58 protein-coding genes, 1 tRNA gene, 2 pseudogenes and 1 riboswitch (1 of these 62 cut by a window edge) are annotated in these 56,704 nt (G+C 38.6%); of the genes and pseudogenes, 48 read left to right on the top strand and 13 right to left on the bottom strand.

All coding sequences use genetic code 11. From position 1 onward, the window contains the following. The 4 genes from ACESSZ_RS06915 to ACESSZ_RS06900 form a co-directional block, all read left to right on the top strand. Positions 1 to 294 carry the 3' portion of a hypothetical protein gene (locus tag ACESSZ_RS06915; RefSeq protein ID WP_008689103.1) on the top strand. 30 nt of this gene lie to the left of the window's left edge, so only the last 294 of its 324 coding nucleotides appear in the window; its start codon lies beyond the left edge, outside the window; its stop codon occupies positions 292 to 294. A 133-nt stretch (positions 295 to 427) separates the two neighbouring features. Then, positions 428 to 1,147 (top strand): polyphosphate polymerase domain-containing protein, encoded by a 720-nt coding sequence (locus ACESSZ_RS06910; RefSeq protein WP_008689101.1) that lies wholly within the window; start codon positions 428 to 430, stop codon positions 1,145 to 1,147. Continuing rightward, positions 1,129 to 1,803, top strand: coding sequence for a DUF4956 domain-containing protein (locus tag ACESSZ_RS06905; protein WP_008689099.1), 675 nt, complete (start codon positions 1,129 to 1,131; stop codon positions 1,801 to 1,803). The genes ACESSZ_RS06910 and ACESSZ_RS06905 overlap by 19 nt, the downstream gene beginning before the upstream one ends. Beyond that, positions 1,793 to 3,538, top strand: coding sequence for a carbohydrate-binding domain-containing protein (locus ACESSZ_RS06900; RefSeq protein ID WP_008689098.1), 1,746 nt, complete (start codon positions 1,793 to 1,795; stop codon positions 3,536 to 3,538). The genes ACESSZ_RS06905 and ACESSZ_RS06900 overlap by 11 nt, the downstream gene beginning before the upstream one ends. A gap of 49 nt (positions 3,539 to 3,587) precedes the next feature. Here the strand turns inward: ACESSZ_RS06900 and ACESSZ_RS06895 are convergent, their stop codons facing one another. Together ACESSZ_RS06895 and ACESSZ_RS06890 are read right to left on the bottom strand one after the other, a co-directional pair. Further along, positions 3,588 to 4,046, bottom strand: coding sequence for a GNAT family N-acetyltransferase (locus tag ACESSZ_RS06895; RefSeq protein WP_008689096.1), 459 nt, complete (start codon positions 4,044 to 4,046; stop codon positions 3,588 to 3,590). Then, on the bottom strand, positions 4,036 to 5,421 hold the full coding sequence (locus tag ACESSZ_RS06890; RefSeq protein ID WP_008689094.1) for a CCA tRNA nucleotidyltransferase: 1,386 nt from the start codon (positions 5,419 to 5,421) through the stop codon (positions 4,036 to 4,038). The genes ACESSZ_RS06895 and ACESSZ_RS06890 overlap by 11 nt, the downstream gene beginning before the upstream one ends. 56 nt (positions 5,422 to 5,477) lie before the next feature. On the opposite strand from ACESSZ_RS06890, the gene mnmM reads away from it, so the two are divergent. The 5 genes from mnmM to ACESSZ_RS06865 all read left to right on the top strand — a co-directional run bounded on the left by mnmM (position 5,478) and on the right by ACESSZ_RS06865 (position 8,909). After that, positions 5,478 to 6,041 carry a tRNA 5-(aminomethyl)-2-thiouridylate-methyltransferase MnmM gene (gene mnmM, locus ACESSZ_RS06885; protein WP_008689092.1) on the top strand — a complete coding sequence of 188 codons (564 nt, stop codon included), beginning with the start codon at positions 5,478 to 5,480 and terminating at the stop codon, positions 6,039 to 6,041. Next, positions 6,038 to 6,676, top strand: a complete 639-nt coding sequence (locus ACESSZ_RS06880; RefSeq protein ID WP_008689090.1) for an HAD family hydrolase — start codon at positions 6,038 to 6,040, stop codon at positions 6,674 to 6,676. Before mnmM ends, ACESSZ_RS06880 begins: the two co-directional genes overlap by 4 nt. A gap of 176 nt (positions 6,677 to 6,852) precedes the next feature. After that, complete coding sequence (locus tag ACESSZ_RS06875; protein WP_008689088.1) at positions 6,853 to 7,392, top strand: flavodoxin family protein; 540 nt, start codon at positions 6,853 to 6,855, stop codon at positions 7,390 to 7,392. Between the two features lie 126 nt (positions 7,393 to 7,518). Continuing rightward, positions 7,519 to 8,064, top strand: coding sequence for a type IV toxin-antitoxin system AbiEi family antitoxin domain-containing protein (locus ACESSZ_RS06870; RefSeq protein ID WP_213540241.1), 546 nt, complete (start codon positions 7,519 to 7,521; stop codon positions 8,062 to 8,064). After that, positions 8,061 to 8,909, top strand: coding sequence for a nucleotidyl transferase AbiEii/AbiGii toxin family protein (locus ACESSZ_RS06865; RefSeq protein WP_008689084.1), 849 nt, complete (start codon positions 8,061 to 8,063; stop codon positions 8,907 to 8,909). Before ACESSZ_RS06870 ends, ACESSZ_RS06865 begins: the two co-directional genes overlap by 4 nt. A gap of 70 nt (positions 8,910 to 8,979) precedes the next feature. On the opposite strand, the gene ACESSZ_RS06860 is transcribed toward ACESSZ_RS06865, so the two are convergent. The 4 genes and pseudogenes from ACESSZ_RS06860 to ACESSZ_RS06845 all read right to left on the bottom strand — a co-directional run bounded on the left by ACESSZ_RS06860 (position 8,980) and on the right by ACESSZ_RS06845 (position 11,128). After that, entirely contained in the window at positions 8,980 to 9,396 is a 417-nt protein-coding gene (locus ACESSZ_RS06860) for an arsenate reductase/protein-tyrosine-phosphatase family protein (RefSeq protein ID WP_008689082.1), read from the bottom strand. Then, positions 9,389 to 9,733, bottom strand: coding sequence for a thioredoxin family protein (locus ACESSZ_RS06855; RefSeq protein WP_008689081.1), 345 nt, complete (start codon positions 9,731 to 9,733; stop codon positions 9,389 to 9,391). The genes ACESSZ_RS06860 and ACESSZ_RS06855 overlap by 8 nt, the downstream gene beginning before the upstream one ends. Before the next feature lie 18 nt (positions 9,734 to 9,751). Next, positions 9,752 to 10,692 (bottom strand): annotated as a pseudogene (locus ACESSZ_RS06850) (permease). A gap of 151 nt (positions 10,693 to 10,843) precedes the next feature. Beyond that, positions 10,844 to 11,128 (bottom strand): ArsR/SmtB family transcription factor, encoded by a 285-nt coding sequence (locus ACESSZ_RS06845; RefSeq protein WP_008689078.1) that lies wholly within the window; start codon positions 11,126 to 11,128, stop codon positions 10,844 to 10,846. Positions 11,129 to 11,443: 315 nt separating this feature from the next. Next, positions 11,444 to 11,542, top strand: a riboswitch (purine riboswitch). 55 nt (positions 11,543 to 11,597) lie between these two features. Here ACESSZ_RS06845 and ACESSZ_RS06840 point away from each other — a divergent pair. The 14 genes from ACESSZ_RS06840 (at position 11,598) to ACESSZ_RS06775 (ending at position 25,559) form a co-directional block, all read left to right on the top strand. After that, a complete protein-coding gene (locus ACESSZ_RS06840) occupies positions 11,598 to 12,923 on the top strand; it encodes a uracil-xanthine permease family protein (RefSeq protein WP_120136618.1) in 1,326 nt (441 codons plus the stop codon). A 1-nt stretch (position 12,924) separates the two neighbouring features. Further along, the gene (locus ACESSZ_RS06835) at positions 12,925 to 13,449 is read left to right on the top strand and encodes a nucleoside-triphosphatase (protein WP_331866810.1); all 525 of its coding nucleotides are present in this window, start codon (positions 12,925 to 12,927) and stop codon (positions 13,447 to 13,449) included. Between the two features lie 164 nt (positions 13,450 to 13,613). After that, positions 13,614 to 14,627: an ABC transporter substrate-binding protein gene (locus ACESSZ_RS06830; protein WP_008689075.1), complete on the top strand. Its 1,014-nt coding sequence runs from the start codon at positions 13,614 to 13,616 to the stop codon at positions 14,625 to 14,627. A gap of 57 nt (positions 14,628 to 14,684) precedes the next feature. Beyond that, positions 14,685 to 15,662 carry a FecCD family ABC transporter permease gene (locus tag ACESSZ_RS06825; RefSeq protein WP_462937827.1) on the top strand — a complete coding sequence of 326 codons (978 nt, stop codon included), beginning with the start codon at positions 14,685 to 14,687 and terminating at the stop codon, positions 15,660 to 15,662. Then, on the top strand, positions 15,659 to 16,432 hold the full coding sequence (locus ACESSZ_RS06820) for an ABC transporter ATP-binding protein (RefSeq protein ID WP_196028359.1): 774 nt from the start codon (positions 15,659 to 15,661) through the stop codon (positions 16,430 to 16,432). Before ACESSZ_RS06825 ends, ACESSZ_RS06820 begins: the two co-directional genes overlap by 4 nt. 6 nt (positions 16,433 to 16,438) lie before the next feature. Beyond that, a complete protein-coding gene (locus tag ACESSZ_RS06815; RefSeq protein ID WP_331866811.1) occupies positions 16,439 to 17,215 on the top strand; it encodes an FAD binding domain-containing protein in 777 nt (258 codons plus the stop codon). Beyond that, entirely contained in the window at positions 17,206 to 17,670 is a 465-nt protein-coding gene (locus ACESSZ_RS06810) for a (2Fe-2S)-binding protein (RefSeq protein ID WP_331866812.1), read from the top strand. Before ACESSZ_RS06815 ends, ACESSZ_RS06810 begins: the two co-directional genes overlap by 10 nt. Next, positions 17,667 to 19,943, top strand: coding sequence for a xanthine dehydrogenase family protein molybdopterin-binding subunit (locus ACESSZ_RS06805; RefSeq protein WP_331866813.1), 2,277 nt, complete (start codon positions 17,667 to 17,669; stop codon positions 19,941 to 19,943). The genes ACESSZ_RS06810 and ACESSZ_RS06805 overlap by 4 nt, the downstream gene beginning before the upstream one ends. Then, positions 19,933 to 20,508, top strand: coding sequence for a nucleotidyltransferase family protein (locus tag ACESSZ_RS06800; protein WP_119983526.1), 576 nt, complete (start codon positions 19,933 to 19,935; stop codon positions 20,506 to 20,508). Before ACESSZ_RS06805 ends, ACESSZ_RS06800 begins: the two co-directional genes overlap by 11 nt. A gap of 357 nt (positions 20,509 to 20,865) precedes the next feature. Continuing rightward, positions 20,866 to 21,672: a Cof-type HAD-IIB family hydrolase gene (locus ACESSZ_RS06795; protein ID WP_008689067.1), complete on the top strand. Its 807-nt coding sequence runs from the start codon at positions 20,866 to 20,868 to the stop codon at positions 21,670 to 21,672. A 134-nt stretch (positions 21,673 to 21,806) separates the two neighbouring features. Continuing rightward, complete coding sequence (gene rimO / locus ACESSZ_RS06790) at positions 21,807 to 23,108, top strand: 30S ribosomal protein S12 methylthiotransferase RimO (RefSeq protein ID WP_331866814.1); 1,302 nt, start codon at positions 21,807 to 21,809, stop codon at positions 23,106 to 23,108. Beyond that, a complete protein-coding gene (locus ACESSZ_RS06785; RefSeq protein WP_008689065.1) occupies positions 23,102 to 23,584 on the top strand; it encodes a DNA-deoxyinosine glycosylase in 483 nt (160 codons plus the stop codon). The genes rimO and ACESSZ_RS06785 overlap by 7 nt, the downstream gene beginning before the upstream one ends. A 191-nt stretch (positions 23,585 to 23,775) precedes the next feature. Then, entirely contained in the window at positions 23,776 to 24,270 is a 495-nt protein-coding gene (locus ACESSZ_RS06780; RefSeq protein ID WP_008689064.1) for a GNAT family N-acetyltransferase, read from the top strand. A 221-nt stretch (positions 24,271 to 24,491) separates the two neighbouring features. Beyond that, positions 24,492 to 25,559, top strand: a complete 1,068-nt coding sequence (locus ACESSZ_RS06775) for a glycoside hydrolase family 25 protein (RefSeq protein ID WP_132223811.1) — start codon at positions 24,492 to 24,494, stop codon at positions 25,557 to 25,559. Between the two features lie 43 nt (positions 25,560 to 25,602). Here ACESSZ_RS06775 and ACESSZ_RS06770 read toward each other — a convergent pair whose 3' ends face one another. Continuing rightward, positions 25,603 to 25,803: a cold-shock protein gene (locus ACESSZ_RS06770; RefSeq protein ID WP_008689062.1), complete on the bottom strand. Its 201-nt coding sequence runs from the start codon at positions 25,801 to 25,803 to the stop codon at positions 25,603 to 25,605. 238 nt (positions 25,804 to 26,041) lie between these two features. Here ACESSZ_RS06770 and ACESSZ_RS06765 point away from each other — a divergent pair, with 238 nt between their 5' ends. Further along, positions 26,042 to 26,509, top strand: coding sequence for a hypothetical protein (locus ACESSZ_RS06765; protein ID WP_008689060.1), 468 nt, complete (start codon positions 26,042 to 26,044; stop codon positions 26,507 to 26,509). A gap of 157 nt (positions 26,510 to 26,666) precedes the next feature. Here ACESSZ_RS06765 and ACESSZ_RS06760 read toward each other — a convergent pair. Next, positions 26,667 to 26,742 (bottom strand) — tRNA-Lys (locus tag ACESSZ_RS06760). Between the two features lie 295 nt (positions 26,743 to 27,037). Here ACESSZ_RS06760 and ACESSZ_RS06755 point away from each other — a divergent pair. The 14 genes from ACESSZ_RS06755 to ACESSZ_RS06690 all read left to right on the top strand — a co-directional run bounded on the left by ACESSZ_RS06755 (position 27,038) and on the right by ACESSZ_RS06690 (position 40,036). Further along, a complete protein-coding gene (locus ACESSZ_RS06755; protein ID WP_008689058.1) occupies positions 27,038 to 28,204 on the top strand; it encodes a DUF6348 family protein in 1,167 nt (388 codons plus the stop codon). Between the two features lie 312 nt (positions 28,205 to 28,516). Continuing rightward, entirely contained in the window at positions 28,517 to 29,068 is a 552-nt protein-coding gene (gene infC / locus ACESSZ_RS06750) for a translation initiation factor IF-3 (RefSeq protein ID WP_020991162.1), read from the top strand. A gap of 22 nt (positions 29,069 to 29,090) precedes the next feature. Next, positions 29,091 to 29,285 (top strand): 50S ribosomal protein L35, encoded by a 195-nt coding sequence (rpmI, locus tag ACESSZ_RS06745; protein ID WP_008689053.1) that lies wholly within the window; start codon positions 29,091 to 29,093, stop codon positions 29,283 to 29,285. An 18-nt stretch (positions 29,286 to 29,303) separates the two neighbouring features. Beyond that, complete coding sequence (gene rplT / locus ACESSZ_RS06740) at positions 29,304 to 29,672, top strand: 50S ribosomal protein L20 (protein ID WP_008689051.1); 369 nt, start codon at positions 29,304 to 29,306, stop codon at positions 29,670 to 29,672. Positions 29,673 to 29,687: 15 nt separating this feature from the next. Continuing rightward, on the top strand, positions 29,688 to 30,125 hold the full coding sequence (locus ACESSZ_RS06735) for a MarR family winged helix-turn-helix transcriptional regulator (protein ID WP_008689050.1): 438 nt from the start codon (positions 29,688 to 29,690) through the stop codon (positions 30,123 to 30,125). 388 nt (positions 30,126 to 30,513) lie between these two features. Further along, on the top strand, positions 30,514 to 31,944 hold the full coding sequence (locus ACESSZ_RS06730) for an NAD(P)/FAD-dependent oxidoreductase (RefSeq protein ID WP_008689049.1): 1,431 nt from the start codon (positions 30,514 to 30,516) through the stop codon (positions 31,942 to 31,944). After that, complete coding sequence (locus ACESSZ_RS06725; RefSeq protein WP_008978919.1) at positions 31,941 to 33,191, top strand: NAD(P)/FAD-dependent oxidoreductase; 1,251 nt, start codon at positions 31,941 to 31,943, stop codon at positions 33,189 to 33,191. Before ACESSZ_RS06730 ends, ACESSZ_RS06725 begins: the two co-directional genes overlap by 4 nt. After that, entirely contained in the window at positions 33,188 to 33,550 is a 363-nt protein-coding gene (locus ACESSZ_RS06720; RefSeq protein WP_331866815.1) for a DUF1667 domain-containing protein, read from the top strand. Before ACESSZ_RS06725 ends, ACESSZ_RS06720 begins: the two co-directional genes overlap by 4 nt. After that, entirely contained in the window at positions 33,550 to 34,101 is a 552-nt protein-coding gene (locus ACESSZ_RS06715; protein ID WP_331866816.1) for a glycerol-3-phosphate responsive antiterminator, read from the top strand. The genes ACESSZ_RS06720 and ACESSZ_RS06715 overlap by 1 nt, the downstream gene beginning before the upstream one ends. Continuing rightward, positions 34,080 to 35,402 (top strand): patatin-like phospholipase family protein, encoded by a 1,323-nt coding sequence (locus ACESSZ_RS06710; protein WP_331866817.1) that lies wholly within the window; start codon positions 34,080 to 34,082, stop codon positions 35,400 to 35,402. The genes ACESSZ_RS06715 and ACESSZ_RS06710 overlap by 22 nt, the downstream gene beginning before the upstream one ends. 301 nt (positions 35,403 to 35,703) lie before the next feature. Continuing rightward, positions 35,704 to 36,921 (top strand): AI-2E family transporter, encoded by a 1,218-nt coding sequence (locus ACESSZ_RS06705; RefSeq protein ID WP_331866818.1) that lies wholly within the window; start codon positions 35,704 to 35,706, stop codon positions 36,919 to 36,921. Continuing rightward, positions 36,899 to 37,711 carry a GDSL-type esterase/lipase family protein gene (locus tag ACESSZ_RS06700; protein ID WP_499842722.1) on the top strand — a complete coding sequence of 271 codons (813 nt, stop codon included), beginning with the start codon at positions 36,899 to 36,901 and terminating at the stop codon, positions 37,709 to 37,711. The genes ACESSZ_RS06705 and ACESSZ_RS06700 overlap by 23 nt, the downstream gene beginning before the upstream one ends. A 21-nt stretch (positions 37,712 to 37,732) precedes the next feature. Further along, the gene (locus ACESSZ_RS06695) at positions 37,733 to 38,521 is read left to right on the top strand and encodes a nucleoside phosphorylase (RefSeq protein ID WP_132223823.1); all 789 of its coding nucleotides are present in this window, start codon (positions 37,733 to 37,735) and stop codon (positions 38,519 to 38,521) included. Between the two features lie 100 nt (positions 38,522 to 38,621). Continuing rightward, positions 38,622 to 40,036, top strand: a protein-coding gene (locus ACESSZ_RS06690; RefSeq protein WP_499842721.1) for an IS3 family transposase whose coding sequence is annotated in 2 segments (ribosomal slippage) — positions 38,622 to 39,134 and positions 39,137 to 40,036 — 1,413 coding nt in all. Because the reading frame shifts where the segments join, the coding sequence is not laid out codon by codon here. 69 nt (positions 40,037 to 40,105) lie between these two features. Here ACESSZ_RS06690 and ACESSZ_RS06685 read toward each other — a convergent pair. Then, the gene (locus ACESSZ_RS06685; RefSeq protein WP_008689039.1) at positions 40,106 to 41,431 is read right to left on the bottom strand and encodes a class II D-tagatose-bisphosphate aldolase, non-catalytic subunit; all 1,326 of its coding nucleotides are present in this window, start codon (positions 41,429 to 41,431) and stop codon (positions 40,106 to 40,108) included. Between the two features lie 279 nt (positions 41,432 to 41,710). Between ACESSZ_RS06685 and ACESSZ_RS06680 the strand changes: the two genes are divergently transcribed. After that, complete coding sequence (locus ACESSZ_RS06680) at positions 41,711 to 43,015, top strand: sensor domain-containing diguanylate cyclase (protein ID WP_499842720.1); 1,305 nt, start codon at positions 41,711 to 41,713, stop codon at positions 43,013 to 43,015. Positions 43,016 to 43,046: 31 nt separating this feature from the next. Here the strand turns inward: ACESSZ_RS06680 and ACESSZ_RS06675 are convergent, their stop codons facing one another. Further along, positions 43,047 to 43,928: an RluA family pseudouridine synthase gene (locus ACESSZ_RS06675; RefSeq protein ID WP_120136559.1), complete on the bottom strand. Its 882-nt coding sequence runs from the start codon at positions 43,926 to 43,928 to the stop codon at positions 43,047 to 43,049. A 234-nt stretch (positions 43,929 to 44,162) separates the two neighbouring features. Between ACESSZ_RS06675 and ACESSZ_RS06670 the strand changes: the two genes are divergently transcribed. The 3 genes from ACESSZ_RS06670 to ACESSZ_RS06660 all read left to right on the top strand — a co-directional run bounded on the left by ACESSZ_RS06670 (position 44,163) and on the right by ACESSZ_RS06660 (position 46,659). Further along, on the top strand, positions 44,163 to 44,543 hold the full coding sequence (locus ACESSZ_RS06670; protein ID WP_008689034.1) for a desulfoferrodoxin family protein: 381 nt from the start codon (positions 44,163 to 44,165) through the stop codon (positions 44,541 to 44,543). A 121-nt stretch (positions 44,544 to 44,664) separates the two neighbouring features. Beyond that, entirely contained in the window at positions 44,665 to 45,408 is a 744-nt protein-coding gene (locus ACESSZ_RS06665; protein ID WP_020991168.1) for a copper homeostasis protein CutC, read from the top strand. Positions 45,409 to 45,498: 90 nt separating this feature from the next. Then, complete coding sequence (locus tag ACESSZ_RS06660; protein ID WP_120136560.1) at positions 45,499 to 46,659, top strand: iron-containing alcohol dehydrogenase; 1,161 nt, start codon at positions 45,499 to 45,501, stop codon at positions 46,657 to 46,659. A gap of 69 nt (positions 46,660 to 46,728) precedes the next feature. Here the strand turns inward: ACESSZ_RS06660 and ACESSZ_RS06655 are convergent, their stop codons facing one another. Beyond that, on the bottom strand, positions 46,729 to 47,580 hold the full coding sequence (locus tag ACESSZ_RS06655) for an NAD(P)-dependent oxidoreductase (protein WP_331866878.1): 852 nt from the start codon (positions 47,578 to 47,580) through the stop codon (positions 46,729 to 46,731). A 69-nt stretch (positions 47,581 to 47,649) separates the two neighbouring features. Beyond that, positions 47,650 to 48,543 (bottom strand): membrane protein, encoded by an 894-nt coding sequence (locus ACESSZ_RS06650; protein ID WP_008689030.1) that lies wholly within the window; start codon positions 48,541 to 48,543, stop codon positions 47,650 to 47,652. A 177-nt stretch (positions 48,544 to 48,720) separates the two neighbouring features. On the opposite strand from ACESSZ_RS06650, the gene ACESSZ_RS06645 reads away from it, so the two are divergent. Further along, entirely contained in the window at positions 48,721 to 49,920 is a 1,200-nt protein-coding gene (locus ACESSZ_RS06645) for a cation diffusion facilitator family transporter (protein WP_008689029.1), read from the top strand. Between the two features lie 107 nt (positions 49,921 to 50,027). On the opposite strand, the gene pgeF is transcribed toward ACESSZ_RS06645, so the two are convergent. Continuing rightward, complete coding sequence (gene pgeF, locus ACESSZ_RS06640) at positions 50,028 to 50,792, bottom strand: peptidoglycan editing factor PgeF (protein WP_331866877.1); 765 nt, start codon at positions 50,790 to 50,792, stop codon at positions 50,028 to 50,030. Positions 50,793 to 51,266: 474 nt separating this feature from the next. Here pgeF and ACESSZ_RS06635 point away from each other — a divergent pair, with 474 nt between their 5' ends. The 5 genes and pseudogenes from ACESSZ_RS06635 to ACESSZ_RS06615 form a co-directional block, all read left to right on the top strand. Next, a complete protein-coding gene (locus ACESSZ_RS06635) occupies positions 51,267 to 54,311 on the top strand; it encodes an SrtB-anchored collagen-binding adhesin (RefSeq protein ID WP_499842719.1) in 3,045 nt (1,014 codons plus the stop codon). 238 nt (positions 54,312 to 54,549) lie between these two features. Then, a complete protein-coding gene (locus tag ACESSZ_RS06630; RefSeq protein ID WP_499842718.1) occupies positions 54,550 to 54,876 on the top strand; it encodes a YdcP family protein in 327 nt (108 codons plus the stop codon). A 15-nt stretch (positions 54,877 to 54,891) separates the two neighbouring features. Continuing rightward, a complete protein-coding gene (locus ACESSZ_RS06625; RefSeq protein ID WP_009319862.1) occupies positions 54,892 to 55,281 on the top strand; it encodes a YdcP family protein in 390 nt (129 codons plus the stop codon). 69 nt (positions 55,282 to 55,350) lie between these two features. Continuing rightward, entirely contained in the window at positions 55,351 to 55,767 is a 417-nt protein-coding gene (locus ACESSZ_RS06620; RefSeq protein WP_499842717.1) for a 2-thiouracil desulfurase family protein, read from the top strand. 73 nt (positions 55,768 to 55,840) lie between these two features. Next, positions 55,841 to 56,626 (top strand): annotated as a pseudogene (locus tag ACESSZ_RS06615) (ATP-binding protein); the annotation flags it as partial. Positions 56,627 to 56,704 lie beyond the last annotated feature (78 nt).

Here is a 56,704-nt window from a genome sequence, read left to right as displayed (position 1 = left end):
GTACGAATGGAAGAGCATTTACAACAGGCGATGCGCATACGCACAGATATACAAATAAAGGAGCTAACAGATATTACGATGATCTATGATCGTCCGATTCAATTATGCGGTGATGTTTTAACGGTTTTAGAAAATCGGATAGACGATCCAAATGAGTTGGCAACGATACAAGATATCAAAAGGAAGTATTGTCGTTACCATAGCTATATTTTATCACAGCTGGATGAAGAAACCTTAGATGCTCTTTGTGAGGATCTAGCAAAACTTAGTAAGACGAATACGACGAAAGCATGACATCATGCTTTTTTTCATAGTTGTGTTGAAAGAAGCAAAAAGAACAAATGCAAACAGTATTTTCACATAATCTTCAGACAACAGCCATCTTTACATCGCTAAACTTCGATATGCTTAAGTGGAGGTGATGAGAATGAAACAACAGACGATTCAACGGGTAGAAAAGAAATATGTATTATCAACAGCTGTTTATGAAACGATCTTTACGCAGATAGCACCCTATCTTATGAAGGATATATATCCAACCAGTCATATTTATAATTTATATCTAGATGGAGATGATTATCATATGATTACAACTTCTATGCAGAAGCCGTTATATAAAGAAAAATTACGGTTGCGTAGTTATGCACCAATGAGCTTAAAAGATAATAGTATGGTTTTTCTGGAAATAAAGAAAAAATATAGACAAACCGTATGTAAGCGACGGTTAGAACTGCCTTTGCAGGAAGCCATGTATATGCTAGAACGACATGATCGAAAGGATTCACAGATTGCACGTGAATTGTGTTATGCACTAGCCTTTCATGCAGCTTTACCTAAAGTATATATCGCCTACGATCGATGCTCTTATGTAGGTAAGCAAGAACCAGGATTACGCATTACATTTGACAAACACATCAGAGGACGCATGCATAAGTTAAATTTACAGGATGAAGAAGGGACATTTCCTTTATTTGAAAAAGATCAAGTGCTGATGGAAATCAAAGCATGTGGAAGTTATCCCTTTTGGTTGGTAGAGGCTTTATCTAAGCTGCAGATTTATCCAACTTCTTTTTCTAAAGTTGCCAATATCGTAATGAAGGAAGCAAAACAGAAAGGTGGAAGACAAACATGTTTACAAGCATTTTAACAGATTTAAGTGAAGGATTAACGATAGGACAGGGAGTTATCTGTACCTTTAGTGCACTAGGTTTAGGCATTTTGATTGCTTTAGTTTATCGTATACAGCATGTGGCTTCGCGTAATTTTATGTTAACGCTGGCTATTTTACCTTCCTTGGTCCAGTTTGTTATCATGATGGTGAATGGAAATCTAGGTACTGGTGTTGCAGTTGTAGGAGCCTTTTCTTTGGTTCGTTTTCGATCAGTGCCTGGCAGCAGCCGTGAGATTACCTTTATCTTCTTTGCGATGTCCATCGGCTTAGCCATCGGTATGGGCTTTGTTAGTTTTGCTTTTTTTATGAGTTTATTGATATCTATATTTTCCATCGCTTTACAAAAAATCCCTTTATTAAAACCATCCACGCAGTTTAAAGAATTAAAGATCGTCATTCCTGAAGATTTAGATTACACAGAAGTTTTTACGGATATTTTAGCAACGTATACGAAGAAGCAAGAGTTAATACGGGTAAAGACCATGCAGTTAGGCTCCATGATTGAATTGCTATATGAGATAGAATTAAAGGATAGCATGATGGAAAAAGAAATGATTGACGCGATTCGGGTTAGAAATGGGAATTTAAGCGTAATCTGTGCAAGAAGACAGGTGAATGTAGATGAACTATAGAACAAAGAAAACCTTTTTATGTATCATGATGATATTATGCTTGAGTGGTTGTACACAATCACAAGAAGCAACAACGAAAAAAACAACATCCGCCACTAAAGAAACGACATCAAAGAAAAGCAGCTTAGATGTCTTTAAGGAAAATGATTATTACAGCGATTATCAAACGGAAGAAACAACGACCATTGCATTATCTTCCCAAACCACAGATGTCAAGATTACAAGTGCTGGTTGTTATGTTTTAGAAGGGAGTTTACAGAAGCACAGTATCATCGTAGATGCCAAGGAGAATGATGTAGTGCGTATTGTATTACAGAATGCTAGCATACAAAGTGCTTCTACAGCACCTATTTATGTAAAAAAGGCAAAGAAGGTCATACTATCCTTACCACAAGGAACTAAAAATAGTATAACTGACACGGATAGCTATGAAGTCAATACAGATAAAGAACCGACGGCAGCCATCTTTAGCAAGGCTGATTTGACCATCAATGGCAGTGGCGAATTACAGGTGAATGCCTCATATAAAAATGGTATTCAAAGCAAAGATAAACTGAAATTGCTAGATGCAAACTTACAGATAAGCGCAGCTAATGATGCAGTAAAAGGGAAAGATGCATTGTATATTTGCGATGGCACATATACGATCAAAGCCAATAAAGATGGATTCGTAACGACGAATCAGGAAAAAGGTGCCATGATCCTTGAAAAAGGAACTTTTCATATCACAGCAAAGCAAGATGGCATTCAGGCAGCTACGACCTTACGTATCTTAAATGGAACGTACACGATTGTAAGTGGTGAAGGAAGTGTTAATGAAGTGGCACAGAATCAGCAGCCTTGGGGTGATTTTAAGGATCATGAGGAGACAGATGAAAAAAGCAGTAAAGGTATGAAGAGTGGAAAAGCGATGCTTATTGAAAATGGTAGTTTCTCTATCAATGCCCATGATGATGCAATTCATAGCAATACGACAATACAAATAAAAAAAGGAACATTTACTTTAAAGAGTGATGATGATGGTATCCATGCGGATCAAAAGCTTACAATCGAGGATGGTACGCTCCAGGTGAAACAAAGCTATGAAGGCTTGGAAGCCTTACATATCGTTATTAAAGGTGGTAAAATTTCGGTATGTGCCAGCGATGATGGAATAAATGCAGCAGGAGAAGGCAATCCAGTATTGGAGATTTTCGGTGGATATACGTATGTCGATGCTTATGGCGATGGTGTGGATAGCAATCAGGATATCGTAATGGAAGATGGTACGTTGCTTATCATGGGACCTGATACTGGCGGGAATAGTGCTTTGGATTATGATGGCCGTTTTCAAATGAATGGTGGAACACTTATTGCCTTAGGCAGTAGTGGCATGGCAATGGCTCCATCTAGCAATAGTAAACAAAACAGTGTAATGCTTAATGTCGATGCTTCATTAGCGGCAGGAAAAGCCATATATTTAGAGGATGCTGATGGAAAGTTTGTGATAGGTGCAGTTCCTACGCGTACGATACAATCCATTGTTATTAGCTCTTCTGATATAAAGAAAAACGCTGTTTATCAAATCATGACAAATGGTACGGCAAATAAAAAGCGTGATATCATGGCAACGAATGCAACAAATGGTGACAAGCTTACCAGTTTAACGATAGAAGAAACCATTACCACTTATGGAAACAGTGGTATGATGGGAAAGCCCAGTGGTGGTATGCCTCCAAGGGGCGGAAGACCATAAAAAAGCAGATAATAAAAAAGGAAAAAGAAAAAGCTGATAAACAGCTTCATTACGAAAATAGATTTAATTTATAAATATCACAATGATCTATATGATCAATAAAACGGAAATGGTTTTTAAGGGCTATGCGCTTTGTTGATTCCTGTTCTGGAACACATTCAATAACTAAGTTTTTCCTTTTTTGCTTAGCATCGCATAGCATAGCTTCGGTCAATTCTTGTGCATAACCTTTTCGCCATTCTGTTTTATACAATACCCACCCTATTTCATAACTGCTTTCATCATACGGGTGATAGATGATGTATCCAATTAAATTTCCACACATATCTTCTACTGCGAAGATAAGCGGATGTTTGTGTAAACCTGCTTCTTGTAAAAACTGTTCTGTTCTTTTTAAAGTATATGGTTTTTCTAAATACCGCATAACCTCTTTATCGGAAAGTAATTTAAATAAATCCGCAAGATCATCTGGTTGAAATCTTCGGATATGTAATCTCTTAGTTTTCATAAGCATCTCCTATGTATTCACAAACGTTAAGGAATTCTGTTTTAATATATCTTTCTAAGATATCTTTTTCATTGCGTGATGGCTCCTCCAACACCCACTCATAAACTGCTTTTAATACATCGCCAATGGTTTTACCTTGAAAGCCAAGCTGTATGAGATCATGGCCATTGATTGCCAAATCTTTCATGCTTAGCATATCTTTCTCTTTTTCCATGATTGACAAAAGTCTTTGACAGCTTTTTATAATGACGATTTTTTCATCAGACTTTGTTCGATTTTTTGCCATATCATCTGCAAGCTGGATATCTAGAGCCTGTTTTGCCAAGGTGAAGTCATTGTGGAAATGAGCAACAAAGCGTCGTAAAGTAGAGCGCTTTTCATGCACATAGTAATCATGATAGCGAATAAACAGACATACGGTTTCAATCGTTTTGTTATCGTACTTTAAAGCTTTCATTTGCTCATATGCGATTTGTTCACTGACATAAGCATGCTTTTTGTAATGCGCAATGCCGTTATCATCAAAGCTTTCACAAGCAGGTTTGCCCCAATCATGAAAAATAATAGCAAGCTTACTTTCTAAGGGATATCCTTTGGTATGATTTAAAGCGATATCGGTGTGCTGAAACACATCGTAAATATGCCAAGGTGTTTTTTGTTCATGCCCATACAAAGCACTATAGCCTGGTAAGATTTCATCCAGTACATGGAAGTCGTATAACAGCTGTAAGGTATTTGCTTTTTCTCCCATTAACAAACGATTGAATTCTTCTCGAATACGCTCCTTGGAAACATAATGTAATAAGTTATGATTTTGCTGTATGGCTTTTCCGCACGCTTTATCAAGTGTGAAATCAAGGACACAGGAAAAGCGTAAAGCACGAAGCATACGCAAGGCATCTTCTTGAAACCGCGTGGTAGCATCACCTACGCAACGAATGCGTTTTTGTGCAATATCTTGTGCTCCATGAAAGGGATCGTAAAGGCCATAAGTAGGATCATAAGCAATGGCATTCATGGTGAAATCGCGACGTTTTAAATCTTCTTTTAGATCCTTTGTGAAGATGATTGCGCTAGGATGGCGATGATCATGATAAGTTTGTTCTATCCGATAGGTTGTGATTTCCACAGGTTCTTTGTTTACTAAAACTGTTATGGTGCCATGCTTGATGCCTGTAGGAATCACTTGATAACCTTTTGCGGCAAAAATCTGCATGGTTTCTTGGGGTAGGGCGTTGGTGGTGATATCATAATCATGCGTTTTACGTTGCATTAGCATATCACGAACACAGCCGCCAACAAAATAAGCTTCATAGCCAGCTTCCTTTAATATGGTTACAATCTTGATCATAGATGGTGGAATGTTATTTTTCATAGCTTTTACCTCAGGGTTATTATATAATGATATCGTTCAGGAAAAAAGGAGAAACAATGAAAAAAATAGTTGAAATGGCACATCAACTGATAGAAGAACATGTAGGTGAACATAGTATAGCAGTTGATTTTACGATGGGACAGGGCAATGATTTGCTGTTTCTTGCACAACTTTCTGACGTAAAGATTGTTCATGGTTTTGATATTCAAGAGGAAGCTGTGAAGATGAGTGAAGAAAAACTGAAAACAGCCGGACTTTTAGAAAAGGCAAAGCTACATCTTGTTGGGCATGAGCATTGTGATGCGTTTCTTGATGGTTATGATATCGGTATTTTTAATTTTGGTTATTTACCCCATGGAGATGAAACCATTACCACGATGCTAGATACCAGCAAGCTAGCGGTAGCAAAGGCTTTAAAGCTTTTACATAAACATGGCTTGCTAGTTTTGGTCGTGTATCCAGGACATGAACAGGGACAAAAAGAAAGTGCGTATTTTAACAGCTGGTGTGAAGAATTGGATGGACATTGTTTCAATGTATTGCAGATGCGTATGGTGAATCACAAACAAGCACCTTATATTTTAGCAATACAACGTATTAGGGAGGAAAAGAAGAAATGATAAAAGCAGTTATTTTTGATATGGATGGTGTGCTGGTGGATAGCGAACCAGAAAATTTAAGATTGTTAAAGGAGTTTATGGAAGGCTATAATGTGCATGCAGATGATGCATTTTTAGCTTTTTTAGTTGGCAGTTCTTATACCTTTACATGTGAGGAATGCATTCGTATCATGGAAAAGGATTGGAGCGTAAAAGAATTCAGTGAAATTTATGAAGCCTATGCGGCTGAGCATCCATTTCGTTATGGCGAAGTCGGCAATCCTTATGTAAAAGAAACCTTGGATTGGTTAAAAGAACATGGATATAAAACCGCAGTCGCAAGCAGCAGTTTCTTATCACAGATTGAAGAGATGGAACAAGATTGTGGCTTGGATGGTTGTTTTGATGTGAAAATCAGTGGTGAGATGTTTGAAGAAAGCAAACCAAATCCGGAAATTTATTTGCATACGGCACAGGCTTTGGGAGTAAAACCAGCGGAATGTTTAGCCATCGAGGATTCTTCTTATGGTATCGAAGCGGCAAGACGTGCCGGAATGAAAGTCTTTGCGTATCGTGATGAACGCTACGGTGTTGATCAAAGCAAAGCAGACAGCATTATTGATGATATGCGTGATGTTGTAGCCTATTTGAAGTAAGTAGTGATAAATCAGGATTTAAGAAAACGTAGTATATTAGAGGATCGTGCATTGGGTATTGTCCTCTTTTTTTGGCTTATATGCTTTATAGGCATAGATTACTTTACCATTTAAGCATTTGTCTGGAATAGGAGTTGACTATATAATATGGATAAAGATACTATGGAGGTGTTTTAATGAAAAAAATCGTTATCTTATCAACAAGTCTTCGTCAAAACAGTAATTCAGATAGATTAGCAAAGGAATTCGCCAGAGGGGCTATCGAAGCGGGACATGAAGTTACCTATATTCGCCTGTTGGATAAAAATATCCATTTCTGTATCGGTTGTCTAGCTTGTCAGAAAAGTGGTGTCTGTGTGTTGCAAGATGATATGACATCTATTTTAGCGGCCATGAAAGCTGCAGATAGTATCGTATTTGCTACACCAATTTATTATTATGAGATGAGTGGGCAGATGAAAACCTTATTGGATCGCAGTAATCCACTATTTTCAGCGGAGTATCAATTCCGCGATATTTATTTACTAATGAGTGCTGCTGAAGAAGAGGAAGATATCATGGAGCGTACAGTACAAAGTCTTGGTGGTTGGATCGAGTGTTTTGATAAAACGGTTTTAAAAGGCGTTGTACGAGGTGTTGGAGTTACCGATGTCAATGAGATGAAGGAAAAAGAGGAATTTTTGTTGCAGGCATATAAGCTAGGAAAGCAGGCATAAAGTGACTTGACTTTCATGCTTATTAAAGAATGTATTCGGATTTTTAAAGATGTTTTTTAATTCATAATGTCTTTCTTGTTTGATAAACCAAAAAGTCGCTGATATTTGTATTGAGTTATCATTTAAATTTTAACTACAGAACAAACGGTGAAACTCGGTTTTTCACGAATGTTGCTATCGCAATATGTGGAAAAAGGCCTTTTAGAACGAATTGGACATGGAGTTTACACAACACCACATACAATTATCGATGACATGTTTCTATTGCAGTGCAGGTCAGATAACATAATTTTTTCTCATGATACAGCATTGTTTTTAAATGGCTTATCTGATCGAACACCATTTATGCATATCATAACGATTCCTAGTAATACGTCTTTATCTAAAAGTATAAAAGAAAATTGTGTATGTTATTACATTAAACCCGAACTTCATAAGCTCGGTATGATTCAGGAAAAAACAACTTTTGGTAATACTGTAAATTGTTATAATGCGGAACGTACTGTATGTGACTTGCTTAGAAGTCGAAATCGGTGTGATGAGGAAACTGTTATCAGTGGAGTGAAAAATTATGCAAGGTATGCTGATAAGGACTTGAATCGACTTTTTACATATGCTTCTATATTGCGAGTTGATAAAACACTAAAAAAATATCTTGAGGTGTTGTTATGAACGCAAAAGCAATGAGCTTGAAAGCTAAAATAAAAAACTATGCTATAAAAAATAACATAGCTGCTCAAGTAGTATTACAAAATTTTATGTTTGAACGTTTTTTGGCAAGGCTTTCACGATCTAAGTACAGTCAAATGTTTGTGATTAAAGGAGGAATGCTGATTGCATCTTTAGTGGGAATAGATACAAGGGCTACAATGGATCTGGATGCAACGTTGCGGAATTTACCATTAAAAAAGGAAGAAATAGAAAAAGCCGTTAGAGAAATTTGCGCTCAACATTTAGATGATGATGTTAGATTTGAAATAAAATCTATTGAATGTATTAGAAAAGATGATGTGTATGGTGGTTATTGTGTAAAAATGCAAGCATTTTATGAAACCATTGTAACTCCTTTATCTTTAGATATATCGACAGGTGATATCATCACACTAGCAGCAGTTCCTTATGAATTTATTGGCATGTTTGATAATTCCATTCGTATAAAGCTATGGGTGTATAATATCGAAACTGTTATGGCTGAAAAATTAGAGGCAATTTTCAGTAGAGGAGTTTTTAGTACTCGCCCAAGGGATTATTATGATATATTCATCCTAGAAAAGACACAAGAATATGATTCGGATTTAGGAAGAGAAGCGTTTATTGCGACTGCTAAGCATAGAGGTAGTTATGAAAGAATAGCAGATACCAAAAGTATTGTAAAGATACTTAAAAATAATACGGATTTGCATGCAATGTGGAATAAATATCAGAAAAAATTTAATTATGCAGCAGACATTTCATTTTCTCAAACAATCGAAGCTATCAACCATCTAACAGAATGTCTATATGTAAACAATGATTAAAGTGATAAATTCATATAAAAATGCCATATGCTTACGTCTGGAAGCAGCATATGACATTTTCTTTTTTTATTCAATTTATATTTAGTTGTTTATCAGAAATTCGTTTTGCTAAAGTGATCACTTTGGCTTCGATTTGCAAAATGATATCCATAAACACATCATCATCTTGATTTGTCGGATCAAGTAATCCCCAATCTTCACGATATTGACAACTTATGGTAGGACATTGTACATGACAGCCCATGGTAATGACGATATCGACCGAAGGAATGTCCTTGATAAGTTTTGGATATTGTTCTTTCTCCATATCGATTTGATAGTGCTGTTTCAGCAAACGAATTGCATCCGCATTTATATTAGATTTGATATGCGTCCCGGCTGAATAGCTTTCAAATATCTCACCTGCTAAATGTCTTCCCAATGCTTCAGCTATTTGACTGCGACATGCATTATGCACGCAGATAAAGGCGACTTTAGGTTTATTCATGGGTATTCTTGCGGAATGTTTGTGTGAGTAGCTGTTTACATTCCTCTACGCTTAATACTTTCCCATAAGATAATAGTTTTCCTTTATAGACAATAGCAGGTGTGCTCATTACACCAAAAGCAGCAATTTGGGCAAAATCAGTTACATGACGGACAGGAATCTGTAATTGCAGTTCCTCTAAGGCTGTCATGACGGAAGATGTTAATTTCTGACATTTCGCACATCCTGAACCTAGTATCAGTAATTCAGAAGCATCCTTATTGAATTCAGTTTGGTTCATTTTTGTAAAATCTGTGTTACAGCAAGAGTTGTTTTCTTTTTTCTTAAATATGTTCATGATAATCGTACCTCATTTCTATAAAAAGTTTTGTAAGATGTTAAAGAAATAACCAACAGCGATAATACCAAAGGTGCAGATGGCAATAAAGACGCCTAACAATTTAGGTTTCAAAGCCTTTCTTAACATAATCAAAGATGGCAAACTTAAGGTAGTTACCGCCATCATGAAAGCTAGGACACTGCCAAGATCTGCTCCTTTTGCCAATAAAGCTTCGGCAATGGGGATAGTCCCGAAAATATCGGCATACATTGGAATGCCAACGATGGTAGCAAGAATAACACCAAAGGGATTATGGCTTCCTAACAAAGAAGTTATCCATTCTTTTGGTATCCAGTTATGAATGAATGCGCCGAGAGCAACGCCGACTACAATATAGGGGAATACCTTTTGAAAGGTTTCTTTTACCTGCTCCTTGGCATATTGCAGACGATCCTTGCGTGAGAGCTGCACCTCATGTATTGCCATGCAGTTGGCTTGCGAAATGATGTCTTCCACTTGCTGTTCAAGATGCATCTTTTCGATGAAGGCACCACCAAGAATCGCAACGAGCAATCCTAACAAAACATATAGGATTGCAATTTCACTGCCAAAAATGCTCATTAATAATACCAAGCTGCCTAAATCAACCATCGGGGAAGATATAAAAACGAAAAGGTAACACCCAAAGGCAACCCGGCACTGGTAAAGCCAATAAATAAGGGGATGGAAGAGCAAGAGCAAAAAGGGGTTACGGTTCCTAACAATGCCGATATCAGATTTGCTTTGATGCCATGATAACGTGCAGCGATAGAACGACTTTTTTCCGGAGGAAAATAACTTTGAATATAGGAAATGAGAAAGATAAGCAAGCACAATAACAAGGTTATCTTTACCACATCATAAAAGAAAAAATGCAGACTTGCGCCAAGACGACTTTGTATATCGACGCCAATGGCTTGAAGAAATGCCGCAAACATATCTTTTAACCATTGCATGCCAAGCACTTGATCTTGTAGAAATAATATTACGCTTTGTACAATGCGCATGAAATACCTCCTTGCTTTCATATTAAAAAAAATTGATGTGAGTGATGTTAAGAAAAGTCATAGCTAGCATGACTTTGTTTTTTTAATCATCTCCTGCAAGAATCTTTTGTAAACGTTTCAAAGCATAGGCACAACCTTCAGGATTTATTCGATAATGTGTCCATTTCCCATCCTGGCGACTAGTTATGATGCCGGATTCGCATAAGATCTTCATATGATAAGATAAAGAAGATTGACCGATTTGCATGTCTTCAATCAGCGAACAGGCACATTTTTCTTGATTCTTTAATAACGCTATGATACGTAAGCGTTTCTCATCACATAAAGCCTTAAAAATGATTGCATCTTCTGTATAACGATCTTGCATCTTATCACCTCATATCAAAATTATTTGATATGATAAGTTTACGGTATGTTTTTGTGAAAGTCAAGACAAAAGAAACTTATTTGTATATCATAAAGAAATACGCGGAAACAGCCATTTTCTTACCAACTCTACATGTCATGAATGTAACATTTTAATTGCTTGCGAATAAATTTTTAAGCGATATGCTGCCGCATGAGAAAAACATGTTATGCTGCATAGAAAACACGCGCTGTTTGGCCTTTTGAAGTTGAATTTAACTTTACATTTCAGATAAGAAGATGCATTCTATACTTACTATAGTAAATTGTCGAAATTTGTGATAAAATGTCATAGTTTCGTATACGTCTGCCGGTATGGGGCAGATGTTTCTACCCCAATCCATACTTTGGGACTACGAAATCAGACGTTTTTACTATGGAATGGCTGATTCTCGTATGTCGTATACGAGAATTTTTTTATGGAGGAAACTATGGAAGAGAGAAAGAAAGACACAATTTATGAACTTGATGGCACGGTACCTTTGAAAAAGGCCCTGCCTTTAGGTATTCAGCACATTTTAGCAATGTTTCTTGGTAACATTTCACCATTGATCATCATTTGCGGTATGCTGCAGATGAGTGGAGCATTGAAAATGACCTTGATTCAGAATGCTATGTTTGTTGCCGGTGTTGCAACCTTGATACAGCTGTATCCCTTCTGGAAAATTGGTAGTGGTTTACCAATCGTCATGGGAACAAGCTCTGGTTTTATCGGTACAGCAAAAGCCATTGGGGCAGCCTTTGGTTATGGGGCGTTGATGGGAGCTAGCTTTGTTGGTGGTTTATTTGAAATGGTACTTGGGTATTTCATTAAACCATTGCGTAAGTTGTTTCCACCGGTTGTTACAAGCTTAGTTATTATTTCTATTGGTTTATCTTTACTGCCAGTTGGTATTAATTACTTTGGCGGCGGCAGTGGAGCTGCCGATTTTGGTGCCGTAAATCATTTGGCTGTTGGTACCTTTGTCATTTTGGTTATCTTGATAGCAAAACAGTTCAAGGGAGCTATCAATAACGCATCTATCTTGATTGGTATCGTTGCAGGCTATCTTTTGGCTATCATCTTAGGTATGGTCGATTTTACACAGGTGGTAGAAGCTAATTGGATTGCGTTACCATCCTTTATGCCAGTAGGTTTTGATTTCAATATGCAGGCAATCATTGCAATGGGCATCATGTTTATTGCGACAACTGTTGAAACAATTGGTGATACTAGCGGAGTAGCGAATGGTGGATTGAATCGAGAAGCGACAGATAAAGAATTGCAGGGTAGTGTCATGGCAGATGGTCTTGGCTCTGTGTTAGGCTCCATTTTTGGTGTATTGCCAAATACTAGCTTTTCTCAGAATGTTGGTTTGGTAGCGGTAACCAAGGTCGTGAATCGTTTTGTCATCATGACTGGCGCAGTTTTCTTGATCTTATGTGGCTTTTGTCCAAAGCTGAGTGCTTTGTTCTCTGTTATGCCACAGTCTGTATTAGGTGGTGCTGCGGTCATCATGTTTGCGATGATCTTAGTGAGTGGTATTCAATCTTTGACCAGAAAGCCATTAACGGAACGTGATGGTCTGATCGTGGCATTAGCAATCGGCTTGGGTGTCGGTATTGGAAATGTACCGGCAGTCTTAGCACAGCTGCCTAGCTGGGTAGGCAATATCTTTGCCCAGAATGGCATTATCATGACCTTTGTGATAGCAACTGTATTAAATCTTGTCTTACCTAAAGATAAAGAAGATCCTAAGCAAATCGAAGAGGCATAATATGAAGGTGTTTTTGACAGGTCGTATCCAGTGTGGAAAATCAACCTGTATCAAACAACTTATCGAGGAGTGTTCGTTAGCCGTTTGCGGCTTTCAGACACTTCCTTTTTATGAACAAGGGATACGCCTTGGCTTTTATATGCACGCTTTATGGGAGAATCCTTATAACGATGTGCGTTTTTCGATACAGCATCCTACATATAATGAGGTCATCCCTCAGGTGTTTGATCAATTTGGAGTAGCGGTGTTACAGCATGCAAGGCAATTTTTAATAGAAAACCAACAACAAAAGCCGGTCTTGATAGTAGATGAAATCGGACGTTTAGAACAAGAGGAAAAAGCGTATTTAAAACTCTTACAAGATAGTATTGCGAAGGCGCAAAACGTCCTTGGTGTTTTGAAGAAATGTGAGGTACAATATATACAAGCGATTGCCGCCAGAGAAGATGTGCAAGTTTTTGATCTGGATGTGATGAGTTATGATGAGGTTTATAACAAGGTGTTGGCATTATTAAAAAGCCGATGAAACTATCGTGATTCTTTATAAGAAACGATCATCTTTTATAAAGATGTTATAGTGTTTCTACCATAAGTGTTGGATGGTGAAAATTGTGTACACAGATTAGCTCATAGAACGCACGTTCACAAGCTTGTGCCATATCAACAAAACCGATGAAGAAGGGTGATATAATGAAGATATTTAAAAAATTAGGAATCTTAGTGACGACCATAAGTTTGCTTGTTGGCATGAGTGCCTGTACGCAGCAACCTAACAAGGAAACAACAAAAACAGAAGGTATTACGATCGTTGATCAAGCAGGCCGTAAAGTGACATTGGAAAAACCAGCGGAAAAGGTAGTTAGTGGCTATTATATTGCGACTTCTACTTTGCTTGGATTAGGTCAAAAGGACAAGCTGGTTGGGGTAGAGATGAAAGCGGATAAACGTCCGATCTATAAAATGGCAGCGCCCGAAATCGTTAAGTTGCCAGCCATGGGCAATAAGAAAATGTTTAATGTAGAAGAATGTGCCAAAGTGAAACCGGATGTTGTGTTTTTGCCGGTAAGTCTGAAAAGCTATGTGGAGAAATTGGAAAGTCTGAATATCAAGGTAATCTTGTTACAGCCGGAAACCATGGATAGCTATGATGAGGCAGTGGATATCATCGCCAAGGCTTGTGGGGCACAAAAGCAGGCAAAGGCTTATTTTGCATATCGTAAAAACTTATATGAAACATATATCAAAGATGAAAACGCAAATAAAAGAGTATATTTTGCAGGAACAAAGGCATTGCAGAGCGCAGGTATAGATATGTTTCAAAGTGAATTGTTGAAGGTGGCTGGTGCTGAGAATGTTATGAAAGAAAATGGTAAGGGCAATTGGCTGCGTATCAATAAGGAAACACTTATCAAAGCGAATCCGGATATTATTTTTATTGAACAAAAAGGTGCTAAGGTGAGTGACTTTACAAAAGATGCAGCTTTCGCGAGTGTCAATGCTGTAAAACATAAGCAAGTCTATGTTTTCCCGGCACATTTAGAAACTTGGGATACCCCTAATTTATCAAGCTGTTTAGGCGTTTTATGGACCTATGCAATTTTGTATCCTGAACGTGTTTCTATGGATATCGTAAAACAGGAAGCAAGATGCTTTTATCAACAATTTTACCAAATAGATGTAGATGTAGAAGAGCTGGGATGTTAAGCGAAAAGAACTGGGAATGTGTATATGCTTAATGCCAAGGGCAGAAAGGAGTAGGTGATGCATATGAAAAGATATTTCAGCTGTGGACTCCTGCTGCTGATTCTGCTTGTGATTGCTTTACTGGCAGGGCGCTATGGTACAAATCTGCAGGACATGTTGGCTGCCCTTTGTTTCCATGGAGATGCCGGTATACAGGCTATTGTTTGGAATATTCGCATACCGCGTATCTTATTGGTACTTGCCGGTGGTGGGGCGTTGGCTGTCAGTGGATTGATTTATCAAACCATCTTCAAGAATCCATTAGCTTCCGGTGATGTGATTGGGGCAAGCAGTGGCTGTTCCTTAGGGGCTGCCCTTGCCATCGTGCTATTTCATGATGAACCATGGATTACGATGCTCTTGGCGTTTGGCTGTGGATTGCTGCTTGTTATTTTCACCATGCTATTGGCAACAAAAGTACATGGAAATCGCATCTTGAATTTAGTCATTGCCGGCATCATCTTACAAGCTGTAGCAACTTCATTCCTAATGTTATTGAAATTAGCCGCAGATCCTTATCAGGAATTAGCTAGCATTGAATACTGGCTGATGGGGGGCTTTGGCGATGCTACTTGGACACAGGCTTTACTATGCATCGGTGTTAGTGCGATTTGTATGATTTCACTTTATCTTCTACGCTGGCAGATTCAAATGCTGTCATTTGGTGAAGAAACGACAACATTAGGCGTTAGAGAAAAGCAGATTCGCTGGATAGCGTTATTGTTATCTACCTGTATGATTGCCACCGTTGTCAGTGTAGCTGGTATCGTGAGCTGGGTCGGTCTTTTGATACCGCATGCCGTACGCTTGCTCTATCATCAGCCTTTAAGCAAGGCACTTGGCAAGACGTTTTTTGGGGGAGCCTGTTTCCTTTTGGTTTGTGATACCTTAGCACGAGCTGTATTAGCGATAGAGCTGCCCATCAGTATATTGACTTCCTTGTTTGGTGCGTTTTTTCTGATCATCGTCTTTGTGAAAGGCAGGTTTTCATTATGATCGAAGTGGTTCATGTTAGTGTGGCATATGAGCAAAAAGAAGTGTTGCATGATATCAGCTTAACCATTCCCAAAGGTCGCATCGTGATGATGTTAGGAGAAAATGGCAGTGGCAAAACAACGCTGATGAAAGCCATGTTGGATAAGCTTCCTTTCGTGCAAGGGGATATCTTATGGAAGCAAGAATCCTTGCGCAAGCTCAACGAAAAGCAACGCGCTGCCTGTTTTAGCTATGTTCCCCAGATCAAGGAAATGGTGGCGGATATCAAGGTGATGGATTGTATTGTTGCCGGTTGTACACGACGTTTGTCACTGTTTGAAGTTCCTGACGCAAAGGAATATGCCAAAGCAAACGCTGTCCTAAAAAAGTTTCAGCTTGCCCATATCAAGGATAAATATTTACATGAAATCAGTGGAGGAGAGCTGCAAATGACCTATGTAGCCAGAGCTTTTTTACAGGATAGTGAGGTCATTCTCATGGATGAACCATGTACTTATCTAGATTTCCAGCACCAGCATCTTTTCTTGCAACAGGCAAAACAGCTGGCACAGCAAGGAACATCCTTATTCATCAGCATCCATGATCCTAATTTGGCTTTACAATATGCAGATGATATTTACATTCTGCATGAAGGAAGGATATATACGCATTTGAAAAAAGAAGAACCCTTCTTACGCAGAAGGTGCTGTGAATGTTATAATACAATATATGGAAAACACTTTGCTTTAGCAGGGGATGATAGCTCTGGCTATCTGGTATGGAAGGAGTAGAAGATCATGCTGCATATGCAACAATATGTAAAAGCGTCATCGCTGGATGAGGCGTATACGCTGTTAATGAAAAATCGTAATCATCAAATTTTAGGAGGCATGCAGTGGCTGAAAATGCAAGATCGTGTGGTACCAATGGCAATTGATCTGCAGGCATTGCATCTGGATGAAATCAAGGAACAGGAAGACTATATTGAAATTGGTGCGATGTGTACATTGCGCCAGTTGGAAACAAGCCCGATTCTTTTAAAAGCCTTTGGTACGCTGATACAGGATAGTATCAAAGATATTGTAGGGGTACAATTTCGCAATACGGCAACGATTGGCGGCAGTTTGTATTCACGTTTTGGCTTTTCTGATATACTTACAGCTTTCATGGTATTAGATACAAGCGTGGTACTCTATCATCAAGGAGAAATAAAGCTGAGTGATTACAGCAAACAGCCTTATGAGCGTGATATCTTAACCCATATCCGCATCCGTAAAGAACCCCTTTTGACAAAATTTTTATGTATGCGCAAAAGTGCTACAGATTTATCCGTATTAAATTTTGCCATCGCCAAAACGGCGACTAACTATCGCATTGCTATTGGTGCCAGACCAAAGCGTGCAGAATTGGTGGTATTACCGGTAAGCTATAATGATAAGCAGATTGAAGAAGCCCTTTTCGCAATTGAGTTAGCGGATAATATGCGTGGCTCTAAGGAATATCGCAAAGCATTAGTACATGCCTTTGTACAAAAAAGCTATACAGCACTTCAGGAGGAAGCAACATGCAGATAACGATGATGATCAATGGACAGCGTATCACAGATGATATCAAACCGGATATGCTTTTATTAGATTTTTTACGTGCACATGGCTGTTACAGTGTCAAACGCGGTTGTGAAACAAGCAATTGCGGGTTATGTACGGTTTGGCTAGATGGTAAACCCATCTTATCCTGCAGTATGTTGGCTGTTCGCTGTGATGGACATGCTGTTACAACTTTAGAGGGCGTTGAACAAGAAGCACATGAATTTGCGGACTATATGGCGAAACAAGGTGCTGAACAATGTGGGTTTTGTTCTCCCGGCTTGATCATGAATGTTTTAGCTATGAAAAAGGAATTGCAGCAGCCCACACGTGAAGAAATTAATCACTACCTGGCCGGCAATTTGTGTCGCTGTACCGGTTATATGGGACAACTTAGAGCGATTGAAGCTTATTTACAAGAAAAAGGAGGCGAACAGGCATGAAACATATCTCACAGCCCGTTGTAAAAAAGGATGCCTATGCCTTATTAAGCGGTAAACCTGTCTATACCGGCGATATGGTGCCCAAAGATGCCTTGATCCTAAAACTGTTACGCTCTCCGCATGCCTATGCGCGCATCAAGGCCATTGATACAAATGCAGCCTTGAAAATTCCCGGTGTCGTCGCTATTTATACATGGAAAGATGTCCCGGATGTACGCTTTACCTTAGCCGGACAAACTTATCCTGAACCCTCTCCTTATGATCGTAAGATCTTAGATGAAATCGTACGATATGTAGGCGATGAAGTAGCCATCATTGCCGCAGAAACGCAAGATGCAGCTGAAAAAGCAATGAAGCTGATCAAGGTTGATTATGAGGTATATGAACCATTATTAGACTTTACCAAGGCCATTGATAATGAGATCATCGTACATCAAGAAGATAATTATCGTACGCTGTGTGAGATAGGCAATGCGCGTATGCGCAATATCTGTTCACAAGGGGAAAGCTGTGTCGGTGATATTGATGCGGCGTTTGCGGATTGTGATGTTATCTTGGAAAGAGATTATCATACAAAAGCCAATGCCCAAGCGATGATGGAAACCTTTCGCTCTTACGCCTATGTTGATACCTTTGAGCGTTTGAATGTCGTTAGCTCTACACAGGTACCTTTCCATGTCCGCCGTATGGTCGCCAACGCGTTAGAAATACCAAAATCCAAGATACGTGTTGTAAAACCACGTATTGGCGGTGGTTTTGGCGCAAAACAAACCGGTTGTTGTGAAATCTTCACTGGCTTTGTGACATGGAAATTGAAGCGTCCTAGTTATATCGTTTATAGTCGCGAAGAAACTTTTACAGCTAGCAATTCTCGTCATGAGATGAAGATGCATGTAAAGATCGGTGCGAAGAAAAACGGTGAGATCTTGGCGATTGATTTACATACCTTATCCAATACCGGCGCTTATGGTGAGCATGGTTCAACAACGGTTGGCTTAAGTGGCCATAAATCTTTGCCGCTGTACAATCATGTCAAAGCTAGTCGTTTTACCTATGATGTCGTATACACCAATACGATGCAAGCCGGTGCTTATCGTGGATATGGGGCAACGCAAGGACAATTTGCGGTGGAATCCGCTGTTAATGAATTGGCCGATGCCCTTCATATGGATCCTTGTGAACTGCGTTTCATGAATATCGTTGGTGAAAATGAAATCATGTCCCAATACTATAATGAACATCTCAACAGCTGTGCTTTAGATCGCTGTCTGAAAAAAGCTATGGAAATGATTGGCTGGAAAGAAAAACAGTTATGTCGTGATATGGGGAATAAGCGGCGTGGTCTGGGTGTTGCCTTATCCATGCAGGGAAGCGGCATTGCCAATGTCGATATTGCCTCGGTTATCATCAAGCTACAGGATGATGGTTTCTACACCTTATCTATCGGTGCTACCGATATGGGTACCGGCTGTGATACGATCTTAGCACAGATGGCAGCAGAATGTTTAGACTGTGAAGTTGAGCAAGTCGTTACACAGGCGGTTGATACCGATGCATCTCCTTATGATACCGGCTCCTATGCTTCTGCAACGACCTATGTCACCGGCATGGCGGTGGTGAAAGCATGTGAAGAGCTGAAACAAAAAATCATCAACGAAGCATCCATCTTGATGGAAGTGCCCAAAGAACATATCTGCTTTGATGGTGAACTGATTACGGCCGTTGAAGATAAGAAACAAATGAGTCTAAAAGACTTTGCCAATACTTGTTTTGAAGGAGGCAAAGGGGAAGTGTTGATTGCCAACGCATCCCATTGCTCACCTACCTCACCACCACCGTTTATGGTTGGAATTGCTGAAGTGGATGTCGATAAGCTGACTGGTGAAATTTCATTAGTGGACTATGTTTCGGTTGTCGATTGTGGTACGGTCATTAATACGAATCTGGCTAAAATTCAGGCGGAAGGCGGTATCGCGCAAGGTATCGGTATGGCCTTGTATGAGGATATCAGCTATAGCAAACAAGGAAAGATGCGCAATCGCAGCTTCCTGCAATATAAGATACCAACACGATTGGATGTCGGAACGATTCGTGTGGACTTTGAAAGCAGTTATGAAGACCATGGTCCTTTTGGGGCAAAGTCCATCGGTGAGGTTGTCATCAATACGCCGGCACCAGCCATTGCCTCCGCGATTGCTCATGCCAGTGGTGTACAAATCAGAACGTTACCGATTACCGCAGAAAAAATCCTGTTGAAAAAAGATGAAGATTGATCTGGTTATCTTAGCTGCCGGTTATGCCAGACGCTTTCAAGGAAACAAATTGTTACATGTCTGGCAAGGAAAACCCATCCTGGCACATGTGATGGATACTTGTCAACAAGTGGACTTTCATGCGATTCATGTGGTAAGTCAATATGAAGAAGTGTTAGCTTTGGCTCATACAAGAGGTATGCACGCTGTTAAGAATGATCATCCACAAAAAGGAATGTCATCTTCTCTTCAATTAGGTCAAAAAGCCGCCAAAGATGCGGATGCCATTGTCTTTCTTACCGGTGACATGCCTAAAATCAAGGCAGAAACTTTACAAAAATTATGTCATATGGCAGATGCACAACATATTATCTGTGCTGCGGTTCATGGAGCTATTCGCAATCCCATGCTGTTTCCAAGCTGCTGGTTTTCAGAATTTGATAGCTTAGTACATGAGGAAGGTGGAAAAACGATTGCCATGCGACATCAAGAAGCTTGTATCTTAATGGAAGTCAATGAAGCAGAAGTACAGGATATTGACACCAGAGAAGATTTACAACAATTTGACAATGCAATAGGTGGTTAGTGAAAAACTAGCCACTTTTGTTCTTGAAAAGCATGCTTATACAAAGAAAGTAATGTGGTTTAGATACATAAAAAATCAGGTAGGTATTTGCGTGATTTTTCGCTATAATAGATATAGAAAACATCATGAGATGTTTTGCTGGGAAAGCTTTTGAGAAATAAACAGAGCTATTTCTTTTAATGAGCATGTACAGGTAAAAGCCAACTGCCTCAACAGGTGAATTGCAAAGGTGCTAACTGCATCAACAGGAAACAATCATAGGTGCTACCGGCATTAACAAGATATTTAGAACTGGGAAAAGCATATGGAATAGCTCAATCGTTTATTAGGAAAGCAAACAAGAAAAAGGAGAAGAATATGAACCAAGCGTATCAATTGATTTGTTGCGATTTAGATGGAACCTTATTAAATGAGAAGGATGAAGTTAGTGAGAAGAATAAGGAAATGATTCAACGCTGTCGTAAACAAGGCATGCAATTTGCCATCGTCAGCGGACGCCCGGTGGAGGGGATCTTACAGCTCATCAAACAATGGCAGATGGAAGAGATGGTCGATTATGTCATTGGCATGAATGGCGGTGTTGTTTATCATTGTAAAACAGCAATCAAAAAAGAATATCATCGTTTAGATGGCGCGATCATTAAAGCAATCATGGAGCATTATGCTGGCTGGAAAGTACGCTTTATCATCTTTGATGGTGCTAAGCGTTATGTCAGCTATAGTGATGAAGAAACCAAAAGGCTTGCCGCATCATATTGTGAACAGGAAGTACAGACAGACATGTTTACTTTATGTGATGTCCCACGTAATAAGCTAATTGTGCAATGCTATCCACAAGATATGCCAAAGGTAGAGGCTCATGGTAAGCAGTATCACAATGCACAATGTGTTTGTTTTAAAACAGCGGCAGATCTATTTGAATTTGTAAATCCACAAGTAAATAAAAGCAGTGGTATTCAAAAGCTGTGTGAGGATATTGGAATAACGATGCAAGAGGTTCTTGCTTTTGGAGATACCAGCAATGATAATGAAATGCTGCGTGATGCTGGTTTGGGCGTATGGTTATGCAATGGCAGTGAAGATACCAAAGCCATGGCAGATGCTGTGGCAAAGGCGAATACAGAAAGTGGCGTTGGCTGTTTTTTAGAGGAATACATCTTATAGAAGCGATTATGCAAAGAGAAATTCAGTTTTTGAAAAAGAGTTTCTTTGTTTCCATACCTAATAAGGTAATAAAAGGAAATGGCTTTTAGGATAGGAAAAAACATGGTATAGTAGTACCTAGCGAGGTGTAGTATATGAAAATAGGTTTTATTTCTTTAGGCTGTAGTAAAAATTTAGTTGATAGTGAAAAGATGATGGGCATGTTGAAAAGTGGACATCATGAATTGGTTAAGGATGCGCAGGAAGCAGAAGCCATCATCATTAATACATGCGGATTTATTAATTCTGCGAAAGAAGAAGCCATCAATACGATTTTTAAGATGGCGGAATATAAAAAACAAAATTGTAAAAAGTTGATTGTGGTTGGCTGTCTGGCGCAACGTTATAAGGAAACCTTAGAGGCGGAAATTCCGGAAATCGATGCCGTCATCAGTATTCGCGAATACCCGCATCTACATGAGATTCTTCACTCTTTATTGGATGGGAAAGAACTTGTCAGCTATGGCAAAAGTGAGCGTATGGTATCAAGCAAGCCATGGACGGCATATTTGAAAATTGCCGAAGGTTGTAGCAATCGCTGTACCTATTGTGCAATTCCTTTAATTCGCGGTGATAATGTAACCTTTCCCATGGAACAATTGGTCCAAGAGGCCAAAGAACTGGCACAGCGCGGTGTTAAGGAATTGGTTTTAATTGCCCAGGATACGACAAAGTATGGAGTTGATTTATATGGCAAACGTTCTTTATTAGAACTGTTACAAAAGCTTCATGAGATTGATGGCTTTCATTGGATTCGTATCTTATATATGTATCCGGATGAAATTGATGAGGACTTAATTGAAGGTATGGCGAAGTTATCGAAAGTATTGCCATATTTTGATATTCCAATGCAGCATGCCAACAATCGTATGCTGGCAGCTATGAATCGTCGAGGCACTAAAGAGGAAGTCTTGGCATTGATTAAAAAGATTCGTAAGACGTATGCGGATCCTACTTTACGTACGACCTTTATCGTGGGCTTTCCCTCAGAAACACAGGAAGATTTTGATGAATTGATGCAGTTTGTGGAAGATGTTCATTGGGATCGCATGGGTGCTTTCACCTATTCTCCGGAAGAAGATACGCCGGCTTTTGATATGGAACAAAGTGTTGCAGAAGAAGAAAAACAGCGTCGTTTAGCAATTTTGATGCAGCGCCAGGAAGAAATCTCTTTAGCCAATCAACAAAAACGTATTGGTACGGTGATGGAAGTTTTGGCAGAAGCACAGGATGGCTTGACTGGCAAATATCGTGGACGTGGAGCAAACAGTGCACCGGATGAAGTGGATGGTATGGTCATTTTTACAAGTAAACAACCATTAGCCTTGGGAAGTTTTGTCCAGGTTAAGATTACCGAGGCCCTCCCTCATGATGTGATCGGAGAAGCTTTGTGTTAAAAGGCTTTGCCCCTATTATTGCCAAACAGCCGCGAGTAATGATCTTAGGCTCTATGCCATCTGTGACTTCTTTAGAGAAGCAGGAATATTATGGGTTTGCGCATAATCGCTTCTGGAAGATCTTGCATGCACAATTTGGGATGCCAATAGCTACCTATGAACAAAAGAAGGCAATCATTTTAACGCATCATATGATTTTATGGGATGTCATTGGAGAATGTGAACGAGAAGGCAGCTTGGATTCGGCAATTCGCAATGAAAAAGTAAATCCGATTGATGAGCTGCTAGAAGCGTATCCGGAAATTTCAATCATTATCTGCAATGGTCGTAAAAGCTATGAACTGTTTCAAAAACATTTTGCGCATTTGGATAAGCAAGTAATTTATTTGCCTAGTACCAGCAATGCGAATCGCACGATCAAAGAGGAAGCATTATTTGCAAAATGGATGCAGGTGTTATCTGCATATGATTTATAAAGTGCTGATGATTAGCACTTTTTTTCATGCTAGATGGAAAGCTGAAAACGTTTCTAGGATGAAAGGGTGATAGAAGAAGCAAATGATAACGACAAGATAAGTTACAAAAAGGGAATAGCTTTTTATTTTGATGTCTGCTTTTTAGGAAGAAAGTGCTATAATAATGGCTATATAAGAAGGGAGCGAGGCATATGCAGATACGCAAGTGTCAAAGTGATGAGGATATCCAACAGTTAGCAAAGCTGGCAAATGAGATATGGCATGAGTATTTTATAGATATTATTTCATTCGAACAAATAGAATATATGGTGGAGAAATTTCAAAGCTATCCGGCATTAAAAAAAGCCATAGAGGAAGAACAGTATACGTATTTCTTAGCCTTTGAGGAAACTGAATTGATTGGCTATTGTGGGGTGAAACCGGAAAAGGAACGCTTATTTTTAAGTAAGCTGTATTTAAGAAAAGATAAACGTGGGCAGGGCTTGGCTTCTTATTTATTAGAGGAAGCAATCAAGTTTGCGAAAGAACAAAACAAACAAGCGATTTATCTAACTTGTAATAAATATAATCAGCATAGCTTGGATGTATATCATGGCAAGGGATTTCAGGATATCAATGCAGTGCAGACAGATATCGGTCGTGGTTTCATCATGGATGATTATATCTTGGAAAAGGTGTTATCATAAAAAAAGGAAATAAAGATCTTTTGATGTTTTATCAAAGATTATATTATTTCTTTTTTATTTTAGTAAGGTTTATTTGATAGTTACTTTTTTTGGTTCTGCTTATGGCTTTTTTACCTGAAGATGCTATGCCCTATATCATCTTCATTTTTTATGATGGTATCATGGCTGCAACCTAAACCGTTTTCTTTCAGATACATAGAGTAAAACAAGAGGTGAAGAAAATGAAACGATTCGGGATAGATGTTTCTGAACATAATGGCATCATTGATTGGAAAGCTATAAAAAGGGCTGGAGTAGAGTTTGCCATTATACGATCAAGTTATGGACATTTTGTAGAAGATCAGCAATTTCGTCGTAATGTAAAAGAATGTGAAAGATATAAGATACCATATGGCCTTTATCATTATTCCTATGTTGCCAATCATGCACAAATGAAAGAGGAGGCAGAAGGTTTTTTACGACAGTGTCGTTCCTGTAAGCCAGCGTATCCTTGTTTTATTGATATGGAAGATGCTGATGGTTGGAAAGCCAGACATGGTGTGAGTGATGCAATGAATATCGAAACGGTATATTATACTTGTGATACCTTAGAAAAAGCAGGATATTATCCCGGTGTTTATGCAAATTTGGATTGGCTTGAGCATCGTATAAATTCGCCGCGATTAGATCGATTTGATAAATGGGTAGCACAATGGGCTAGCAAAATCACATATGATAAACCATATGGCATGTGGCAATTTAGTGATAAGGGAACAATTAATGGATATCGTGGATGGTTGGATTTTGACTATGCCTATAAGGATTATCCAAAAATTATCAAGGAAAAAGGCTTCAATGGGTTCAGTAAAGATGATGGAAATTCCTCGAAACCAGAGAAACCAAAACCATATTTACGCTATCATGTAGGGGATCATGTACATTACAGTGGTTTATGGACACAAAGCAATGGTGGCAATTGGTATCCTCTTAGCTCACTGAGGGTGAAAGAAGGCACGATAACAAAAGTGATAAAAACAGCGCAACATCCGTATCTTATCGAGCATAATATTGGCTGGGCAAATAATCAGGTAATTGAAGATGCACAAAAACCATCCATTCATTTCCATGTGGGTGAGCTTGTTCGCTTTGATGGCTTATGGACAGCCAGTGATGGAGGTATCTGGTATTCAAAAGATCAATTATTGATAAAATCAGGAAGGATAACAAAAGTAATAAAAGGTGCAAAGCATCCATTCCTTATCAATAATGGATTGGGCTGGGCATCCGCAGCTGTGCTACACCATATATAAAAAAAGACACCCCATCTGGGATGTCTACATAAACAAGTGATGATTATAGAACGTTTACGTTTGCGGCATGATCTCCACGATCATTTGTTTTAATATCGAAGCTTACTTTCGCTCCTTCTTCTAATGTACGGAAACCATTACCCTGAATTTCTGTGTAATGTACGAAAATATCATTTCCTTCATCAGAAGTGATAAATCCAAATCCTTTGTCTGCGTTAAACCATTTTACTTTTCCTGTACTCATGTTATAGTACCTCCATTTTTCTGTATAAGAGGCGCCTCAAGGTATTAAAAAACACATATGTGAAATTGTACTTTGAGATAATTACAATTTCTGATATGTGAATATTGAAATCATAGTTATTTTGCTCGTTATTACTTCTTCAGTATAACATAATAATTTCAAATAGCAAGTGTTTTAAAAAAGAATTCGTTTGACAAGCGTGTAAATAAAGCATACACTTACTATATGAGGTAAGGAAATGACAACTAACGAAAAAAAAGTGTTTCATCCCACATTGGGCATTTGTACCATCACGGAATATGACCGTAAAAGTGATCGTATCACGATGATATCTTTAGATGGTAACCAAAGCGTCATTCCATATAAAAATATGGATAAGGCCGGTGTCAGAGAAATCATGGATATTGCTACAGCGCGATTGATTCTGGACAGAATTTTTCATCCGGCGATTCACGCGGATTATGGAAAAGAATTAAGTGAACTTTTAAAAATGCGGAATTATTCGAATATTGATATGAATGCACTGGTGGATGTTTATATTTATTTAATGAATTGGAAATATGCAGAAAGAAAATGTGGCATGAAAAATCAGGAGTGTTTGGAGCGTATTCAGGAGCGCCTTTGTGATGAACTGGCATTTGTGTTAGATGTAGGGAAGGAACAACTCATTGCTCATTTAATTGCCTGTTATGAAAATTTAGCTTAATGAATGAAAGATCGTTTTTCTTTCATTTTTTTTATTATCATATGAGCACCATAGATGATATGCTATGGCAGAGCAAGCTTTCTTATTGTGGGTCCAGAAGAGCGGCATAGAAATATAAAAAACGGAAATTTTATTAAATTTCCGTTTGTTTATGTAATGGTGACCCCTCAGGGAATCGAACCCTGGACCCACTGATTAAGAGTCAGTTGCTCTGCCAGCTGAGCTAAGGAGTCATCACTTAACTTGCTCAGTTATTATACCAGATATAAAACAAATTTCAAGTGTTTTCTTTAAAAAAGTAATAAAAGTTAGCGCATTTTTATCACGTAGATATCTTATTACAGTTCATTACCATAATGCTATCATGGCTTGCTTAAACAGATGTGTAGGAAAAAATTCATAAATAAAAAAGAATAGTGAAGATGGATAGAAATGATAAATATGTGATTATGTGGTATCCGGTAGCATTTATGGAAAGGTTTAGGAATTTATTGTATAATGGTAACAGTTATGGAAGGAAGGATATCCATGTTTTTCAGAAAAAATAAAGCAAAACCGGAAAAGAATGAAGATTTTATCGTAGCAGACACACAGGACTTACATGAGGAAATGATAGAGTCATTAATCGCGATATGTGAAGATGGAATTAGTTATGAAGATGCCTTTGTTTTATCAGATGAAGATATTTATGTATATGCTGATATTTTATCCATCCATGATAATGTGGTGCAGATTTTATTTCAGTTACATCATGACTGGTTAGAAGACACGATATTTGAAGCCATAGCAGCAAGTGGAAGTAGTGTACATGATGCCATCTTAAACGCCTGTAAACAGTATTATGATCAAGTTTTATCGTTATATAGAAAAGCCATCCGCAATGATGAGAAACAATATACTTGTGAGGGATTTACACAAGAACGTCATTTTTTCGATGTATTTGCCAGTAAACTTGGCGGTATCGGAAAAAAAGAAGGACCGGATGTAGATTATTGGGCAATGCTGAAAGAGGCAATCTGTTTGCGCTTAGGCAATAAAAAGGTGTATTGGGTAAAAGTGTTTGCTTCAAAGGACAAAGAAAATGCCACAGCTGAAGTATGGATCAATGGCAAAGAGGCTAAAGAACTTAGTCAAAAGCTTTTGGCATATGCCATAAACTGGGATACCATCAGTGCTATTCATACGGAAAAACAGTGTTTTCTGTTTGTTCAACAGGAACGCAGTTATGAAAAAAGTGATTTCACGAAGAATGAAATACAGGAATATACACGCAAAGCATTGCAGGCTTTTGAAACATGCAAAGGTAAACAAGAACATGTAAAGATACGTTCTCAGCTCATAAAATGGTGTGAGGATGATTCTTTAGCATATGAGATTTTCTGCTTTCTTCCGGAATTATATTGTAAATATGCATATCCTTATGTAGAATTTGGTGAAAAACTCTTTTTAGTGAAGAAAAATGAAAAAACGCGTGAATTATATCAGAGTCAGCTACAGTCTTATGCGTATATTGAAGAGGTAGTTAAACAACATTTTGAAGAGGATGATATTGAAAATTCATGTATCCAGAATGTATTAGCTTTTAGTGCGAATGCCAAAGCAATCCAGAAAGCTATTGAACAAGGGGATTCTCCAGCGGATCTATTCGTACCTGGAATTGGCTATTTTGTCCGCGATGGTTATCAATTAAGATAACCGCCATCCATTTAAAAGATGGTTCGTATATGGTATAAGCGTAAAGCTGAATGAAGAAAAGCGTGTACATACGCAAGAATCATCTGCATAAAAGAAAACAGCGAATGCAAAGATGAAGTACCGTTTCTAAAAAAGGTTTGACATGGCAGTGAATTCATGGTATGCTTAACAAGCAGAAAAGTTAGTGGAAAGTTAGAAGCACCCCTTCTCACCTGATGTCTGAAGACGTAGGTAAATGCTACATCATATTAAGAATTACATGATGATATTAGCGGGTGCATAGTGAGTACCCGCTTTTCTTATGGCAACAAAATGGAGGTGTCTATTATAAACAAGAGAGTTATTCCTAACAATGTAAACGACGATTTAGTAAATGAAAAGATTAAGTTCAAGGAAGTCATGGTGATTGATGCTAATGGCGATAAACTTGGAGTTAAGATGCGTCGTGAAGCTTTAGAGATTGCATACAACCAGGAACTGGATTTATTGTGTGTAGCTCCAAAAGCACAGCCACCGGTTTGTAAAGTGCTGGATTATGGTAAATATCACTTCGAACAGCAGAAGAAAGCAAAAGAAGCGAAGAAGAAACAGCATGTAACCGAGGTGAAGCCAATTCGACTGTCTCCGGTCATTGACCGCCACGATTTTGAAACCAAAATGCGTCATGCACGCAAATGGATCGAGGATGGAATGAAAGTTAAAGTGGATATGCGATTCCGCGGACGCTTGATTACGAGACTCGAGGTTGGTAAAAAGATTATGAATAGCTTCACTGAAGAAATTTCTGATATCGCAGTTATTGAAAAGAAACCAATTCTGGAAGGTAATACGATGTCATGTGTTCTGGCACCGAAGAAGAAATAGTTATTTATAGGAGGTACTACTTATGCCAAAGATGAAATCACATAGAGGTTTAGCAAAACGTATTAAAACAACTGGTTCCGGTAAACTGAAAAGAAGTCACGCTTATACTTCTCACCGTTTCCACGGTAAGACACAGAAACAGAAACGTCATTTAAGAAAAGCATCTACGGTACACAACACAGATTTCAAACGTATCAAACAGATGCTGGTGAAGTAAGATAGGAGGAATATAAACATGGCTAGAGTTAAAGGTGGATATACAACACGTCAAAGAAGAAAGAAAGTATTAAAGTTAGCAAAGGGTTATTATGGAGCAAAACACTTGCTGTATAAAACTGCACACGAGCAGGTAATGCACTCTTTCAAATACGCATACAATGACCGTAAAGATTTAAAACGTGAAATGCGTAAATTATGGATCGCACGTATCAACGCTGCAGCAAGAATGAATGACATTTCTTATTCAAGATTGATGCACGGTTTGAAATTAGCTAACGTAACGATCAACCGTAAAATGCTGTCAGAAATTGCTATTCACGATGAAAAAGGATTCACAAAAATCGTTGAAACAGCAAAGGCTGCATTGGAAAAAGCTGCTGCTTAATTGAGGTATGTATAAATGAATGACACACGGCATACGCTGAATGAACTTCTGGTAGATCTCTTTAATTACATCCTGTTGATTGAAGAGAAGAATCTGCGGGATCAAGGTGTCAGCTTATCCATGACAGAGGTACATATTCTGGAAGCCATTGACAAAAGTGAATCCAAGATGATGTCCGCAATTGCCAAGCGATTGATGGTAACACAAGGAACACTCACCGTTTCAGCTTCAAAGCTTGTTAAAAAAGGATATGTGGAGCGTGTCAAGGATGAACGTGATAAACGTATCGTGCGTCTTCAATTGACTGATCGAGCAGTACATGTCCTTGAAGTTCACAATGATTTTCATGCGAAGATGATTGATAAGCTACTAAATGAGCTGGAGCTGGATAAGGAACAGGAACTGATACAGTCTTTACGAAATCTGATGGATTTCTTTAAATCTCATTACTAATATAACGTCTGTTCATACAGGCGTTTTTCTATTCTATGACACCTTTTATGAATACGAACTAGAACATATGCAGGTTTTATTAGAATTTCTTATACTTGCGATATGTGAACAAGCATAGTTACTTTTGTGATTGTCCTCATAACGTGTTCTTGTGAAATCTGAAAAGAAAAAGAGAAGGTTAAGCACATTATTTCATGCGATTTGCTATTATCGTGACTATCATGTCCGCAAAAAGAAAATAAAAAAGTAAAACATCGTCATAATTCAAAACAGTTTTATGCTATACTATAAGTACAAGTTAATAAAAAATTACGAGAAAGCGAGATGAGAAACAGAACAGACTGTTTTTATCATGTCGCTTTTTTAGCGTATGGGAAAGGAGAATCGCATGAAAACGATTGCTGTTATCGGTGCTGGCATTGTCGGATCTTTTTTAGCATATGATCTGACACAATATGAAGAAGTAGAGGTAATATTATTTGAAAAACATGGGGATGTTGCACAAGAAACAAGTAAGGCGAATAGTGCTATTGTTCATGCTGGATATGATCCTGTAGATGGTACTTTAAAGGCAAAATTAAATAAACGCGGAGCCAAGATGTATCAAAACATATGTAAGCAGTTAGGCTGTGGTTATCAGGCTTGTGGAGGCTATGTATTGGCAAGCAATGAAGAAGAGGTAGAGATCTTACAGGAATTGTATGCAAGAGGTAAAAAGCGCGGTATCACTGTGGAGATAAAAGAACGTGAAGAAGTAGTAAAGAATGAAAAAAACTTGAGTAAACATATTCGTAAAGCTTTGTGGGTGCCAGATACAGCTATCATCACTCCATGGGAAGTATGCGAGGCTCTTGTAGAAGAGGCTTTATGGAATGGCTTACAGCTTCATTTGCATGAAGAAGTGTTGGATATTAAAGCATGCGAAAAGGGATATGTCATAAGAAGTGATAAAGGACAATATTCTGTGGATATGCTTGTGAATGCTGCTGGCTTAGGTGCACAAAAGATCATGGAAATGGTGGAGGCAGAATCCTTATTTACGATTACACCAAAACGTGGTCAATATTATGTTCTAGCTAAGCGTAGTCAACCTTATGTATCCCATGTGTTATATCCTGCCCCATCTAAAGCGGGAAAAGGTGTTTTGGCAGTGCCTACCATACATGGTAATATTTTGTTAGGACCAACGAGTGAAATATTAAAGAAGGTGGATAATGCCACAACAACGTCAGGCTTACAAGAAGTACAGGAAAAGGTGGAAAAAATCATTCAACATGTACCTTATCAAGAAGTTATCCATAGTTACAGCGGATGTCGGCCTACTGGTAATAACAATGATTTCTATATCGAAGAATCAAGAAGGTGCAAGGGGATTTTTCATTTAGGATGCATTGATTCACCAGGCTTAGCATCAGCACCTGCCATAAGTGAATATGTGATCGTAGAACTCATGAAACTTCCGTTGACTTTTCATAAGAAAAAACATATTGTGCATCGTCAAAAACCACTCATTATGCGAAACTTAAGTGAAACAAAACAGCAAGCCCTCATACAAAAGCATCCGGGCTATGGACATATCGTCTGTTATTGTGAGCAGATCAGTGAGCAAGAAGTGGTCGATTGTATCCATCGAAAGTGTGGTGCCCATAGCATTGCGGGGGTAAAAATGCGTGTGCGCCCAGGAATGGGGAAATGTCAGGGAGGGTATTGTGAAGTAGAAATCGCTAAACTATTGGCAAGAGAATTGCAAATACCATTGCACGAAGTGCAATATGATGAAGACAGCTATTATGAGGTGGCAAAGGAGGGGAGACGATGAAACAGGTAGATATGATCATTATCGGAGGTGGCAGTGCTGGAATGAGTGCAGCTATTGCGGCCAAAGAAGCTGGTATAGATAATATCTTGATCTTAGAGCGTAAGGAAGAACTCGGTGGAATTTTGCAGCAATGTATTCATAATGGTTTTGGCTTACAGACTTTTCATGAAGAGTTAAGTGGTCCTATGTATGCGCAACGCTTTATAGATCAAATTCATGCTTATCGAATTCCCTATCGTTTATGCAGTGATGTTGTATGGATCGATGAGAGATTACGTGTACAATATGTTAATGCAGAAGAAGGCTATGTATGGGTACAGGCGAAAACGATTCTTTTAGCTTGTGGCTGTTATGAACGTAATCGCGGAGCCATCAGTATTCCTGGAAAACGGCTGCCTGGTGTCTATACGGCAGGCAGCGCACAGCGTTTTTTAAATCTTGAAAATATTCTCGTTGGCAAGAACATCTTCATCTTGGGAAGTGGTGATATCGGACTCATCATGGCAAGACGTATGACACTGGAAGGGGCAAACGTGTTGGGGGTAGCTGAAATTATGCCATATTCCAATGGCTTAAATCGAAATATTGTACAATGCTTAAAAGATTTTGCGATTCCTTTATATTTATCACATACAATCGTTGATATTCAAGGGGATTTTCATGTGGAACGTGTAGTCATTGCCCAGGTAGATGAACATCGCAACATTCTTCCAAAGACACAGAAAAGCTTTGCGGTTGATACCTTATTATTGTCCATTGGGCTGCTTCCGGAAATGTCATTAGCAGATCATTTGGATATGGAAATGGATAGTAAGAGCAAAGGGGCAAAAGTAAACGCACATTATGAAACAAGTATTCCGCATATCTATGCTTGTGGGAATGCTTTGCATGTCCATGATATTGTGGATTTTGTCAGTATGGAGGCTCATGAAGCGGCTTTATGTGCCGTTCAAGATATCAAAGGGCAGTATCACCGACAGAAACAATTTTCTACGCAAGCTGGGTCAGGTATTTCCTATGTATTGCCGCATTCTGTTGATGCCCAGCCTTCACAAAACATCACCCTTTGTGTTCGTTCCATTAGACCTTATAAACAGGTGATGATCAACATACGAACAGGGGATCGTATTATCAAAACCATAACAAAACGCTATCTATTACCTTCTGAAATGGAACGAATTATTTTAAAACTATCAGATATTGGTATTTTAGAGGAATCATTAATTGTGGAGGTAAAAGAGTCATGAAAAAGACATTTGACTGTATTGTTTGCCCAATGAGTTGTCATTTAGAAGTGACGAAGCAAAAAGATGATATACAAGTCAGAGGAAATAGCTGTTTGAAAGGAGCAGCCTTTGCTCGTCAGGAGATGATAGAACCTATGCGCATGTTAACGACGACCATACGTATAGAACATGCTATCTATCCATTACTGCCGGTGATTACTTCAAGAAATGTTCCAAAAGCTAAATTATTTGCTATAATGGAAGTATGTAAACACGTTTGCGTAAGTGCGCCGGTGCATGTAAATGATGTGATTGTAAAAAATATTGCGGACAGCGGCGCAGACTTATTGGCATCAAGAAGCATGGAAAGAAGGATTTGATGATCATACAGAACATCTTGCCGGTGATATCCGATTGGAAGACATTTGAAGCCTTTCTAAAGGGGTCTTATACATGGTGCATCCTCATGGATTTTCATATGAACTTTATGGAGGACTTGGTAAAACAGTTGCATGAGCATAACAAAAAAGGCATCGTGCATATGGATTTGATTCATGGTATTGCCAATGATCAATATGGTACACAATATATGTGTCAGAAGGTACATGCAGATGGAATTATATCAACAAAGCCGAAAGCGATTGAAGCTGCTAAAAGCAATCAATGCATTTCGATCTTACGTATTTTCATGATTGATTCACGCTCCTTTATGCGTTCTGTACACATGGCATCAGCTTTACAGCCGGATTATATTGAAGTTTTACCAGCTTTATTACCGGGGATTGTTAAAAAGTTGCATGCCTATTGCAATATTCCAGTCATTGGCGGTGGTATGATCGAGAATCAAGAAGATATCGCCAAGTGTTTATCCGGTGGTATGCAGGCAGTATCAACTAGTCATAGAGAACTATGGGAAAGTGTGGAGAAATAAAAAGAGCATTGGTGTTAGGTGGTGGCGGAAGTAAAGGTGCCTATGAAATCGGTGTATGGAAGGCTTTAGATGAGATGCATCAGCAATTTGATCTGGTTTGTGGAACAAGCATTGGGGCAATGATCGGGGTATTGTATGTGCAGCATGATTATCCTAAGGCTTATGATCTGTGGAAAGATCTGAAGGTGGAAGATATCATGGTAAATGGTGTTAATTTGGATAAAGATATCGAATTGATCATGTCTCAGAAAGGGAAATATGCCGACTTTTTATCAAGCTATATCCATCATAAAGGTGCAGATATTACACCGTTTATTGAAACAATCACACCTTTATTTGATGCAGATGCCTTTTTCAACAGTGACATTGATTATGCCTGTATGACCGTTAATTTCACACGCCGCCAACCGCATCCATTTCTAAAGCAAAAGATGGACAGAGATCGTGTCATTGATTATGTTTTAGCTAGCGCTTCATGTTTCCCGGCATTTCCAATGAAAGAGATTGATGGGGAATACTATCTTGATGGTGGCTATCATGACAATGTACCGATTGAACTGGCACGCAGCTTAGGCGCTCAACAAATCGTAGCCGTTGATTTAAAAGCTGTTGGAAAAAATCAAATTCATGAACCACAGGAAGATACTATTTACATAGAACCCTATGTACCCTTAGGAAGCTTTCTGCTATTTGATACGAAACGAATTCATCGCAATATGCAGCTAGGGTATCAAGATACTATGAAGAAATTTCATAAGCTTCTTGGTTCTATTTATACCTTTTCCTTAAACGATGAAAAAGCCATTGCGCATTTGGATGATCAGCTACAAAAAGCATTGGAACAAATTGATGATCTATTGGATCATGAAACTATGCTTAATGTGGTAGAAAAGGTTGTTCATCATCGCGTCTTGAAAGGTCTTGCGCCTTATCAATATCATACGTTTCCTTTCTTTGCCTTGTTAGAAAAAACGGCATGGATATTTGGATTAGCAGATATTGGCATTTGGCAGTTACAAGCATTTGTAATTGAAATCTTACATGTTGCTGACGCGCATATAAGCATATTTGAAAAGATGAAGGCTAGCCGCATTTCCGTGGGTGACATCATCGTGGCATTGAAAAATGAAAGTGAATTAGAAATCATTTGTTATATTTATCAGTATCTATTGGATACTCAAAATAAGCAAAGTGATCGTTTCACTGGGTTAAAAGCTATCAGTGTCGTATTTAATGACTCTTTTTTGAAGGCTTACATGCTATATGCCTTGCATATGAATTTTTTGAAGATGGAAGGGTAAGAAAAGAATGCTCATGTATAGCTGAAGATGCAAGAAATCTCTTTTTAAAAAACTTTATTAAAAAGATAAAACGTCATCCTGAAAGAATCTTGGCATTCTTGTAGGGATGCGTTTTTATTCATATGATAGTAAGCATGTTATCTATGATCAAGAAAAAAACGATCTTGTTTACTTTAACGGGTATAAAGGAAGCTAATAAGTTTGCATCATCATAAGATGATCTATGCGCGACACCTTCCACTGTTTGTTGGCACAGGTATTTCCACTATGATATAATGGTACTTGAAAGGTGTGTTTAACTATGAAGTATAAATTTCATGATGAAAAAGTGTTGCACAGAATAAAACCATGGGTTTATCTGTCGACCTATATATTGCTGTTGGCTTTTTTTCTTATGCATGTACAAGATGTAGTAAATGGTTTTGACTTTGTGTTATCTTTGTTTCGCTCTTTGTTATATGCTATCGTATTTGCCTATGTCTTAAATTTACCGATGAAAAAGATTGAATCTTTTATCATCCGCCATACAAAAGAAACATCGCTTTTGCGTAAAAGAAAACGCATGGTTTCCATGTTTCTGACATTTTTAATTGCTTTTTTGTTACTAATCATCATTGGCAGCATCATCTTGCCAAGCATTATCGATTCACTGATTTCACTTATGCAAAATCTTTCGTCGTTTTTTACCGATATTGTTAAAAATATAGATGAGATATTAAAATATTTTCATATTGATTATCGTATTGAAGACATTCAACAGGTGGAACAATTCATAAAAATGCCATGGGAGAAGATTGTCAGCAATGCGATAGCCTTTCTTTCGGGTAGTGCCAGTGGCATTTTATCTAGTGCCTCTAATTTCATCTCATCTTTTGCCGTTGGTTTTACGGGTTTTATGTTTTCTTTATATTTATTAAGTGGGAAAGAAAATTTTATCCGCCAATTGCGTAAGGTAACAGCTGCCTTTTGTGGATATGATGCATCTTTGATTGTCTTCCAATATGCAAGTCGTGTAAATCGTATTTTCTCAAGTTTTATTGGTGGACAGTTAACCGAGGCATGTATCTTATGGGTATTATATTATGTATGCATGCGTTTGTTTCAATTCCCATATCCGGAACTTATCTGTACCCTTATTGCCGTTTGTTCTTTAGTTCCTGTATTTGGATCCATGTTTGCGATGAGTGTTGGTGCTGTCATGATGCTTTCACACGATCCTTTGCAAAGTATTTGGTTTATTGTCTTCTATCAGGTAATCAGTTATTTTGAAGACAATGTAATTTATCCACGCGTGGTTGGGAATTCTGTTGGCCTGCCAGGCTTATGGGTATTATTGAGTATTTTTGTCTTTGGTGATTTATGGGGCGTATTTGGTATGGTGATGGCTGTTCCTACAACTGCTTGCTTGTATGTATTCTTTGCTGAATTTATAAATAATCGATTAAGAAAGAAACGATTGCGTATTGAAAATGATACGTTAGTTCAAGAGGAAATACATGATGAAAAAACAATTTCATAAAGTTGTGTCAAAATTCACGTTAGTATTTCTTATTATAGGAATGCTAGTAGGAGGTTGTAAAGAAAAGGAAACATCAAAAGTAGCTGTTCGTTTGCCTTCCTTTCCTGCGATAAAATCAAGTATCCAAAAAATTGCTTGTGTTGGGGATAGCATCACATATGGCTCCACTTTACAAGATAGGAAAAGCGAAAGTTATCCATCACAGTTATCAAAACGATTCGGGAACACCATCCAAGTCAAAAATTTTGGTGTTGATGGTGCAGCTGTACAGAAAACAGCAATCTTATCGTATTGGAATTGTAAGGAAATGAGCGAAAGTCTTTCTTATCAAAGCGATGTCATCTTTTTGATGCTTGGTACAAATGATTCTAAAAGTGTAAATTGGCAAAATGTTGAGGCTTTTAAAAAAGATTATATATCCTTAATTGAAACATATCAACAAGCATTGCCTAAAGCTGTTATATACCTAATGTTACCTTCGACAATGTATTCAATCCGTGAAGATGGTACATTAATTCACCAATTTTCACAAAGTAACATGAAGGAAATACAATCCGTTATTAAATCCATCGCAAAAGAAAAACAGCTGCCGCTTATTGATATTCATAGTGTCACAGCTGACCATGAAGAGTATTATCGTTATGATGGTATACATCCAAATGCAGATGGAGCAGCCTTCATCGCACAAACAGTCTATGACAGACTTGTGATAGATCAGCTAGAAGCCTTCTTACGTATCTTTGTAAATTGGGAGATCAAAGCGATGAAAATACTTATTGAAGCAAAATAAGAGTGCCGAGGAGGAATGAGAATGCCGTGGTGCAAGAAAGAAGATACAACAAATGCCATCATAACGGCAAAGCGTAATATGCAAAGTTCTCACCATGATGTAAAGATGATACAAAAGTTGCCGGAAATTGCTATTCTGTTCTTCATAGGGAAAGCTATACCTTATGTTTTGCGCACCTATGAATGTGATGAGCTATCCGCCAAATTTCCACGCTTTTTAAATCCATGCCCAATATATCGTTTTAAGAACATGGAAGCATGTTTTTTGGATGGAGGCAGAGGAGCACCACAGGCTGCAGATACTTTGGAAACGTTAGCGGAACTAGGAGTAAAAACGATTATATCTGTAGGCATGATAGGAGCCTTTCATCCTGCTTTCCATGTTGGTGATATACTTATCCCTTCCCATGCGTTAGCTGAAGAAGGAACTTCTCATCATTACTATGAAGATCTCATCTTTGCGTATCCTGCGCATCCTTTATGGGAAGAGCTAAAAAATCTATTGCCACAAGCGAAAAGTGAGCCAATTGTGAGCTGTGATGCTATTTATCGTCAAACCCTGCGAAAAGAAGAGCAATGGCGTAGGCAAGGCTGTGTCGGTGTTGATATGGAGACCTCTGCCATTATGAGCATTGGAAATTACCGGCATTTGCAGACAGCAGCAATTCTTATGGTTTCTGATGTTCATTCACATGAAACAGAGCATTGCGCTTGGGAATGGAAGGTGACAGATGCAATGCGAGAGGCTTTTACACGTACTTGTATCTCTTGTGTACAACGCTTATCCAGTGATAAAGAAATAACGAAATGAATGGATGGAAAACATCTCTTCTGATACACATAAAAAAACAGAAGGCAAATGAAGTGCACCCCATAATTTGGACATACAAATTATGGAGGTGCATTTTAATATGTCAAAGTTAACCAGAGAACAAAAAATAGAAATATACGCTAGAAGAAAGAATGGAGAAACAGTTTCCTCTTTAATTAAAGAATTTAAAATCAGATCAGAGGCAGTAAACTATATAGTTAGTCTCATTGATCTTCACGGATTTGATATTTTGAGAACTGATAAAAATAACTATTATTCAATCATGATGAAACAGGAAATAATAGATAAGGTTCTGATTGATAATTGTTCAATACGCTCTGTAGCTTTAGAATACGGATTATTATCAAGAGGTATGTTGCAAAAATGGATTTGTTCGTATAAAAAGCATGGATGTGTTATAGTAGAGAAGACAAAAGGAAGGTCATCTGCTATGAAAAAGAAAAATGTAATTATCAAACCTTATGATGAAATGGATGATAAAGAAAAGGTTAAATATAACGAGGATCGTATTCAATATTTAGAAGCGGAGAATGAATACTTAAAAAAATTGCAAGCTGTAGTTCAAGCACGGAAGAATCGACAATCGAAGAAAGAGTAAAGATTGTCTTTGAATTACGGCTGAAATATCCTTTAAAGATTCTTCTTGAAACATCCAAGATACCAAGATCAACTTATTACTATACCGTTTCTAAAGTTGATAAAGATACCGGAAATGATGAAGTAATGAATAACATCATTGATATCTTCTATACTCATAAAGGGCGCTATGGATACCGCAGAATTACTTTAGAACTTACCAATAAAGGATTTCATATCAATCACAAAAAAGTAAAACGATTGATGAAGCGTTTAGGCTTATATGGAATTGCACCGAAAGCAAAATACAAATCCTATAAGGGAGCCATAAACGGAACCGTAAAAAACCAATTATTAAATAAAGTAGTGGATGAAGAAAATCATAAGACATGCTACGAAAGAGATTTTACAACTACAAAGTGTGATGAGAAATGGACAACCGATATATCCGAATTTCATATCGCAGCCGGCAAGCTATATCTATCGCCCATATTAGATATGCACAGTCGTGAAATCATATCGTTCAGCATATCAAATAGTCCTAACTATGAACAAACGAAAGAAATGCTTAATTACGCTTTTAAAACGCATAAAGACTTGAAAGGATTGATCTTTCATTCCGATCAAGGATGGCAATACCAAATGCAGCCTTATCATAAAGTATTGAAAAAACAAGGAATTATCCAATCAATGTCACGAAAAGGAAATTGTCTTGATAACTCACCTATGGAGAACTTCTTTGGGATTATGAAACGAGAAATGTTTTATGGACATGAATATGAATTTAAAACATTAGATGAATTACGTATTGCCATGAAAGAATATATCAAGTATTATAATACACAAAGAATCACAGTAAAATTAAAAGGATTAACTCCTATACAATATAGGAATCAATCCTTAATCAGTCGGGTGTGATAATCTGTGTCCAACTTTATGGGTGCACTTCAAAATTCGCTTGGTGAGCTGCCTTCTGCTTTTTTGTTATTATTTGAATAATTCTTCCTGATGGGATGCAAAAACATATTCATCAATCGTATTTTTGATACGGTCTTTGATCAATGCTTCCGGATCATTTTCTAAAACACCTTCACGTACTTTTGTATACTGAATTGGCATAAACTGTGATAAAGCGGCGAGAGAGATACCTTCTTTACGCAGATTAGCAATCAATTTATCTTTCGCTGCTGCAACCTTAGGATTTGGCATATAATAACGGCTGCGATCAGAGAAACTGAATTTACGTTTGAACCATAATGCGTTATCATCACCATGATAATGTTTGCACCAGTTCTTAGGTTCTTCTAACATAGCTTCTTCCAAAACATCAATAAAATGTGATTTTTCATCATCTCTGCCATGGAACTGCATATCTTCCATATATGCTAATGCAAACAATGCTTCACGCATGCCATAGGTCATTCCTGGACCTACCTTCAAGATGCCAACACCATCTTCTACAAGTTCGCGTAGTTTGTATTTTGTCTGATAATCGGTAGAATGTCCTTCAAATACCAGATTAGGGAAATCTTTAATGCTTGCCATTAAATCTTTTGCTTTCTCGCGATCATATTCCGTACATCCGGCATCTTTTTCTTCTACACCTGGTTGAACAACCACGGCGATGACATCCTTCCAGATATCGTCCAATCCTTCTTTTTTGAATGCTGCTTCAAATGCTGCAACCGTTGCCTTGAAATCTTCAACTCGTGTTACCTGCATGCCGGCATCTGCTTCCTGAGCACCGCCAGGAATAGGTACTTCACTACCTACGATATAGACAGGACGAACAGCATCAGGATTGGTTTTTAAAACTTCCTGGTAAGTATCTTCACATACACGTGCAAGTTCAGCACCGCGGCGAGCGATGGTTTCATCACTTAAGCGAACATTTGGATCATCGTCTGCTACCTTCATGCTGGTATCGATATGAATCTTAGTGAATCCGGCAGCGACATAGCAACGAACCAATTCACGAGCCATTGCCATGGCTTCTTTTTCTGGCTTAGAAGCAAAGGTCAATGGTCCTAAATGATCTCCGCCCAAGAATACACGATCTTTTGCCAAGCCTACTTTATCAGCTTTCTCCATAACGAAGTTCATGAAGTCAATAGGCTTCATTCCTGTATAACCACCATTTTGATCTACTTGATTTGCGGTAGCTTCAATCAGCACACAGGAATCATCACGTTTTGCAGCCTCTAAAGCAGCTTCAATGACATAATCATTCGCACTGCAGCAAGAATAAATTCCTACCGGCTGACCATTTTTCTGTTTTACTACAATTTGTTTTAATGGATTTGCGTTTGGCATTATAAAACCCTCCTTATCTAATTCAAATTATAACACGAATAAAAAGAAAGTAAACGGATACATATCGGCTTGCTAGTTTGTATAAAAGTTTTATTCAAAAATGCAAATTTCATGAATACAATGAAGTAGATGCATCTTGCAAAGCCTGTTATGTCAGATATTGTCGAGAAATCACTAGTTTTGTAAAGACTATGAAAAGGCATTGTATTCAATAGAATTCCTTGCTATACTATGGGCTAATGCAAGAATGTGATTCATTTGTGATTTGAGGTGTTTTGTGTGAATAAAAAAGAACTGGCAATCTTACAAAATATACAGCATTTGATACAGCAGTTGGATTGTGGAGCAGATGATGAGGAACAAAAACCAAACGTAAGCAGTTTCGCCAATCGAATGCTTGCTTTAAGTAAGATTACATGCTGGCGATATGAACCTATGAGTAATATGTTATTTTTTACAGATGAGAAAGGGTCTAAAAAGCATCCAAGTGGATGCTCTCTTACCCTTTTCCTTAAGGAGTTGAATAGAAAAGACCGTCAAAATATGCTAGATGCCTTTCATCGATTGTTAACAGAAAGTTGTGATGAAATAACCTTTACTTTTGCTAAGCCTTTTAAAAATGGTCAGCATTGGTATGAAGTACATGCCTGTCGTTATGAAAAATGTATCATAGGGACGATGTGTTTATTACGTCATGAAGATGAACAAGCTCAAAAAGCGTTGCAGGATAAACAAAAATTCGAACTGTTAATGAGCATTGCCAATGTTTTTGTATGGGAGTATGACGTAGGAAAAAAGGTGTTTTCTGCGAATGAGTCACTTTGCCAAAAACTTGGTGTTCCGCATAAAACCTTTCCAATCAAAGAGTTAAAAAAGGTCTTAAAAATTGAACGTCTAGACGACTTTTTAAAAAATATACATGAAAAACAACAGCAAGATCACAGCGTCATTCATATCACCAATCCTTATGGGGATATGCAGTTTATCTTTGAGACCAGTTTTAATTCTATTATTGATAATGAGGGAAAATGTATTCTGGTTTTGGGAACCTTGCATGATATAACAGAACAGGAAATCTTAAAAGATAAGGCTAGTCGTGATGATCTGACAGGGTGTTTTAATCGGGGAAGTGCCGATGTAACACTTTTAAATACCTTTAAACGTTTTCAAGAAACGAGGGAACAATATATGATCATCTTTTTCGATATTGATAAGTTTAAAGAATATAATGATACCTTTGGACATGATGCCGGTGATTATGTCTTAAAACGTTTTAGTTTGTTGATCATGCAGGAAATTAGAAGCAGTGATCGATTGTTCCGATGGGGTGGAGATGAATTTTTATTACTATGCAGTGGCATTGCAAAAGAAAATATGTATACGTATATTGATCGCTTGCGCAGAGTGATTGCCTGTGCACAGTTCACATATAGTGGTAAGAAGTTTCGCGTTACCACAAGTATTGGCGCAGCGTATTATTATGCCAATGATACGACTTATCAAGATGCGATGAAGCGGGCAGATCGCAGTGTGTATAAATCGAAGCTAGCAGGACGTAATAATGCCTGTATGCTGTTGAAATAGTAGTATAGTATGTTTAGTTGGATATGCTTTTTTAAAGCAGGTCTTTCATGTCCAAGGGCATTTCACAGGTTACTTGTATATTCTTATTTGTGAATGGATGCTGTAAGGTCAACAATGAGGCATGAAGAGCTAGACGATGAATTTTATCAGATGGTGTACCATATAAAGAATCGCTCAACAAAGGGTGTTTTAAGGCAGCCAAATGTACACGTATCTGATGGGTGCGACCAGTAAACAAACGTGCATGTATCCAGGAATAGGCTCCATAATTTTTTTGTAAAGTAATCGTTGTTTTGGCATGTTTTCCTGTTGCGGATACGCGCATTTTTCGGGCATCATGACGATCTCTGGCGATGGGATAGGTGATCGTTTGTTTTTTCTGATGGATGCTGCCTTCCACAATAGCTTCATATTCACGTTGTATCTGTTTTTCTTTCATCATATGATCCAATAATGGTTGAAAGAAAGGTATTTTACAAAACAGAACGATTCCACTTGTCTCTTTATCTAAGCGATGTAAGGGACGAACGGGTGCAGTGATTCCTTGCATCAAATAATACCCTTGTACACGATTGCATAAGGTATGTGATGTATCTACACCATCGCTATGTACCAAAAGATGACTTGGCTTATTTACAGCTAATAATAATTCATCTTCATAACAAATCGAAAGCTCTGTAAAGTCTGGCGGTATCGAGGACAAAGTCTCATCAGGTAAGTGAATCTGTACTTCATCATTTTTGGTAATCGATTGATTTTGTTTGCATAAGTAGCCATTGAGATATAATTGCTTGTTTTGATATAAGAGATAACGCGCTTTTTTTGACTGATGCAGATCTTGTAATAGTGTATCTATATCACTATCCTGTTCGCTTTGGATTTGTATACTATGATACTTCATTGTGATCTTCATTTAGATTACTCCTATCTTTTTGAAAGTAGCGTATCATGAATTAGGAAAAATGAAAAGAGTAAATACTTTATTTAAACGATTGTCCTTAAAGAAACAAACACCATCTTCATCATTCAAAAAATTTTTAGTGCATATCATTTTTCATTTTAAAAGGACGATGGTATACTGACAACGTATTAAGGAAATACTGACAACGTAAGATTATAAACAACGATAAAACAGGAGGAAATGAAAATGAAATTATTAAAATGTGCAGTATGCGGCAATATTGTCGAAGTAGTAGAAGATAAAGGCGTTCCAATCATGTGCTGTGGTCAGCAGATGCAAGAATTAAAAGCCAATACAACAGATGGAGCTTTAGAGAAACATGTACCTGTAGCTGAAATTGTTGATGGTAATTTACATGTGAAAGTCGGCTCTATGGAACATCCTATGTTAGCTGAACACTTCATTACAATGATCTTAGTAGAATTTGGTGATAACTTGTATCGAGTAAACTTAAAGCCAGGTGAAAAACCAGAAGCCGTTTTTGCTTTAGGTGATTATAAAGGCAAAATCCATGTTTACGAATATTGTAATCTGCATGGCTTATGGAAAACAGACCTTGAGGCATAATTAACGAAAAAGGAAGATAGGAAAGAAATGGACTATGGGACATAGTCTTTTTCTTTATGCTCTTGCATTCACTTTCTCACCTGCGATACAATACACTTGTATTGACAGGAGGAATATGAATATGGGCTATAAGCTGGAAATCTGCTGTGGCAGTTATGAAGATGTATGTGCGGCTCAACGCGGTGGTGCCGATCGTGCTGAATTAAATTCGGCTTTACATATGGGAGGATTAACCCCTTCACTGGCATCTTTAATCATGGCTAAACGTGATTGCCAAATCCCAATCATTGCCATGGTAAGAGGACGTGGAGCAGGTTTTTGTTATAATGAAACAGAGAAAAAAGTTATGTTAGAAGATGCAGCCCTTTTATTGGAACATGGGGCGGATGGCTTGGCTTTTGGTTATTTAAAGGAAGATGCAACTATCGATGAAGAAGCTGTTCGTATCATGTGTGATTTGATCCATTCCTATGGCAAATGTGCGGTTTTTCATCGAGCCTTTGATTGTGTGAAAGATATGGATGGGGCTATGGAGAAATTGATATCTTTAGGGGTGGATCGCGTATTGACTAGTGGAGGACAGCCGAATGTAGAAAAAGGAAGTGAGATGCTGGCCCATCTACAAAAAACCTATGGTTCTCAGATGGAAATCTTGGCAGGCTGCGGAGTTAATGAAATGAATGCCAAAGATCTGATTGAGATAACGAAGGTTCAGCAGCTGCACTCTTCTTGCAAGGTATGGAAAAATGATCCTACAACTATCGGCAAGCAGGTGAGCTATGCCTATGCTGCAGCACCTCATGAAATGGCTTATGATGTGGTTAGTGAAGAACGTGTACGCGCTTTGCGAAAAGCCATGATGTAAAGGCATACATAAATTTCTTATAAAATAGTCAAAGCTATAGAAGTGATGAGATGTTGAGGTGTATAATAAGAAAAAAGGAGAAGGATAAACATGGAAAATTTTACGTATACAATACCTACGACCATTTATTTTGGTAAAGGACAGGTGAAACAAATCGGTGATATTGTTTCACAGTATGGAAAGCGTGTATTGCTGGTATATGGTGGCGGCAGTATTAAGCGCAATGGTATTTATGATGATGTTACAGCTATTTTTAAAGAAAACGGAATTACGTATTTTGAATTAGCAGGAGTAGAACCTAATCCACGTATTACAACCGTACGTAAGGGTGTAGAAATATGCCGTAAGGAAAATATTGAAGTCGTATTGCCAATCGGTGGAGGTTCTACGATTGATTGTGCAAAGGTCATTGCTGCAGCAACAAGCTATAGCGGTGATGCTTGGGATATTGTTTTAGATCCAAGCAAAGTTGTCAGTGTCTTACCAATTGTTAGCATTCTAACATTAGCTGCTACCGGCTCTGAGATGGATACCTTTGCCGTCATTAGCGATATGGACAGCAATGATAAGATTGGTACTTCTCATGAAGATATGCGTCCGAAAGCATCTATTCTAGATCCAACCTATACCTTTAGTGTTCCGGCTTATCAAACAGCTGCCGGAACAGCTGATATCATGTCACATATCATGGAATGCTATTTCTCAAATGTGCAAGGATATATGCAGGATCGTATGGCGGAAGGTTTGTTAAAGACCTGTATTGAATTTGGTGTGAAGGCAATCGCTAAACCTGATGATTATGAAGCCAGAGCGAACTTGATGTGGGCAAGCAGTTGGGCAATTAACAATTTCATCAAGCTGGGCAAGGCTGTTGAATGGAGCGTACATCCTATGGAACACCAGTTGAGTGCTTACTACGATATTACGCATGGCGTAGGGTTAGCTATTTTGACACCACATTGGATGGAACATGTATTGAATGATAATACTGTAGAAAAGTTTAAAGAATTCGGTGTCAACGTTTGGAACCTGTCAAAGGATGAAGATGCTTATACGATTGCTCATCAGGCAATTCAAAAAACCAGAGAATATTTTGTAGCTATGGGCATTCCTACAACATTGCGCGAAGTTGGCATTGTGGATGATCGCTACTTTGATGTAATGGCAGAGAAAGCATGTGCTGGATTAGAAGCTGCTTTTGTACCATTAACCAAAGAGGATGTTAAAGCTATTTATCAAAAAGCACTTTAAAAAAGAAACAGTAAAATGGCAAGCATAAAAAAGGTCAGAACTTCTGACCTTTTTGCGACTTTTGATAGTTTATTTCTCTGTACGATAATAATGAACCAGAGCCTGTGTACCATTGTTTCCTTCGGTTTTTGCTAATTCTTCATACATCTCACATACTGTATTCAGCATTGGTAAATTAACTTTGCCAGCCATTTCTTCTTGAACGATATGCATGTCTTTAATGAAATGATGGATATAAAAACCAGGAGCAAAATCCTTTCGCAAGACACGTGGTGCGGTATTGGCGATTTGCCAACTTCCAGCAGCGCCACCCTTGATTGCTTCTAACATGGTTTCTACATCCAAATGATTTTGTTCAGCATAAACAATAGCTTCACTCATGGCTGCGACTGCACCAGCAACAGCGATTTGATTGCAGGCTTTTGTATGCTGACCACTACCAGCCTCTCCCATATAATGCAAACTATTGCCAAGTAGGGATAAAACTGGCGTAACTGTTTCAAATATTTTTTTATCTCCACCAACCATGATAGATAAAGTGGCAGCTTTTGCTCCACTATCTCCACCGGAAACAGGAGCATCCAAGATATCTAAACCATGGTTCTTAGCTTCTTTGTAGAGCTGTTGTGCAAGCTTTGGAGAACTGGTTGTAAAATCAATCAAGATAGTACCAGCTTGTACTGCCGAAAAGATTTTTTGATAAACCTCCGCAACATCTTTTGGATAGCCAACCATGGTACACACAAGCTCTGCATCGCTCACACATTCTTCAATGCTGTCACAAACCTTTACACCATCCTTGGCTAGATCCAATGCTTTCGCTTTGGTACGATTGTATGCAGAAACACTATGTCCGCCATGCACAAGGTGCAGCAGCATGCTTTTTCCCATGACTCCGGTACCAATCCAAGCAATTTTCATATAATCACCTTCCTTGCTTCTTATTATAACGTATCAGCTTTTGAAAGCAAAGATGCGAATACTTGCACATCATAAAAACAACATCTGCAGCATATAAAAGGACAAGCAGGAAAAAAGGGCTTGCAGCAAACGGAACAATAAAAATTTGCCATAGGATAGAGGAACATGCTCAACCATAGAAAAAATCTGCATATGGACGCAGAAACCGCCAAAGGACAATAGCACACAGAGCAGCAGTTGGATTAGTATGGGAGCATAAGGAAGACTTTGGAGTAAGACAGCTCCACTGGAAAATTCAGCACTGATACGCAAAGGCAGTGCAACAGCTTCGGGTAAAAAGGAGAGCAGCACCCCGCTGATGCTTAGAAATAACATGAGGTAGCCACCAATCATATATAAGGACAGACCGCTTTCTTTGACAGCTATAGACAACTGTTTCATCATGGGCTGTGCAGCACTAGGGGACAAGGCTGCCTGAACACTTTGCTTACGGGTAAAAAACAATAAAAAAAGGCCAGCGAATAACTGTGCTGCATAAAGTAAAATACCGATCTTTACCGAATGATAAAATACTACACCACAAGTCATAATGACAAAACCAGGAGTTGCAAAACAGCAGGTATATAACAAACGCTGTGCCTGTGGTAAGGATAACGTATGCTCGTGATATGCTTCATCAATTAACAGTGAGCCGGTGGGAAAACCTAGCAGCATTGTACAAAGAACCAGCTGTACACCGGCTTTGTTCATGTTCAGCAAAGTCGGAAGAAAAGGCAGTGGAACTAAAGCAAAGGCATGTGTGTGATATAAAAATTTCACCAGTACCATTGTAACAAACATCGAGGGAACCAACTTTTCAAACCAGATCGTCAATCCTTGTTGTGCATATTGCAGGGTCAAGGAGCCAAAGCAAAGTGTGATAAGGAAACTAAATAAGAGGAAGGGAAGCAGGAGTTTCTTCATGTACATCACCTATTCTATCGTATGATGTTCATGAAAAAAACATGAGGGAAACAACGTTAGATACAAATCGCAATTACCACATGCTCTTTTGCAGGAAACCTTTAGGAAATAAGAAGGGGACTTTGCGTTTTTCATAAAATATGGTAAACTATAAACTCAGAAAACAAAAAGGGTGATATGATGATAGCATTATTAGCAAAAAAAATGATACCAGATCATGAGAATATCGAAAATGAAAAGGTTCGTCGTGCCTATGGAAATCTAACAAGCACGGTAGGCATCGCCAATAATATTCTTTTATTTGTCTTTAAGTTTATCGCCGGTACTTTAGCACATAGTGTTTCTATCACAGCCGATGCAATCAACAACCTGTCGGATGCCGGAAGCTCTGTGATTTCTTTGATTAGTTTTAAGTTATCCAGCAAACCGGCTGATGAGAAACATCCTTTTGGGCATGCACGCTATGAGTGTATTGCCAGCATGGTGGTGGCTTGTCTGATTTTATTGTTGGGCTTTGAATTAATTAAAACAAGTTTAGATAAGATTTTACATCCGGAAGCAGTCGTCTTTTCCTGGCTGTCTTTAGTTATCTTGGTGTTTTCCATCTCGGTGAAACTGTGGATGTATTCCTATAATAAAAAATATGGCAGATTGCTGCAATCTAGCATCATGGAAGCTACAGCAGCTGACAGTATCAGTGATGTTATGGCAACCGGAGCGGTTTTATTATCTTCTATTATTTCTCCTTTGATCCATTTTAACCTGGATGGTTATATGGGCATAATCGTTGCCTTTTTCATTCTATTTGCCGGAACCGGTATTATTAAACAGGCTCTTGATGAATTGTTAGGCCAGGCCCCTAGTGAAGATTTGGTAGAAAAGATTCAGCAAAAGATTATGAGTTATGAGGGCGTATTAGGTATGCATGATTTGATGATCCATGACTATGGCTCACATAACACTTTTGCCAGTGCTCATGTAGAGGTGGATTGTAAAGTAGATGTCTTAAAGTCCCATGATATGATTGATAACATCGAGCGTGATTTTAAAGACAATATGGGATTGGAAATGGTATTGCATATGGATCCCATCAATATTGATGATCCTTTAACGAATGAATTGCGTGATTACATTCGTACATCTGTAAAGGAGATACATGAAGATCTAACCATCCATGATTTCCGCATCGTACCTGGAGAAACCCACACCAATTTAATTTTTGATGTTGTTGTACCTTTCCATGTGAAGATGAGCAACCAGACCATCTTAGATATGTTATCGGAAAAAGTAAGTGCGAAAGGGCATACCTATTATTTGGTTGTGACCTTTGATCGTGCCTATACCAGTCAATCGAAAACAGAGGCTGCCCAAGAATAGTTGTCAGAAAGTGGTACAGCTAGAAAGCAATTGTTAGAAAATATCCATTTAAAAAAAACCAGTCAGAACTTTCAGTGAAAGTAAAGGCTGGTTTTGTTTCTTTTAATTTAACGTTTCATCATAATAAAGCTAAGATGTCTGCCACAGTCATGATCTCTGCGATAGCTGAACAGCGCTTCATTTGGCTGAAAGGTATCGTTTTTATTTACCGTTATTTGTTCTTCGGGAACACCTAGCTGTAACAGCATGGCTTTATTTAATCCTTTGTTGTTTACCAATGCCTTGCCATTTTGCAAATAGGTGATATAAGCGGATGTATCAAAGCTCATCTGCTGCACTTTTTCAATGACATCTTGACCTACCTCAAAGCTATGATAGTTAATGGCAGGACCGATGTAGGCATGCAGATGGGCAGGCTGTACCCCTTCCTGTGCGAGCAAATAGGCAACACTTTTTCGTGTGATTTCTTTTACGGTACCTTGCCATCCACTATGAATCGCCGCAATTAGGTGGGTGAATGGATCATACAACAGCACCGGTACACAGTCGGCATGAAAAACACCAAGGGCAATATGACTTTCTTTTGTATATAAAGCATCACAATCCGCAATACCATCCACATAAAGCAAGCTGCCCTTTCCTGCATCTGCCTTTGTTACTTCATGCATATGATCACTATGGGTCTGCTGTGCAAATACCCATTGATTTAGAGAAATATCAAGATCCTCGCTTAATCCTTGGCGATTCGCAATTACATCAGTCAGGTTTCCTCCCACATGTAAAGCCATATTGTTGTCTTCTTTTACTTGAACATCACGCAGCGTTGTTCCAGCTACGATATCTTCATTATCTTTCCATATTATTTTATTCATAATAACCTTCTCTTTCTTCTCTATAGTATACGATTTTGATAAGAAAACTTTCTTATTTTCATAATAGAATTACATACAGCGAAAGTATAGCATGCTTTTTTTAAAATGCAAACGCCTTTGCCTCTAAGAAAGGAGGCATATGGCAAAGGATTTTTAGGAAATTAGCACTAAACCCTTGTTATTACAGCGTAGCTTTTGTCTTAGTTCATAGAGTGCCGTAAAGTGCCTATTTACAAGCTTTTCACGGGTTTTATCAATTTATCACATTTCATCAAAAATCGTCAATATACAAAAAATTGGTGTCAAAATTGGTGTCAAATAACCTCAATTTGAGATTTTGATGAGTAACACATCAGTAAAAAAATTAAATATTTCATAGACTATGGAACGCCTAACATGACGTTCCTTTTCTATTTCCAGCCGTTCATTATGGACGGCTATTTTATTACCAAAAATGAAAGGAGCAATAGATTTATGAAAAAGACATGGAAACGATTGTGTACGGGCTTCTTAGCTCTTGCAACTGTCGTTACTGCTTTACCGACTACACCCGTCCATGCAGAAAGTAAGCAATACTGGACGGAAAGTGCAGAGCGTGTCGGTATCATTGAAAAAGTAATGAATGACGGTTCTATCGGTTCGACATTCAATGAGGGCTATATGAAAGTCGAGGGCGAAACTGCCTATTGTATCGACATCAATACAGATTTTAAGAATGGCTACAAGACCAGAGCTGACGCAAGCTCACGCATGAGTGCCGACCAGATTTCAGATGTGGCGTTATCCTTAGAGTATGTCAAACAGTATGGCGAAGCTCACAAGGAACTGAACTACAAGCAAGTCTATCTGCTGGAACAATGTGTCGTCTGGCAGAGATTGAGCGTACATCTTGGCTGGCAATGTGATAACGTGCGAGCTTCTTATGATGAAATACCAAAGGCTACGCAGGACGAAGTTTTCGCTGGTGCAAGAGCCTTTGTCAAAGAAAATAAAGGACGTTATGAATGTGGCGGTTATATCTACTCTGGCGAGGGGCAGGAATTGGGACAATTCTGGGCGAAACTGAATGTCGGAAATGCGAAACTGCAAAAGACTTCCAGTAATACCAGCATTACCGACGGTAACGGGAATTACGCTATCGCTGGTGCGACATACGGTGTCTTTGCTGATAAGGACTGCACGAAACAGCTTGCCACCCTTACGACTGATGAAAACGGAAATACGGACGTTGCAGAGGTAACGGCTGGCACAGTCTATATCAAGGAATTATCCGCACCAGCAGGATATAAAGTAGATAAAACTGTATATTCCTTAAAGGTTGAAGCTGGAAAAACAGCGACTTTGAAAGTATCAGATACACCGAAAGTAACAGACACTTTGATTGAGCTTTTCAAGATAGATATGGAAACACAGAAAGACAATCCGCAAGGGAACGCTTCTTTAGCAGGTGCGGAATTTACATGGAAGTATTATGCTGGTTTCTATAATAAAGACAATCTCCCTGCCGAAGCTACTCGTACATGGGTTACAAAGATAATCGCTGAAACAGACAGCGACGGGACAACTCATTACATCACAAAATTAGCGGACGCATACAAGGTATCTGGCGACAGCTTCTATATGCAGGACGGCAAGGCGGTTCTTCCACTTGGAACGCTAACCGTAGAAGAAACAAAAGCTCCAAACGGCTACTTGTTAGAGGGTGCATATATGCAGGCTGGCGATAAGTCCGAACAGATAAAAGGCTTATACCTTACACAGATTACCAAGGACGGCGACCTTGCCGTATTATCTGGAAGTAACCAGTTTTCCGTATCAGACAAGGTTATCCGTGGCGGTGTCAAAATTCAGAAACGAGATTTAGAAACGGGCGATACAAAGCCACAAGGAAGTGCAACCTTGAAAGATACTGCTTTTGACATCATTTCCTTAAATGATAATTCTGTTTTGGTTGAGGGCAAGCTATACAAGAAAAATGAAGTGGTAAAAACAATTCGTACAGATATTGAGGGTGTCGCTTCTACTTCTGTTGACCTCTTACCTTATGGAAAATTCCGTATCGTTGAGAGTGAAGCTCCCGACGGTTACTTAACTGACGGTGCAAAACCGATTGATTTTACAATCACAGAAAATGGAAAAATCGTGGACTTAACAGACGAAGCCCATTCTATCTATAATCAGATTAAGCGTGGAGATATTGAGGGTGTAAAAATCGGTGCAGGCACACACAAGCGTCTTGCTGATGTTCCCTTTAGGATCACAAGCAAGACAACGGGCGAAAATCATGTTGTGGTAACTGATGATAACGGGCAGTTCTCCACTTCTTCTGAATGGGCTTCACATAAGCACAATACTAACGCAGGCAAGACAAGCGAGGACGGTGTATGGTTTGGAACTTCTGAACCAGACGACAGCAAGGGTGCATTACCTTATGATACCTACATCATTGAAGAATTACGCTCTGATAGTAACAAAGGCTTTGAACTTATCCCACCTTTTGAAATCGTGGTATCAAGAAATAACCTTGTGATTGATTTAGGAACGCTGACTGATGAATACGAAAAAGAAATTTCTATCCATACCACAGCGACCAGCAAGGACGGCGAAAAAACTATCCTTGCAGGAAAAGAGATTACGATTGTTGATACTGTAAAATTGGACGGACTTACAAAAGGCACAAAATATCAGCTCAAAGGCTGGCAGATGTTAAAGGAAGAAAACGCAGAACTTCTTATTGACGGGAAACGTGTAGAAAACGATTATACCTTTGTCGCTGATGATGAGGAAATGAAAGTGGAAATTTCCTATACATTCAATGCGTCTGCTTTAGGTGGCAAAAACCTTGTTACCTTTGAAGAATTGTATGATTTAAGCAATCCAGACGAACCCGTAAAAGTTGCAGAACACAAAGACATTGAGGACGACGGGCAAACGGTACTTATCACAGAGCGTATCATCAAGATACATACGACCGCTACCGATAAGGACGGCAACAAAGAGCTTGAAGCAGGAAAAGACGTTACAATCATTGATACCGTAACCTTAGAGGGCTTAGAAATCGGTACACAGTACAAACTTGTGGGCTGGCAGATGTTGAAAGAAGAAAATGCAGAACTTCTTATCAATGGAAAGCGTGTGGAAAGCGATTATACGTTTACCGCTGACAGCGAAACTATGAAAGTGGAAGTTGCTTTTACGTTTGACGCTACTTCTCTTGACGGCAAACAGCTTGTAACTTTTGAAGAATTATATGATTTGAGCAATCCAGACGAGCCGAAGAAAGTTACCGAGCATAAGGATATTGAGGATAAGGGACAGACGATTACCTTTAAGGAAAAGTCAGAAGAACCAGAAAAACCCGAAACGCCACCGACACCAGAAAAGCCTAACAGACCTAGCGACAGTCCCAAAACGGGCGATAACACCAACCTTTACGGACTGCTTGCACTTCTTATGACTTCTGGTGCTGGGCTGGCAGGTATCTTCTTCTACAAACGCCGTAAAATGAAGAAATCATAAGGCAGTAACGGTATGAAGAAAGAAAAATCACGCTCTCCGCCGAAGCGGTCAAACGGCAGACTTCCGCTTATTCTGGCTTGTCTGCCTACAACCTGCAAGAACACGGATAGTCAAGGGTGCGTAAGCATTGATTTTACCCTTTACTATCTGGGGGATTGCTGGTACTTCCCAAACCGCCAGAATAAGAAATCACAATCAAAAAACTTATCAAATATAGAAAGAAACGAGGTAAAACAATATGGAAATGAAATATGTCGTGCCAGATATGGCACAGTCTTTTGGAACTCTTGAATTTGCAGGCGAAAGTGAGCCAGTCTTTGAAAGAGATAAAAATAACCGCAGGGTCTTAGCCAGACGAAGCTATAACCTTTATTCTAACGTACAGAAAGGCGAAAATGTTGTCGTAGAAATTCCCGTGCAGGCAGGCGAAAAGAAGTTCAAGTATGAGCAGAAAGTAAAACTTGTCAATCCGAAGTTATACGGCAGAGGTTACGCAATCGGGGATATGGGACATACCGATTATGTGTTAGTTGCTGATGATATTATAGCAGTTGAAGAAAAGTAAAGGAGTGAAGAATTTATGAGATTATCAAACGGTTTTGTTATTGACAAAGAGAAAACATTTGGAGAATTAAAATTTACAGCGGTGCGTGATGTGTTCTTGCAGAATGAGGACGGAACACCGAGTACCCAGCTTAAAAAGCGTATCTATGATTTGAAGTGCAGTCTGCATGGTGGAATTATCCCCGTGTCTGTACCGCCAGAAGTACCGTTAAGGGAATTTCCTTACAATGCAGTCGTGGAGCTTGTCAATCCCGTAGCCGATACGGTATCAAGAAAGACGTTTGGTGGTGCAGATGTGGACTGGTATGTAAAGGCAGAGGATATTGTCTTGAAGAATAAAGGCAACCAGAACGCAGGCAATCCACAGAATAATAACACGCAGGGACAGCCGAAAAAACAAAATTAGAGATTAGATTTTTATTGTGAGGTAATTCGTTGAATGATATAATTAGGATAAATTGTGAGGTGCTTATCTATGAAAGTATTAGTTAGTTCATGTATCATGGGAAAAAACTGCAAATATAACGGTGGGAATAATCTCAATCCGAAAGTTGTAGAGTTTCTAAAAGACAAAGAGGTTATCGAGATTTGTCCAGAATTATTAGCGAATATGCCTACACCACGTCCTAGTGCGGAAATAGTAAATGGTATTGTCATGGATATAAATGGAAATATTGTTGATGAGGAATATCGTCATGCGGTACAGTTGGCTTTAAATGAAATAAAAAGTGTGGAAATAGACTTAGTTATTCTGCAATCAAGAAGCCCAACTTGTGCAGTCAAAAATATTTATGATGGTAGTTTTACGGGAAAATTGATAAAAGGTCAAGGTCTGTTTGCACAAGCGTTAATTGAGGCTGGATATAAAGGGTTGGACTCAGAAGATTTTTAATGAATAGTAATGAAAAAGCAGTTAGTCTTAGGATTGACTGTTTTTTTCATACCCAGAAAGGAGTGATTGATTTATGCGTAAGATTTGGAACAAAGGACACCGTATCAGAGCCAGCGACAAACACCTTGTCTATCATTTTTCCATAGGGACGCTTCTGTTTGTATTCGTGGCGGTTCTCTTGTTACTCAATATCAAACAGCTCATGTGTACCGATTGGGAGCATTTCAGCTTGTTAGAGAACGGCTTGGCGCTTTCCCCTTACAACTTCATAACCATACTGATAGCGACTGGTGTTTGTGCATTGGTCGCTTTTCTATATTACCGCTTTTGTTACGACGGTTTCAAGAAGCTCCTGCACCGTCAAAAGCTGGCAAGAATGGTACTGGAAAATAAGTGGTATGAAGCTGATACCGTACAAGACAGCGGTTTTTTTACTGACCTGCAAAGCAGATCAAGGGAAAAAATCGTCTGGTTTCCAAAGATTTATTATCAAATGGAAAAGGGACTGCTTCATATCCGCTGTGAAATTACGCTGGGGAAATATCAAGACCAGCTTTTACGGTTAGAGGATAAATTGGAAAGTGGCTTGTATTGCGAACTGACCGACAAGACCTTACATGACGGTTATATCGAATATACCCTGCTTTATGATATGATAGCGAACCGCATTACCATTGATGAAGTACGGGCAGAAAACGGCTGTCTTAGACTGATGAAAAATCTTGTCTGGGAATATGACGCACTCCCTCACGCTCTGATTGCTGGTGGGACTGGTGGCGGTAAAACGTATTTTCTGCTGACGCTCATTGAAGCCTTACTGCATACTAACGCTGTCCTTTACATCTTAGACCCGAAGAACGGTGCGAGACGTTTCTACTTGAAAAGAGTAGACACTGCACAATCAATTAAAATTGTGTTGGAGAACTGAACACGCGAA

Origin of the sequence: Eubacterium sp. 3_1_31, assembly GCF_964249515.1 — a bacterium.
In the GTDB taxonomy this organism is placed as follows: Bacteria; Bacillota_I; Bacilli_A; order Erysipelotrichales; family Erysipelotrichaceae; genus Longicatena; species Longicatena caecimuris.
This window is presented reverse-complemented; position numbering and strand designations above follow the sequence as displayed.

What these genes read in the sequence shown, in the direction of transcription:
- ACESSZ_RS06830 (WP_008689075.1), top strand. Translation starts at nt 13,614, where the DNA reads ATGAAGATATTTAAAAAATTAGGAATCTTAGTGACGACCATAAGTTTG.
- rpmI (WP_008689053.1), top strand. Translation starts at nt 29,091, where the DNA reads ATGCCAAAGATGAAATCACATAGAGGTTTAGCAAAACGTATTAAAACA.
- ACESSZ_RS06855 (WP_008689081.1), bottom strand. Translation starts at nt 9,733, where the DNA reads ATGAACATATTTAAGAAAAAAGAAAACAACTCTTGCTGTAACACAGAT.
- ACESSZ_RS06825 (WP_462937827.1), top strand. Translation starts at nt 14,685, where the DNA reads ATGCATATGAAAAGATATTTCAGCTGTGGACTCCTGCTGCTGATTCTG.
- rplT (WP_008689051.1), top strand. Translation starts at nt 29,304, where the DNA reads ATGGCTAGAGTTAAAGGTGGATATACAACACGTCAAAGAAGAAAGAAA.
- ACESSZ_RS06820 (WP_196028359.1), top strand. Translation starts at nt 15,659, where the DNA reads ATGATCGAAGTGGTTCATGTTAGTGTGGCATATGAGCAAAAAGAAGTG.
- ACESSZ_RS06715 (WP_331866816.1), top strand. Translation starts at nt 33,550, where the DNA reads ATGATCATACAGAACATCTTGCCGGTGATATCCGATTGGAAGACATTT.
- ACESSZ_RS06665 (WP_020991168.1), top strand. Translation starts at nt 44,665, where the DNA reads ATGGGCTATAAGCTGGAAATCTGCTGTGGCAGTTATGAAGATGTATGT.
- infC (WP_020991162.1), top strand. Translation starts at nt 28,517, where the DNA reads ATGGAGGTGTCTATTATAAACAAGAGAGTTATTCCTAACAATGTAAAC.
- ACESSZ_RS06720 (WP_331866815.1), top strand. Translation starts at nt 33,188, where the DNA reads ATGAAAAAGACATTTGACTGTATTGTTTGCCCAATGAGTTGTCATTTA.
- ACESSZ_RS06700 (WP_499842722.1), top strand. Translation starts at nt 36,899, where the DNA reads ATGATGAAAAAACAATTTCATAAAGTTGTGTCAAAATTCACGTTAGTA.
- ACESSZ_RS06650 (WP_008689030.1), bottom strand. Translation starts at nt 48,543, where the DNA reads ATGAAGAAACTCCTGCTTCCCTTCCTCTTATTTAGTTTCCTTATCACA.
- ACESSZ_RS06695 (WP_132223823.1), top strand. Translation starts at nt 37,733, where the DNA reads ATGCCGTGGTGCAAGAAAGAAGATACAACAAATGCCATCATAACGGCA.
- ACESSZ_RS06805 (WP_331866813.1), top strand. Translation starts at nt 17,667, where the DNA reads ATGAAACATATCTCACAGCCCGTTGTAAAAAAGGATGCCTATGCCTTA.
- ACESSZ_RS06685 (WP_008689039.1), bottom strand. Translation starts at nt 41,431, where the DNA reads ATGCCAAACGCAAATCCATTAAAACAAATTGTAGTAAAACAGAAAAAT.
- ACESSZ_RS06890 (WP_008689094.1), bottom strand. Translation starts at nt 5,421, where the DNA reads ATGAAAAATAACATTCCACCATCTATGATCAAGATTGTAACCATATTA.
- ACESSZ_RS06865 (WP_008689084.1), top strand. Translation starts at nt 8,061, where the DNA reads ATGAACGCAAAAGCAATGAGCTTGAAAGCTAAAATAAAAAACTATGCT.
- ACESSZ_RS06845 (WP_008689078.1), bottom strand. Translation starts at nt 11,128, where the DNA reads ATGCAAGATCGTTATACAGAAGATGCAATCATTTTTAAGGCTTTATGT.
- ACESSZ_RS06875 (WP_008689088.1), top strand. Translation starts at nt 6,853, where the DNA reads ATGAAAAAAATCGTTATCTTATCAACAAGTCTTCGTCAAAACAGTAAT.
- ACESSZ_RS06660 (WP_120136560.1), top strand. Translation starts at nt 45,499, where the DNA reads ATGGAAAATTTTACGTATACAATACCTACGACCATTTATTTTGGTAAA.
- ACESSZ_RS06770 (WP_008689062.1), bottom strand. Translation starts at nt 25,803, where the DNA reads ATGAGTACAGGAAAAGTAAAATGGTTTAACGCAGACAAAGGATTTGGA.
- ACESSZ_RS06710 (WP_331866817.1), top strand. Translation starts at nt 34,080, where the DNA reads ATGGGAAAGTGTGGAGAAATAAAAAGAGCATTGGTGTTAGGTGGTGGC.
- ACESSZ_RS06735 (WP_008689050.1), top strand. Translation starts at nt 29,688, where the DNA reads ATGAATGACACACGGCATACGCTGAATGAACTTCTGGTAGATCTCTTT.
- ACESSZ_RS06840 (WP_120136618.1), top strand. Translation starts at nt 11,598, where the DNA reads ATGGAAGAGAGAAAGAAAGACACAATTTATGAACTTGATGGCACGGTA.
- ACESSZ_RS06730 (WP_008689049.1), top strand. Translation starts at nt 30,514, where the DNA reads ATGAAAACGATTGCTGTTATCGGTGCTGGCATTGTCGGATCTTTTTTA.
- ACESSZ_RS06630 (WP_499842718.1), top strand. Translation starts at nt 54,550, where the DNA reads ATGGAAATGAAATATGTCGTGCCAGATATGGCACAGTCTTTTGGAACT.
- ACESSZ_RS06675 (WP_120136559.1), bottom strand. Translation starts at nt 43,928, where the DNA reads ATGAAGATCACAATGAAGTATCATAGTATACAAATCCAAAGCGAACAG.
- ACESSZ_RS06780 (WP_008689064.1), top strand. Translation starts at nt 23,776, where the DNA reads ATGCAGATACGCAAGTGTCAAAGTGATGAGGATATCCAACAGTTAGCA.
- ACESSZ_RS06670 (WP_008689034.1), top strand. Translation starts at nt 44,163, where the DNA reads ATGAAATTATTAAAATGTGCAGTATGCGGCAATATTGTCGAAGTAGTA.
- ACESSZ_RS06620 (WP_499842717.1), top strand. Translation starts at nt 55,351, where the DNA reads ATGAAAGTATTAGTTAGTTCATGTATCATGGGAAAAAACTGCAAATAT.
- ACESSZ_RS06895 (WP_008689096.1), bottom strand. Translation starts at nt 4,046, where the DNA reads ATGAAAACTAAGAGATTACATATCCGAAGATTTCAACCAGATGATCTT.
- ACESSZ_RS06905 (WP_008689099.1), top strand. Translation starts at nt 1,129, where the DNA reads ATGTTTACAAGCATTTTAACAGATTTAAGTGAAGGATTAACGATAGGA.
- ACESSZ_RS06815 (WP_331866811.1), top strand. Translation starts at nt 16,439, where the DNA reads ATGCTGCATATGCAACAATATGTAAAAGCGTCATCGCTGGATGAGGCG.
- ACESSZ_RS06705 (WP_331866818.1), top strand. Translation starts at nt 35,704, where the DNA reads ATGAAGTATAAATTTCATGATGAAAAAGTGTTGCACAGAATAAAACCA.
- mnmM (WP_008689092.1), top strand. Translation starts at nt 5,478, where the DNA reads ATGAAAAAAATAGTTGAAATGGCACATCAACTGATAGAAGAACATGTA.
- ACESSZ_RS06800 (WP_119983526.1), top strand. Translation starts at nt 19,933, where the DNA reads ATGAAGATTGATCTGGTTATCTTAGCTGCCGGTTATGCCAGACGCTTT.
- ACESSZ_RS06755 (WP_008689058.1), top strand. Translation starts at nt 27,038, where the DNA reads ATGTTTTTCAGAAAAAATAAAGCAAAACCGGAAAAGAATGAAGATTTT.
- ACESSZ_RS06860 (WP_008689082.1), bottom strand. Translation starts at nt 9,396, where the DNA reads ATGAATAAACCTAAAGTCGCCTTTATCTGCGTGCATAATGCATGTCGC.
- rimO (WP_331866814.1), top strand. Translation starts at nt 21,807, where the DNA reads ATGAAAATAGGTTTTATTTCTTTAGGCTGTAGTAAAAATTTAGTTGAT.
- ACESSZ_RS06645 (WP_008689029.1), top strand. Translation starts at nt 48,721, where the DNA reads ATGATGATAGCATTATTAGCAAAAAAAATGATACCAGATCATGAGAAT.
- pgeF (WP_331866877.1), bottom strand. Translation starts at nt 50,792, where the DNA reads ATGAATAAAATAATATGGAAAGATAATGAAGATATCGTAGCTGGAACA.
- ACESSZ_RS06635 (WP_499842719.1), top strand. Translation starts at nt 51,267, where the DNA reads ATGAAAAAGACATGGAAACGATTGTGTACGGGCTTCTTAGCTCTTGCA.
- ACESSZ_RS06765 (WP_008689060.1), top strand. Translation starts at nt 26,042, where the DNA reads ATGACAACTAACGAAAAAAAAGTGTTTCATCCCACATTGGGCATTTGT.
- ACESSZ_RS06725 (WP_008978919.1), top strand. Translation starts at nt 31,941, where the DNA reads ATGAAACAGGTAGATATGATCATTATCGGAGGTGGCAGTGCTGGAATG.
- ACESSZ_RS06880 (WP_008689090.1), top strand. Translation starts at nt 6,038, where the DNA reads ATGATAAAAGCAGTTATTTTTGATATGGATGGTGTGCTGGTGGATAGC.
- ACESSZ_RS06810 (WP_331866812.1), top strand. Translation starts at nt 17,206, where the DNA reads ATGCAGATAACGATGATGATCAATGGACAGCGTATCACAGATGATATC.
- ACESSZ_RS06835 (WP_331866810.1), top strand. Translation starts at nt 12,925, where the DNA reads ATGAAGGTGTTTTTGACAGGTCGTATCCAGTGTGGAAAATCAACCTGT.
- ACESSZ_RS06625 (WP_009319862.1), top strand. Translation starts at nt 54,892, where the DNA reads ATGAGATTATCAAACGGTTTTGTTATTGACAAAGAGAAAACATTTGGA.
- ACESSZ_RS06655 (WP_331866878.1), bottom strand. Translation starts at nt 47,580, where the DNA reads ATGAAAATTGCTTGGATTGGTACCGGAGTCATGGGAAAAAGCATGCTG.
- ACESSZ_RS06900 (WP_008689098.1), top strand. Translation starts at nt 1,793, where the DNA reads ATGAACTATAGAACAAAGAAAACCTTTTTATGTATCATGATGATATTA.
- ACESSZ_RS06775 (WP_132223811.1), top strand. Translation starts at nt 24,492, where the DNA reads ATGAAACGATTCGGGATAGATGTTTCTGAACATAATGGCATCATTGAT.
- ACESSZ_RS06795 (WP_008689067.1), top strand. Translation starts at nt 20,866, where the DNA reads ATGAACCAAGCGTATCAATTGATTTGTTGCGATTTAGATGGAACCTTA.
- ACESSZ_RS06910 (WP_008689101.1), top strand. Translation starts at nt 428, where the DNA reads ATGAAACAACAGACGATTCAACGGGTAGAAAAGAAATATGTATTATCA.